The sequence below is a fragment of the Novosphingobium aquimarinum genome, from assembly GCF_009746585.1.
Taxonomy (GTDB): Bacteria; Pseudomonadota; Alphaproteobacteria; order Sphingomonadales; family Sphingomonadaceae; genus Novosphingobium; species Novosphingobium aquimarinum.
Map to the genome: position 1 here is coordinate 1 of NZ_WRPO01000028.1, position 41,282 is coordinate 41,282.

47 protein-coding genes, 1 tRNA gene and 1 riboswitch are annotated in these 41,282 nt (G+C 63.1%); of the genes, 26 read left to right on the plus strand and 22 right to left on the minus strand.

What is annotated here, in order from left to right; translation table 11 throughout:
- Nucleotides 1-129 precede the first annotated feature (129 nt).
- The 4 genes from GQO94_RS18630 to GQO94_RS18645 form a co-directional block, all read right to left on the minus strand.
- Nucleotides 130-887 (minus strand): IS5 family transposase gene (locus GQO94_RS18630; RefSeq protein ID WP_156842909.1). Its coding sequence is split into 2 segments (ribosomal slippage): nucleotides 130-554 and nucleotides 554-887, totalling 759 coding nucleotides; the frame shifts between segments, so codons are not numbered across the junction.
- A 25-nt stretch (nucleotides 888-912) separates the two neighbouring features.
- Complete coding sequence (locus GQO94_RS18635) at nucleotides 913-3,519, minus strand: Hsp70 family protein (protein ID WP_156842910.1); 2,607 nt, start codon at nucleotides 3,517-3,519, stop codon at nucleotides 913-915.
- Nucleotides 3,520-4,587: 1,068 nt separating this feature from the next.
- Nucleotides 4,588-5,370 (minus strand): ABC transporter ATP-binding protein, encoded by a 783-nt coding sequence (locus GQO94_RS18640; protein ID WP_156842911.1) that lies wholly within the window; start codon nucleotides 5,368-5,370, stop codon nucleotides 4,588-4,590.
- A complete protein-coding gene (locus GQO94_RS18645; RefSeq protein WP_408636671.1) occupies nucleotides 5,364-6,317 on the minus strand; it encodes a FecCD family ABC transporter permease in 954 nt (317 codons plus the stop codon). The genes GQO94_RS18640 and GQO94_RS18645 overlap by 7 nt, the downstream gene beginning before the upstream one ends.
- A gap of 106 nt (nucleotides 6,318-6,423) precedes the next feature.
- Here GQO94_RS18645 and GQO94_RS18650 point away from each other — a divergent pair, with 106 nt between their 5' ends.
- On the plus strand, nucleotides 6,424-7,293 hold the full coding sequence (locus GQO94_RS18650) for an ABC transporter substrate-binding protein (RefSeq protein WP_156842913.1): 870 nt from the start codon (nucleotides 6,424-6,426) through the stop codon (nucleotides 7,291-7,293).
- 5 nt (nucleotides 7,294-7,298) lie between these two features.
- Here the strand turns inward: GQO94_RS18650 and GQO94_RS18655 are convergent, their stop codons facing one another.
- From GQO94_RS18655 to GQO94_RS18665, 3 genes are all read right to left on the minus strand, one after another.
- Nucleotides 7,299-9,242: a TonB-dependent receptor plug domain-containing protein gene (locus GQO94_RS18655; RefSeq protein WP_156842914.1), complete on the minus strand. Its 1,944-nt coding sequence runs from the start codon at nucleotides 9,240-9,242 to the stop codon at nucleotides 7,299-7,301.
- 193 nt (nucleotides 9,243-9,435) lie between these two features.
- Nucleotides 9,436-9,655, minus strand: a riboswitch (cobalamin riboswitch).
- A gap of 165 nt (nucleotides 9,656-9,820) precedes the next feature.
- Nucleotides 9,821-10,006 carry a hypothetical protein gene (locus tag GQO94_RS18660; RefSeq protein ID WP_156842915.1) on the minus strand — a complete coding sequence of 62 codons (186 nt, stop codon included), beginning with the start codon at nucleotides 10,004-10,006 and terminating at the stop codon, nucleotides 9,821-9,823.
- Nucleotides 10,007-10,089: 83 nt separating this feature from the next.
- Nucleotides 10,090-10,614, minus strand: coding sequence for a hypothetical protein (locus GQO94_RS18665; RefSeq protein ID WP_198046042.1), 525 nt, complete (start codon nucleotides 10,612-10,614; stop codon nucleotides 10,090-10,092).
- Between the two features lie 148 nt (nucleotides 10,615-10,762).
- Here GQO94_RS18665 and GQO94_RS20875 point away from each other — a divergent pair, with 148 nt between their 5' ends.
- The 4 genes from GQO94_RS20875 to GQO94_RS18685 all read left to right on the plus strand — a co-directional run bounded on the left by GQO94_RS20875 (nucleotide 10,763) and on the right by GQO94_RS18685 (nucleotide 12,997).
- Complete coding sequence (locus GQO94_RS20875; protein ID WP_198046043.1) at nucleotides 10,763-11,095, plus strand: Rieske (2Fe-2S) protein; 333 nt, start codon at nucleotides 10,763-10,765, stop codon at nucleotides 11,093-11,095.
- Nucleotides 11,096-11,197: 102 nt separating this feature from the next.
- Nucleotides 11,198-12,292: a PAS domain-containing protein gene (locus GQO94_RS18675; RefSeq protein WP_156842918.1), complete on the plus strand. Its 1,095-nt coding sequence runs from the start codon at nucleotides 11,198-11,200 to the stop codon at nucleotides 12,290-12,292.
- 13 nt (nucleotides 12,293-12,305) lie between these two features.
- A complete protein-coding gene (locus GQO94_RS18680; protein ID WP_156842919.1) occupies nucleotides 12,306-12,695 on the plus strand; it encodes a response regulator in 390 nt (129 codons plus the stop codon).
- Nucleotides 12,692-12,997, plus strand: a complete 306-nt coding sequence (locus GQO94_RS18685; protein ID WP_232333027.1) for a hypothetical protein — start codon at nucleotides 12,692-12,694, stop codon at nucleotides 12,995-12,997. The genes GQO94_RS18680 and GQO94_RS18685 overlap by 4 nt, the downstream gene beginning before the upstream one ends.
- On the opposite strand, the gene GQO94_RS18690 is transcribed toward GQO94_RS18685, so the two are convergent.
- Together GQO94_RS18690 and GQO94_RS18695 are read right to left on the minus strand one after the other, a co-directional pair.
- Nucleotides 12,994-13,431: a cupin domain-containing protein gene (locus tag GQO94_RS18690; protein ID WP_156842920.1), complete on the minus strand. Its 438-nt coding sequence runs from the start codon at nucleotides 13,429-13,431 to the stop codon at nucleotides 12,994-12,996. The genes GQO94_RS18685 and GQO94_RS18690 overlap by 4 nt on opposite strands.
- Nucleotides 13,431-15,011, minus strand: a complete 1,581-nt coding sequence (locus GQO94_RS18695) for a GMC family oxidoreductase (protein WP_156842921.1) — start codon at nucleotides 15,009-15,011, stop codon at nucleotides 13,431-13,433. Before GQO94_RS18695 ends, GQO94_RS18690 begins: the two co-directional genes overlap by 1 nt.
- Before the next feature lie 282 nt (nucleotides 15,012-15,293).
- On the opposite strand from GQO94_RS18695, the gene GQO94_RS18700 reads away from it, so the two are divergent.
- Nucleotides 15,294-15,806 carry an SRPBCC domain-containing protein gene (locus GQO94_RS18700; RefSeq protein WP_156842922.1) on the plus strand — a complete coding sequence of 171 codons (513 nt, stop codon included), beginning with the start codon at nucleotides 15,294-15,296 and terminating at the stop codon, nucleotides 15,804-15,806.
- 108 nt (nucleotides 15,807-15,914) lie between these two features.
- Nucleotides 15,915-16,679 (plus strand): VgrG-related protein, encoded by a 765-nt coding sequence (locus GQO94_RS21115; RefSeq protein ID WP_232333028.1) that lies wholly within the window; start codon nucleotides 15,915-15,917, stop codon nucleotides 16,677-16,679.
- An 80-nt stretch (nucleotides 16,680-16,759) separates the two neighbouring features.
- Here the strand turns inward: GQO94_RS21115 and GQO94_RS18710 are convergent, their stop codons facing one another.
- The 7 genes from GQO94_RS18710 to GQO94_RS18740 form a co-directional block, all read right to left on the minus strand.
- Nucleotides 16,760-17,176, minus strand: a complete 417-nt coding sequence (locus GQO94_RS18710; RefSeq protein ID WP_156842923.1) for a DUF1810 domain-containing protein — start codon at nucleotides 17,174-17,176, stop codon at nucleotides 16,760-16,762.
- Between the two features lie 6 nt (nucleotides 17,177-17,182).
- Nucleotides 17,183-17,401, minus strand: coding sequence for a hypervirulence associated TUDOR domain-containing protein (locus GQO94_RS18715; protein ID WP_156842924.1), 219 nt, complete (start codon nucleotides 17,399-17,401; stop codon nucleotides 17,183-17,185).
- Nucleotides 17,402-17,407: 6 nt separating this feature from the next.
- The gene (locus GQO94_RS18720; protein WP_156842925.1) at nucleotides 17,408-17,620 is read right to left on the minus strand and encodes a hypothetical protein; all 213 of its coding nucleotides are present in this window, start codon (nucleotides 17,618-17,620) and stop codon (nucleotides 17,408-17,410) included.
- Between the two features lie 106 nt (nucleotides 17,621-17,726).
- Nucleotides 17,727-18,560 carry a 2,3,4,5-tetrahydropyridine-2,6-dicarboxylate N-succinyltransferase gene (gene dapD / locus GQO94_RS18725; RefSeq protein ID WP_156842926.1) on the minus strand — a complete coding sequence of 278 codons (834 nt, stop codon included), beginning with the start codon at nucleotides 18,558-18,560 and terminating at the stop codon, nucleotides 17,727-17,729.
- A 113-nt stretch (nucleotides 18,561-18,673) separates the two neighbouring features.
- Nucleotides 18,674-19,339, minus strand: a complete 666-nt coding sequence (gene gmk, locus GQO94_RS18730; protein ID WP_156842927.1) for a guanylate kinase — start codon at nucleotides 19,337-19,339, stop codon at nucleotides 18,674-18,676.
- Nucleotides 19,340-19,387: 48 nt separating this feature from the next.
- Nucleotides 19,388-19,807, minus strand: a complete 420-nt coding sequence (locus GQO94_RS18735; RefSeq protein ID WP_156842928.1) for a hypothetical protein — start codon at nucleotides 19,805-19,807, stop codon at nucleotides 19,388-19,390.
- A gap of 32 nt (nucleotides 19,808-19,839) precedes the next feature.
- Complete coding sequence (locus GQO94_RS18740; RefSeq protein ID WP_156842929.1) at nucleotides 19,840-20,343, minus strand: SspB family protein; 504 nt, start codon at nucleotides 20,341-20,343, stop codon at nucleotides 19,840-19,842.
- 171 nt (nucleotides 20,344-20,514) lie between these two features.
- On the opposite strand from GQO94_RS18740, the gene hisB reads away from it, so the two are divergent.
- From hisB to pal, 13 genes are all read left to right on the plus strand, one after another.
- Nucleotides 20,515-21,108, plus strand: coding sequence for an imidazoleglycerol-phosphate dehydratase HisB (hisB, locus tag GQO94_RS18745; RefSeq protein ID WP_156842930.1), 594 nt, complete (start codon nucleotides 20,515-20,517; stop codon nucleotides 21,106-21,108).
- 23 nt (nucleotides 21,109-21,131) lie between these two features.
- A complete protein-coding gene (gene hisH, locus GQO94_RS18750; RefSeq protein WP_156842931.1) occupies nucleotides 21,132-21,761 on the plus strand; it encodes an imidazole glycerol phosphate synthase subunit HisH in 630 nt (209 codons plus the stop codon).
- A 1-nt stretch (nucleotide 21,762) separates the two neighbouring features.
- Nucleotides 21,763-22,491: a 1-(5-phosphoribosyl)-5-[(5-phosphoribosylamino)methylideneamino]imidazole-4-carboxamide isomerase gene (hisA, locus tag GQO94_RS18755; protein ID WP_156842932.1), complete on the plus strand. Its 729-nt coding sequence runs from the start codon at nucleotides 21,763-21,765 to the stop codon at nucleotides 22,489-22,491.
- A 5-nt stretch (nucleotides 22,492-22,496) separates the two neighbouring features.
- Nucleotides 22,497-23,255 (plus strand): imidazole glycerol phosphate synthase subunit HisF, encoded by a 759-nt coding sequence (gene hisF, locus GQO94_RS18760; protein WP_156842933.1) that lies wholly within the window; start codon nucleotides 22,497-22,499, stop codon nucleotides 23,253-23,255.
- A 134-nt stretch (nucleotides 23,256-23,389) separates the two neighbouring features.
- The gene (locus GQO94_RS18765; protein WP_232333029.1) at nucleotides 23,390-23,569 is read left to right on the plus strand and encodes a PEP-CTERM sorting domain-containing protein; all 180 of its coding nucleotides are present in this window, start codon (nucleotides 23,390-23,392) and stop codon (nucleotides 23,567-23,569) included.
- A 70-nt stretch (nucleotides 23,570-23,639) separates the two neighbouring features.
- Nucleotides 23,640-23,963 carry a phosphoribosyl-ATP diphosphatase gene (locus GQO94_RS18770; protein ID WP_156842953.1) on the plus strand — a complete coding sequence of 108 codons (324 nt, stop codon included), beginning with the start codon at nucleotides 23,640-23,642 and terminating at the stop codon, nucleotides 23,961-23,963.
- Nucleotides 23,964-23,975: 12 nt separating this feature from the next.
- Nucleotides 23,976-24,353, plus strand: a complete 378-nt coding sequence (locus tag GQO94_RS18775; protein ID WP_156842935.1) for a histidine triad nucleotide-binding protein — start codon at nucleotides 23,976-23,978, stop codon at nucleotides 24,351-24,353.
- A gap of 107 nt (nucleotides 24,354-24,460) precedes the next feature.
- Nucleotides 24,461-24,922, plus strand: coding sequence for a YbgC/FadM family acyl-CoA thioesterase (locus GQO94_RS18780; protein WP_156842936.1), 462 nt, complete (start codon nucleotides 24,461-24,463; stop codon nucleotides 24,920-24,922).
- A gap of 32 nt (nucleotides 24,923-24,954) precedes the next feature.
- Nucleotides 24,955-25,644 carry a protein TolQ gene (gene tolQ, locus GQO94_RS18785; protein ID WP_408636672.1) on the plus strand — a complete coding sequence of 230 codons (690 nt, stop codon included), beginning with the start codon at nucleotides 24,955-24,957 and terminating at the stop codon, nucleotides 25,642-25,644.
- Nucleotides 25,644-26,102: an ExbD/TolR family protein gene (locus tag GQO94_RS18790; RefSeq protein ID WP_156842938.1), complete on the plus strand. Its 459-nt coding sequence runs from the start codon at nucleotides 25,644-25,646 to the stop codon at nucleotides 26,100-26,102. Before tolQ ends, GQO94_RS18790 begins: the two co-directional genes overlap by 1 nt.
- A 17-nt stretch (nucleotides 26,103-26,119) precedes the next feature.
- Nucleotides 26,120-27,070, plus strand: a complete 951-nt coding sequence (locus tag GQO94_RS18795; RefSeq protein ID WP_156842939.1) for a TonB C-terminal domain-containing protein — start codon at nucleotides 26,120-26,122, stop codon at nucleotides 27,068-27,070.
- Nucleotides 27,067-28,464, plus strand: a complete 1,398-nt coding sequence (gene tolB, locus GQO94_RS18800; protein WP_156842940.1) for a Tol-Pal system beta propeller repeat protein TolB — start codon at nucleotides 27,067-27,069, stop codon at nucleotides 28,462-28,464. Before GQO94_RS18795 ends, tolB begins: the two co-directional genes overlap by 4 nt.
- A gap of 90 nt (nucleotides 28,465-28,554) precedes the next feature.
- Nucleotides 28,555-29,073 (plus strand): peptidoglycan-associated lipoprotein Pal, encoded by a 519-nt coding sequence (gene pal, locus GQO94_RS18805; protein ID WP_156842941.1) that lies wholly within the window; start codon nucleotides 28,555-28,557, stop codon nucleotides 29,071-29,073.
- On the opposite strand, the gene GQO94_RS18810 is transcribed toward pal, so the two are convergent.
- Nucleotides 29,060-29,254: a hypothetical protein gene (locus GQO94_RS18810; RefSeq protein ID WP_156842942.1), complete on the minus strand. Its 195-nt coding sequence runs from the start codon at nucleotides 29,252-29,254 to the stop codon at nucleotides 29,060-29,062. The two genes, pal and GQO94_RS18810, sit on opposite strands and share 14 nt — an antisense overlap.
- 144 nt (nucleotides 29,255-29,398) lie before the next feature.
- Here GQO94_RS18810 and GQO94_RS18815 point away from each other — a divergent pair, with 144 nt between their 5' ends.
- On the plus strand, nucleotides 29,399-29,944 hold the full coding sequence (locus GQO94_RS18815) for a J domain-containing protein (RefSeq protein WP_156842943.1): 546 nt from the start codon (nucleotides 29,399-29,401) through the stop codon (nucleotides 29,942-29,944).
- 6 nt (nucleotides 29,945-29,950) lie between these two features.
- Here the strand turns inward: GQO94_RS18815 and GQO94_RS18820 are convergent, their stop codons facing one another.
- Complete coding sequence (locus GQO94_RS18820; RefSeq protein WP_198046044.1) at nucleotides 29,951-31,363, minus strand: SLC13 family permease; 1,413 nt, start codon at nucleotides 31,361-31,363, stop codon at nucleotides 29,951-29,953.
- Between the two features lie 86 nt (nucleotides 31,364-31,449).
- Between GQO94_RS18820 and GQO94_RS18825 the strand changes: the two genes are divergently transcribed.
- Entirely contained in the window at nucleotides 31,450-31,845 is a 396-nt protein-coding gene (locus tag GQO94_RS18825; RefSeq protein ID WP_156842945.1) for a VOC family protein, read from the plus strand.
- A gap of 192 nt (nucleotides 31,846-32,037) precedes the next feature.
- Here the strand turns inward: GQO94_RS18825 and infC are convergent, their stop codons facing one another.
- Together infC and pdeM are read right to left on the minus strand one after the other, a co-directional pair.
- A complete protein-coding gene (infC, locus tag GQO94_RS18830) occupies nucleotides 32,038-32,559 on the minus strand; it encodes a translation initiation factor IF-3 (protein WP_156842946.1) in 522 nt (173 codons plus the stop codon).
- Nucleotides 32,560-32,723: 164 nt separating this feature from the next.
- The gene (gene pdeM, locus GQO94_RS18835) at nucleotides 32,724-33,401 is read right to left on the minus strand and encodes a ligase-associated DNA damage response endonuclease PdeM (protein WP_156842947.1); all 678 of its coding nucleotides are present in this window, start codon (nucleotides 33,399-33,401) and stop codon (nucleotides 32,724-32,726) included.
- Between the two features lie 72 nt (nucleotides 33,402-33,473).
- Between pdeM and hemF the strand changes: the two genes are divergently transcribed.
- A complete protein-coding gene (gene hemF / locus GQO94_RS18840; RefSeq protein ID WP_156842948.1) occupies nucleotides 33,474-34,322 on the plus strand; it encodes an oxygen-dependent coproporphyrinogen oxidase in 849 nt (282 codons plus the stop codon).
- Between the two features lie 64 nt (nucleotides 34,323-34,386).
- Here hemF and GQO94_RS18845 read toward each other — a convergent pair whose 3' ends face one another.
- Nucleotides 34,387-35,847, minus strand: a complete 1,461-nt coding sequence (locus GQO94_RS18845) for an Ig-like domain-containing protein (protein WP_156842949.1) — start codon at nucleotides 35,845-35,847, stop codon at nucleotides 34,387-34,389.
- A gap of 226 nt (nucleotides 35,848-36,073) precedes the next feature.
- Between GQO94_RS18845 and GQO94_RS18850 the strand changes: the two genes are divergently transcribed.
- Nucleotides 36,074-38,164 (plus strand): RelA/SpoT family protein, encoded by a 2,091-nt coding sequence (locus GQO94_RS18850; RefSeq protein WP_156842954.1) that lies wholly within the window; start codon nucleotides 36,074-36,076, stop codon nucleotides 38,162-38,164.
- On the opposite strand, the gene GQO94_RS18855 is transcribed toward GQO94_RS18850, so the two are convergent.
- The gene (locus GQO94_RS18855) at nucleotides 38,161-39,324 is read right to left on the minus strand and encodes a peptidylprolyl isomerase (RefSeq protein WP_156842950.1); all 1,164 of its coding nucleotides are present in this window, start codon (nucleotides 39,322-39,324) and stop codon (nucleotides 38,161-38,163) included. The two genes, GQO94_RS18850 and GQO94_RS18855, sit on opposite strands and share 4 nt — an antisense overlap.
- Before the next feature lie 80 nt (nucleotides 39,325-39,404).
- Between GQO94_RS18855 and GQO94_RS18860 the strand changes: the two genes are divergently transcribed.
- Both GQO94_RS18860 and GQO94_RS18865 read left to right on the plus strand, forming a co-directional pair.
- Nucleotides 39,405-39,495, plus strand: a tRNA-Ser gene (locus tag GQO94_RS18860).
- Nucleotides 39,496-40,160: 665 nt separating this feature from the next.
- A complete protein-coding gene (locus GQO94_RS18865; protein ID WP_156842951.1) occupies nucleotides 40,161-41,054 on the plus strand; it encodes a ParB N-terminal domain-containing protein in 894 nt (297 codons plus the stop codon).
- The last annotated feature ends 228 nt before the right edge of the window (nucleotides 41,055-41,282 follow it).

Below are 41,282 nucleotides of genomic sequence, written 5' to 3' on the forward strand. Positions count from 1 at the left end.
TTCCATCGACAGGTCCAATCCGGCATAGTGCTTCATGGCTGTTTCCTTCCTTCAGGATTCGACAACCAGAAGTGTGCGCCTCAACCAAGGTCCGAGGGAAGCAGCCGCAATTACACGATGACTCACTGATCACAGCCAGAAAAACACGGTGGCGGCGAGAGCGAGTGCGGAGAAGTAAACGGTTGGGCATCGATCGTAGCGGGTAGCGACACGACGCCAATCCTTGAGGCGGCCAAACATGATCTCGATGCGGTTGCGGCGTTTGTATCGGCGCTTGTCGTATTTGACGGGCATGGAGCGGGATTTTCGGCCCGGAATGCACGGCTTTATGCCCTTTTGCTCGAGTGCGTCCCTGAACCATTCGGCATCATAGCCCCGATCGGCCAGCATCCACTGCGCCTTTGGCAGGTCGTCGAGCAGGGCCGCCGCGCCAGTGTAATCGCTGACCTGGCCAGCCGTAATGAAGAAGCTCAAGGGGCGGCCGTTGGCATCGGTGACGGCGTGAAGTTTGGTGTTCATGCCGCCCTTGGTCCGTCCGATTAGGCGCCCGAGATCCCCTTTTTTACCCCAAGGCTGGAAGCCGTGCGGTGGGCCTTGAGATAGGTTGCGTCGATCATGACGGTTTGGGGCTCGGCTTTCTGGGCGGAGAGGCCTTCCATCATCCGAGCGAATACCCCCATCGCGCCCCACCGCTTCCAGCGGTTGTACAATGTCTTGTGCGGCCCGTATTCCCTCGGCGCATCGCGCCAACGCAGGCCGTTCCGGTTGACGAAGATGATCCCGCTCAGGACCCGCCGGTCATCGACCCGCGGCTTTCCATGACTCTTGGGGAAATACGGCGCCAGACGCGCCATCTGCTCGTCCGTCAGCCAATACAGATCGCTCATGCTCAGTCTCCTCGCGGAGCCTGAATCATATCGTCGCCTGCCAATCAATGGGTCCTGAGCCTAGATTATACGCTGAAACGGCTGAAGGCTCTCTTTGGTATGTCTTGCGCGCCCAAATTTCCGAAAGGTGATGCATGCCCGCCATGGCATAGTTATAGGTTATGTTTACGGCAAAATTTCTTTTGGGATCAATTTGTTCGGCTTTCTGATACATCTCAGCGGCTTGCCTATGATCGCCGGCTGCAGCAGCAGCGCTTGCAAATGTAATGACCGCGCCGACGGGAGGCCGACCGTGGTTTTCATATAGAACGCGGTTGAATTCTTGTTTGGCCTTCAAGAGGCTTGTTTCCGCCTCCGTTAGCGGGTGGTTCGCTAGTGGATTTAAAATGGCGGTTTTGGCTATTCGACTGCCGATCTGCGCTTCAATTTCAAGGATCTTCTCTCGGGTAATACCCACGGAGAGTCGAACCTTCGAACCTACTTCAAAGCCTGCGTCATCAGGCGCTTCGATTGTCAGAACGCCGAGCAATTTTTCCGCTGACGAGACGCAGATCGGTATTTCCACCTTTGATTGTCCGCCTACCTGAACGATCAAATCGTCATTGAATTCCTTACTAGTGGGTAGAGGCGTCGAGGCCGGGATGATCGTCGTTGCCTGTCCGCCCTTGGCAATCGCCAGGATGGGCTCTGATGTAATTGGCTGAATGAAGTCGAATCCGCACCCATTGAACCAATAGGAATGGAGTGCGGCTCCCTTTGAGACGTGACTGCGGAGATCCGATGGTATGATAGCTTCCACTTCACATCCAAGGCCCTTCATCACGGCCTCGCGAACGATCGGATTTTCGCTGCTGCCGCCGATAAAAAGCACAGCATCGAGGTCTTCAGCGATCAGACCGGATTTTTCTAATGCATCTCGAACCGGTGCGAAGACGTGGGGAATTCGGTCATCGAACGGCGCTGGCAGTTTGACATAAGGTTCCAGCGCATCAGCAAGGTCGGAGAGGCTCGCACCTGGCGATGGCAGTTCATAACGGTCGGGGCCGATTGAGAAGGGTTCAATGTCTGACGAAGTTACGCGAAGATCGCTTGCCCGGCGCATCGCGGTGACGGTGACCATCCCCTTATTCTGGACGTGCTCGAGGAGCCGTATCTTGAGCAGTTCAGCAGAAGGTTGGAGACGAGGTATTAGGCGCTCTTCGATGTCGCGTTGGGATGGGGTCGCATCGCTAGACGCTTCACAAAGCTGCGGGAGAAGCACCTCGCGCGCCAGAGCACGATCAAAGTCATCGCCGCCGAGCGCGGTAAACCGAGACACCGCGCGATTACGAGATTCTATCCCCCCAGCGCCGATTTCCAGTTGGAGAATTGAGACGTCGCATGTGCCGGCGCCAAAGTCGTAGACCAGGACATTGACAGGACGCGTGCGCAGAGCGTCAAGAAGCCGATTATCGGCCTGACCCTGAGCTGCTTCAAAGAGATAAGACAAGAAAGCTGCGTTTGGCTCGTCAATAAGCGCTACGTCTCCTTCTGAAATTCCCCCTTCTCGTAGGGCATCTTCCAAGTCACGTCGCTGGTTTGCCTCGAAGGATGCCGGCACCGATACGCACCATTGCGTCTTGTCAGGTACTTTCTCTGAAGCAATTGCGCTGCCAACTGCCTGGCGTATGAACTGGAAGAATGCCTTTGCAGCATCCTGAGCCGATTCAATTTTGATTCCGGACTTCATGACACCGGAGCGAACGGCGCTTTCTGGATAAGATGGGCCTAAGTCTACACCAAGTTTCATCTTAAATGACGAAAAAACATTTCTGCCTTCATGAAGAAGTGATCTCTGTCGATAGGCTTCTCGTCCAAACACGAGGCGACCATTCAAATATGCAATGACCGAGTTCACTAAATGGGAGCGAGTGGGTACTCCGTATTGATCCGGCTGCTCGAGGGTGAGAGGCTGCATTTGCACCCGACCATCCTTATGAACAGCGGCACTTACAACAGTTGTTGATGTGCCAAAATCCATACCCAGGTACGTTGTGTTGCTGAGAGATTTTTCGGGAGATTTGGGGGATGGGCTTTTCAGCCCTAAGTAATTTCCGTCGGACACTTCAGATGTGTCGTCAGCAGAATTTGACGATGAAGTTTTTTTCTTTTTGGCCATCGAGGCCCTGAATTCTGCGGAGGCCTGCTTCAGCCGCAGAGACAAATCAGTATTAGATCCGATGATATCAATTAATTCAGCGCTATCTTCGAGATCCCTTGCTTCGATCGCAGGCTTATATCCATCAGCAGGCGCATGGGCGTGTCGATTGCGAATCCTCTTAATTTTCTGCAATACATCAATGTATTGGTCAGAGGCGTGACCATTCGCAACAAATTCGTCACAACTGGCAAGTGCAACCTGCAGCAGTGCCGCAAGATCGAGATCGCCGAGGTTTTGCTGCGTGCCAACCCGATGAACTTGATAGGGGCTCAATTGGGCGAGGACGTAGGTGTTCCACCAATCCTCGCCACCAACTTCGGGCAATTTGGATTTCAGAAATTTGACAAGCTCTTGAACAATCTCACGCTGGAAAAATAGCCAACCAATCACCCAATTACCCTCACTGACATCAAGGATGAGCCTCGCGATCAATGGAATGGAATTGATCGCGATTCAAGGCAGTGGCTGCTTGGTAAAGCGCTTTGGTGGAACGATGATTAACGGGCAGGCCCAGGTCTATGGATCGAAGCAAGCATGCGCCTCGATCATCAATCGCTATTGCAGTACGTTTCGGTGACGGCTGTGGAGACGTGAACGCAAAGTCGGGCGATGGCGCGCAGAGTTGGCATTGCAGGTGGATCGCTGGGGATTTGGAGAGGCGAGTTGGAACGTTGCAGGAACGAATTTTTGCGGGCCTTTCAGTCCCTGCCTCGATAAATTTTCTGCTTTTGTTCACAGTATCGAAATGGCGGAAATCCGCGATTTTTGTAAGTTTCGAGTCCCTGAATTGGACTCGAACCTCTAGACCACATTGAAATGCGGGCTTTTCTGCGGGCCTTCGCAAAAACCACATTGCCTATATTGCTGTAATAACACACAAAATATAATAAGATGCGAGTCCTCTTCTGGCACCACTTTCTGGCTATGGATACGTCCAGTAGCATTCAGTAAGCGACTGGTTTCACAGAATTTTTTAGATCGAGAATCGCCAGGCACCGTCCGGCGAAATCCGGCTAAGGGCATCAGCAGCGACCACAAAATGCTGCCCTTTTCGTTGCCCTCGGATCTGTGCGGGAACAGCTATTTCAACGCCGCGATAGTCAGGCTCGACGGTGCGTACCGGATGATGCCTTCGCCTGCCGCCTGACACCGTCGGTCCCCGGCAACAGGGGCTGCGACCAATTCGACACTCGGTGCAGGTTGGCAGTCACCTGGCTGTGTTGTGATGCTGTGTCGACGCCAATCGTGCGGAACGACGCTGCAACGATGCGTTCGAGGCTTAGGACCTAAGCCACTGAGAAACGGGAACAGATGAGCAACATGACTTTTCTGAAGCCGGGCATGTCGGGAAGACGCAGCGTGAGCGCCGCATCTTATTGCTAGCGGCGGATTATCGAGTTCTGGGCGCGGGAATCGCGAAGTTCGTCTCGGACGCTGGCTGGACCGCGTCGCCGCTCCAACGATCTCGTCAGCCGTGCGCGGCGGCGCGATCTCAGTCGGCTAGACGCGTGGAGGACTGCGCCACAGTGTGGTGACGGCGGGGCGACCGGTTTCCGTCTTGATGATCGCCTCGACGCCGTAGACGTCGCGCAAGTGGTCCTGGGTCAAGACCTCACCCGGACGTCCATCGGCGATCAGGGCTCCGCGATCGAGCAGGATCAGGCGGTCGCAGTAGCGGGCTGCCATGGTGAGATCGTGCAGCACGGCAATGACCAGCGCCCCCGCCCGCGCTTCCGCCACAAGCAGGTTCATGACGTCGATCTGATGCCCCGGATCGAGACTGGCGAGCGGTTCGTCGGCGATCAGCACCGGCGCTTCGACGGCAAGCGCGCGGGCAAGCAAGACGCGCGCGCGCTCGCCACCCGAAAGCTCGGTCGCGGCGCGAGTGCGCAGGGCGATGACATCGGCGCGGGTCATCGCGCGTTCGATCGCCTTGGTGTCTGCCTCGGATATGCGCGACATCGGTCCGAGATGGGGCAGGCGGCCAAGCCCGACGAGACGCTCGACCGACACCGGCCAGTGCAGGGTCTGACCTTGCGGCAGGTAGGCCATCGCGCGCGCCAGCGCGGCGCGACCAATGCGCGCGGTGTCGCGATCGTCCAGCGCGATGTGGCCCTCGCTGCGGACGAGCGCGAGAATGGCCCGGATGAGGCTGGACTTGCCGGCGCCGTTGGGACCGATCACGCCGACCAGCGTGCCGGCCTCGAGGCGTGCGCTGACGTCGCGAACGACGGGGCGCTGGCCGAGCTTTACGTTCACCTTGTCGAGGCTGAGCGTCACCATAGCCGCCGCTCGCGCAGGAGATGGACCAGAAAGACCGGAATGCCGAGGAACGCGGTGACGACGCCCAGTTTGAGTTCGGCGGTCGTGCCGATCAAGCGCACCGCGATATCGGCGCTGGTCAACAGCGCCGCGCCTGCGATGGCGCTCGGCACGAGGATCGCCGAGGGGCTGCGGTCGGTCAGCGGACGGATGATGTGCGGCACGATGAGCCCCACGAAGCCGATCGCGCCCGACACCGCGACCGCTCCGCCGACACCGATCGCCGTCCCCAGGAGCAGCCTGAGGCGGGTGATTCCCAGCGAAACGCCGAGCGCACGCGCGCCGTCCTCGCCCAGCGTAAGCGCATCGAGTGCGCGTGCGTCCCACAATAGCAGGACCATGCCCACGACGACGCAAGGCAGGGCAATCCAAACGTGCACGAAAGACCGGTTCTCGAGACTGCCCAGCAACCAGTTCATGATTTCCATCGCCGCAAACGGATTGGGCGAGAGGTTGAGCGACAAGCTGATCCCAGCTCCGGCGAGCGTGGCGACCGCGATGCCTGCAAGAATGAGCGTGAGCGGACTTTCCGAATTCCCGGCAAGCAGGAACAGCAGACCGAGCGAGCCCAGTGCGGACACCACGGCAAGCGCGGGCAGGATCGCCGGGTGCCACTCGGCAAGGCCGAAATAGAGCGCGGTGACTGCGCCGAGCGACGCCGCATTGCTCGTTCCCAACACGGCGGGTTCGGCCAGCGGATTGCGCAAGAAGCCCTGCAGCACGGCGCCGGAAAGACCCAGCATGGCGCCCACGATCAGGCCTAGCAACGTCCGCGGCAAGCGCAATTCGAGCACGATGGTGCTGGCGATCGCGTCCCCGTGCCCGACGAGCGCCTCCAAGATCCGCTCGGGCGACAAGGCCACCGGGCCGAGCAGCAATGAGGAGAGCGCCGCCAGCATCGCCAGCATGCCGAGCACACCGATCACGATGTAGCGGCGAGGATGGCCGGGGGGAGGGCGAACCCCTTTCGTATGCATGGTTGCCAGCACGTCAGACGCGGCTATGGGAGCCGGAATGAAGCGTCTTCCTGTGATGATCCTGGGGCTTGCCGCAATCGCTACGACCGCTTCGCTCGCCGTCGAACCAAAGAGCGTGCCAACTGCCGGCAAACCGCAGCGCATCGTCTCGCTCAACTTGTGCGCCGACCAATTGATCCTGGCTCTGGCCGATCGCGAGCAGATCGCCGGGCTCACCCGCAATGTTACTGACGAGGACATGTCGGCGGCAGCAGGGCAGGTCCGAGGCCTGCGGGTTCTGCGAGCCTCGGTCGAGGAAATCCTCGCGATCGATCCCGACCTGGTGATCGGAATGCCGGCCAGCGGCAGCGCCGCGGTCGCGATGCTGCCGAACCGCAACGTTCGGACGCTGGATCTCGGTTCGGCCAATTCGCTCGACGAAATCTACGTCTCGATCCGTGATGTCGCGGCGGCCGTCGGCCATCCCGAACGCGGCGAGGCGCTGGTGGCGCGAATGCAGCGCGAGCTTGCGGCGATCCCGCGCAATGGCGGAGCGCGAGTTGCCGCGTACTATCAGCGGCGCGGCTACATGACCGGCACCGGCACGTTGATCGACGATCTGATGCAGCGGGTCGGGTTGCAGAACCTCGCCGCGAAGCTCGGCAAGCCGCCGCTTGCCAATGTCAGCCTCGAGGAAATCGTCGCCGCCCAGCCCGAGTATCTGATCGTCGAAAGCGCGACTGCGCGGGTTCGCGACCAGGGGACCGAAATGCTGCATCATCCGGCGCTCGACGGCTTCGCCCGCATCTCGATCCCGCAATCCTGGACGGTCTGCGGCGGCCCCGCTTACGTGAAGGCCGCGCGCAGCATCGCCGATCAGCTCGCCGCCGAGCATCGGACGGCGAACCGTCCGCAGAAGGGCGGCTGAGCCCATCAGAAGCGGACGCGCACGCCGCCATAGGCCGCGCGACCCGGCGTCGCGAAGCTGAAGACTTCCTCGTAGTCCTCGTCGATCAGGTTCTCGATCCGGCCATAGACCGAAATCGCGTCGCTGATACGGTAGTCCGCGGCGAGGTTCACCAGCACGTATTCCTTCAGTGAGACGCGGACGGGCGTGTAGCTGGGGTCGGTGTAGGCGACGTCGGTCATCCGGCCGTTATATCGCATAGTCAGCGTGCCCGAAAAGCGTTCATCGTCGCTGAACACAGTAGCGTTGACGCTGCCGATGTGCTTCGGCCGGCGCACTTCGCGGATGTCGTTTTCCTTGGAATCGAGCCACGTGTAGGCGAGGTCGAGCTTGATGTTGGGGATCGGCCGCGCCGAAGCGAAGACCTCGATACCGTGCTGTTTGGAGAGCGTGGAACGGTTGTCCGGGGTCGCGACATAGTCGGGCGCCGGGTAAATGGTGAAGATCTCGTCCTTCAGCTTACTGTCGAAGTACGTCGCGCCGATGACGGCCTTGCCGTCGGCGAATTCCTGATCGACCCCGGCTTCCCAGCCCTTCGACTTTTCGGGCTTGAGGTTCGGATTGCCGATATAGCGGCCGTCCGAATAGCCGAACAACTCGTAGTATCCCGGGTTCTTGACGCCGGTGCCATAGGCGCCGCGCACGCGCAGTCCGAAGGGCAGGCGATAGCCCGCCTGGGCACGCCAGGTGGTGGTGTCGGCGAAGCGGTCGTTCTCGTCGCGGCGCACGCTCGCACCGGCGGAAAAGGCATCGTCGATGGTCAGCTCGTACTGGCCGACAAAGCCCCAGTTTTCCGTTGAACGACGCCCCTGGAAGACGAATGCGGATGGGGTGGTATTCTCGAACTCCTCGCGTTCGAAGTCGAGCGCGCCGGTCACGCGATGCACGACCGTGTCGCTGCCGAAGCGGTAGCTGCTTTCGAGCGTGCCCTTGTAGCGCCGCCCCTTATTGCCGAAGTCGAAGTCGCCATCGGCGAAGCTCTTGCGGGTCGTGTCGGCGAATTGTCCCGAAAGCGCGGTCTGCCAGCGTCCGTCCGCCAGCGACAGCTCACCGCGCAGCAGGCCGTAGAACGCCTCATTGCGATAGTATGTGCCCGGGCTGTCGACGATATAGCCGAACAGCGGGCTCGACGGGTCGTTCTCGGTGTTGTTGGCGTCGGCATCGGTATAGCTGTAGCGGCCGACGCCGGTCAGCTTGAGGTTCGGCGCGGGAGTCCACGTCAGCTTGGCGCTGGCGCCGACGTTGGTCGAGCCGATGTCGCGGCTGCCGTTGCGAGCGAGCGGCGTGCCATCGGTGCCGTAGACCGAACCCGAGACGGCATAGTCGAACGTACCCGAATAGCCTGCGGCACGCGCGCCGCCCGAATAGGTACCGAACGAACCGCCCTCGGCCCGCGCCGAGAAACCGGGCGCCTCGCGACCGGTCAGCGTGATGTAATGGATCACGCCGCCGATCGCGTCCGAGCCGTAAAGCGAGGACTGCTGGCCGCGCAGCACTTCGATCTTGGCGGCCTCGTCGGCGATCAGCGAACTGAAATCGAACTCGCCCTGGAACGGATCGGACGCTTCGATACCGTCGATCAGGACCAGGACATGGTTGGCTTCGGAACCGCGCACGCGAATCTGGGTCAGCCCGCCGATCTGGCGATTGACCGCGACGCCGGGGACATCGCGAAGCACGTCGGAGACGATGCGCGTCTGGCGCTGCTGCAGATCGTCGGCAGTGAGCAGCGTTACCGAGGCGGGAAGGTTGCGAACCGCGACCCCGTCGCCCGATCGCGACGCGGTCACGACGATGGCATTGCCCGCGGCATCTTCGCTCGGCACGCTCGGATCGCCTTGGGCATGGGCGCTCGTGGCCAGTCCGACCGCGAGTGAGATGGCCAGCCACGAAACGGAAGTCTTGTACATTTCAAATCACCCCCGCGCCTTGCAACGAGTGGCGCGGCAAGGGGCGGTTCGCGGGCAGCGAACACCGGGGCGCAAACCTCGGACCGGCGCGGTGCCAGAGGCCATGCGCCGTCCACGACCCCTTAGTCGCGCGGCAGTTCGTCGCTCAAAGCGGAGGGTTTCTCCGTGCCGTGGCCTATCCCTGGGCCTCAGCATAAAGCGACACGCGCCGGCCGGTCTCCTGGCTCGCGGGTCAAAGCTCCATGCACGCCTTCCCAGGTTTCCCCAGTGACTGCCCGATCCTTCGGATCAGGCTGTGTATGTCGCTCACCGCTCACAGTTGCAGGGACAGCCCCGGTCTCGGTCGATCCTTGGACCGACCTCGCCGTGTTCCCGATTGAGCCCTTGCGGGCACCGGTGCGATGTTGCGAGGCAACGGGCCTCGCGAGATCGCCCTTAGCGCAATTCGCCGGGTTCGCAATGGGATATGCGATTGGGGGCAGGGCCGGGTCGGACGCGATGCTCCGCCCTTGGTCGCTCCTTTTGAGGGGAAAGGATCGAGCGAGGATCAGCTAGGTCGAGTAGCGATGTCAGCTCGCTCAAACGCCGGCGCGCTGGGCGGCAGGCAGGACAAGCGCGACCGCGGCAAACCAGCCGGCCGTCACGAGGCTGTCCGGGGCCGTGGCGAAAGACGCTGCCGATAAGACGAAGAGCCCCGTCAGCATGATTCCCGGAACGGGGATGGAATATTTGGGGCTGACGCCGGGAAGGTTCTCGCTGTCCATGCGTGAACCTTGCGGGACTGGCGTCGAAAAAGCTGTGGCGTTTGCCACACGTGGCGTAAATCACACCGAGCGCGAAGCGCGCCTCAGATCTGCGGGCTCACGACCTGCTCCACTGCCGGTTCGACCGTGAGCTTGCTTGGTTGTTCGAGATCGAGCGGCTGCATCGCCAGCGAAGGTGCCGCATTGCTTCGCGTGCCCGAAACGACCCTGACGATGCCCTTCGTCTTGTCCGTTCCCGCCACGACGACAGTGCGGGCGGGGACCACGTCCTGCGCGGTCAGCGCCACGGGCATGATTTCACGCGGCGCCGCGGATCTTTCGAGGTTTACGGGCGTGGGATCGGGGCCGACCGCGCGTTCGCTCATGTATTCCATCGCGTCATAGGCAACACGGTGAGCCATCGGGTCCGGCTTGGGAACGTAGAGATCTTCGGGCCCGGCTTCATACAGCTTGCGGTCGTCGCTTCCCGCGGCGAAGGTCTTTTCGACCATGCCGCGCCACTCGGGTTCGGCGGCAATCACCATTTCGGTGGGGATCTTCATGCCTGCGACCATGCCTAGCAGGGCCGTGCAGCCCGCTGCCGTTGCGATCGGTTTCCAGACGCTCATGGTGAAATCTTCCTGTTGCCTTCCACGTTTTTCAACGCGTTGGCCCGGATCTCGTTCCCAATCTGCCCATCGAGCTCGGGATCGGTCTTGCCAGATCGGGGCCCGGCACGGCATTCTTCGTGGGCGGAGCAGAGCGGAGATGCACGGCATGAGCGAGTACGTGAAAGTGGCCAGCACCGGCGAAATCGCACCGGGACAAATGATGCCGATCGAAGCGAAGGGCGTGAAGCTGCTGCTCGCCCGCGTTGGCGACGCGTACTTCGCAGCGCAGCGCAAGTGCCCGCATCTTGGCTTTAACTTGTGCCGGGGCAAGCTCGAGGGCCGGGCGGTCGTCTGTCCGCTGCACAAGGCGAAATTCGATCTTGCCACTGGTGAAATCGAGCGCGATCCGCGCCTCTTGTTCATTGGCATGAAGGCCAAGAGCGACCTCGCGACATACCCGACGAAGATCGAGGATGGGGCCGTGCTGGTCGCCATCTGATCGACTGGCCCTGGTGCCGTCGGGTATCTCGCAAAGCGCGTTGCCTGGAACTGAAACGCCCTTGTCTGCGTTGAGGTCAGGTGATTTTATACCGAGGTGATCATGACACAGGACCGTGATGGCACAGTCCATTACGATCAGGCTGGCACGAATGTCGCCAATCGCTCCGACTTGAAAGCGGACGGGAAGCGAAAGTTCAATGCGGACCAGCCAGGCGATCACTTCTCCGGTGCATCCGGTCTGCTGTTCGAACAGGCGATGGCGCAGACACGGATGGCAGTCTGCTTGGCCGACGCAACCCAGCCCGATTGTCCCATCCTCTTTGCCAACCGGGCCTTTCGATCACTCACCGGCTATGACGAGGACGAAATCGTCGGCCGCAATTGCCGGTTTCTGCAAGGGCCGGATACCGATCCGGCGACGGTGGCGAAAATCCGCGATGCCATCGATGACGAGAACGTCGTGATTGTGGAAATCCTCAATTATCGCAAAGACGGCACGCCCTTCTGGAACGCGCTGCACCTCGGCCCGATCTACAACGACACGGGCGAGCTGATCTATTTCTTCGGCAGTCAGTGGGACGTTTCGGACATGCGCGCGACGCGGGCCGAAGAGCGGCACCAGCGGCTACTCGCGCGCGAATTGTCCCACCGCATGAAGAACATGTTCTCGGTCATCTCCGGGATCGTCAACATCACTGGCCGCGTGCGGGGAATTCCCGAGGAGGCGGGCGAGATCAACGGGCGCATCCAGGCCCTGGGCCGCGCGTACGAAACCACGCTCGATGAAGCGTCGAGCGGCTCGATCGAGATCGGACCCGCGATCCGCGCGATCCTGGCGCCCTATGACGCCGATGGGGAGCGGCTCAGCTTCCACGGCAATGGCCTACGCGTGCATTTCGCCACGGTGTCGGTCGTCGGGCTCGTGCTGCACGAACTGGCTGCGAACGCGACCAAGTTCGGAGCCTGGTCCCGCGACGTCGGCACTGTGGCCGTGGACTGGCACGAATGTGCCGGACAAGACGGGATGCTGGAAGTCACCTGGACCGAAAGCGGCGGGCCTCGCGTTCCCGAAGCCGTCGCGGACGAGGGCACCGGTACCGCGATCGTCAATCGCATGTTGCGCCATGCCGGGGGCGAAATCACACGACGCTGGTGGCCCGAAGGGCTCGAAGCGACTATCATTATCCCGGCCTGAGGTTTTGGACCAGATGCATGCACGAACCTGCCAGATACTGCTGCTCGAGGACGAGCCGCTGATCCTGATGGACCTTGAAATCGCAGCGGAAGATGCGGGGTGCATTCCTTTATGCGCATCCAACGTGACTCAAGCGATGAAGCTGATCGGCCCCGATCGCCATGTCGATGTCGCGATCCTCGATGTGTCCTTGAAGGGCAACGAAACCTGCCTCCCGGTCGCGCGGGCTCTGCAGCAGCTCGGAATTCCTTTTCTGCTGCATTCCGGCGATCTCGATCGCAAGGACGAGACCGTCCGCGAACTTGACGCGCAGCTTATCGCGAAGCCGGCCAGCGCCGAACGCGTGATCGAGGCGGCGATGCGGTTGAAGCGTGAACCGAGCCATCAGAGCCAAACCACGTGAGCCGACGTCGGGCGGCGATCGATCCCTTCGCCTGGAATAAGATCATATTCGATATGTGGGCGCTGCAACTCGAAGCGAATACGGTCATCGCGCTGCGAATGGCCCGGTTCGCGGGCGGCGGCGCGATAGCCTCGCGCGAGAACGAGCTGATGGTGAGCGAGAAACTCAACCTGCAGTGGGAACTGGCGATGAGCGCATGGGCCGGTACACTGGGCAAGACCCCTGAAAGCATGGCTCGCGCGGCCGTCAGGCGAACGCGAACCAAGGTCAGAGCCAACCGCAAGCGGCTCGGCGGGGCCTAATCGGTTCCGCTGCGAGGAGACCAGCCCTCCGGCGCGAGTTCGAACCCCGCGAAGTCGAAACCCGGGGACACCACGCAGCTTACCAGAGACCAGTCGCCAAGCGCGCGCGCCGCCTGCCACCAGCCTGCCGGAACCAGACCTTGCGGTTTGTCGCCGGCGAGCACTTGCGGCCCCAGGCGGATGCGCTCGATCGGGCCCGCCTCGTCCTGCGCGATCTCGAGCGTAAGCGGCGCCCCGGCATGCCAGAACCACAGCTCGGCGGCATCGACGCGGTGCCAGTGGGAGCGCTGACCATCTTCGAGGAGGAAGTGGATCGAGGTAGCCGACGCCCGTTCCCCTTCCGCCGCCGGCGCGCGCCAGGTCTCGCGGTACCAGCCGCCTTCCGGATGAGGGGTAAGGCCCAGCCGGGCGATGACATCGTGGGCACTGTCCATCACCGGCCCTCCAGGATCATTTCGGCGCCTTTTTCCGCGATCATCATGACCGGCGCATTGGTGTTGCCCGACGTGATCGTGGGCATCACCGAGGCATCGATCACGCGCAGCCCACCCAGGCCGTTCACTCGCAAGCGCTCGTCGACCACAGCCCCCATCGCGGCAGTGCCGACAGGGTGGAAAATCGTGGTGCCGATGTCGCCGGCGGCTTGTCGCAATTGCTCTTCGGTCTCGAACTCGGGGCCGGGACGAACTTCTTCGGGATGGAATTTTGCCAGCGTGGGCTGCGCGGCAATGCGGCGCGTCATCCGGATCGCCTCGGCCGCGACGCGACGGTCCTCGGCTGTGGCTAGGTAGTTGGGGCGGATCGCCGGCGGCGTTTCGCCATCGGCGCTGACGATACGCGTCGTTCCGCGACTTTCGGGCCGCAGATTGCAGACACTGGCGGTGAAGGCAGGATAGGCGTCGAGCGCCCCGCCGAACGCCGCGAGCGAGAGCGGTTGGACATGGTATTCCAGGTTCGCCGTGGCGAAGCGCGGATCACTGCGCGTAAATACGCCAAGTTGGCTGGGCGCCATCGCCATGGGACCCGACCGGCGCAGCAGATACTCGATGCCGATCAGGCCCTTGCCCAGCAACGTCGCCGCCCGCTGATTGAGCGTGGCCACGCCATGCACCCGGTAGGCGCAACGAAGCTGGAGATGGTCCTGCAAATTGGCGCCGACTGCGGGGTTGTCGACCAGCGGCTCGATGCCGAGCGATGCCAGGCGCGCCGCCTCGCCGATCCCCGAACGTTCGAGGATCGCGGGTGAGCCGATGGCTCCGGCGGCAAGCACGACCTGTCCGCCCGCGCGTGCTTCGTGCGCCACGTTACCGACGCGATAAGCGATGCCGACTGCGCGCCCTTCCTCGACGATGACACGATCGACGTGCGCTCCCGTTTGGACTTTGAGGTTCGCGCGCGACCGGACCGGTTTGAGGAAGGCGTCGGACGCGCTCCAGCGCCAGCCATTGCGCTGGGTGACCTGGAAATAGCTCACGCCCTCGTTGTCGCCGGTGTTGAAGTCCTCAACGGCGGGAATGCCCGCCTCGATCGCGGCATCGCGAAAAGCCTCGAGGATCTTCCAGTGCAGCCGTTGCCGCTCGACGCGGATCTCGCCGCCCGAGCCATGAAACGCGCCAGGGCCCGAGAAGTGATCTTCCGCCCGCTTGAAGTAAGGCAGCACCTCGTCCCAGCCCCAGCCGGTGTTGCCGGACTGCCGCCAGCCATCGTAGTCCGCCGCTTGCCCGCGCATGTAGATCATGCCGTTGATCGACGAGCTTCCGCCCAGCACTTTGCCGCGCGGATACTTCAAGACCCGTCCGTTCAGCCCGGCCTCGGCGTCGGTCGACATGCACCAGTCGGTGCGGGGATTGCCGATGCAGTAGAGATAGCCGACCGGAACGCGGATCCAGATGTAGTTGTCGCGCCCTCCCGCCTCGAGCAGGAGGACCCGGTTGCGCGGATCGGCACTCAGCCGATTGGCCAGCACGCAGCCGGCGCTCCCGCCACCAACGACGATATAATCGAACACGTCCATCGATCGAGTGCGCTAGGCGCGGGCGCGAGCATGATCAAGAGGAGCCAAAAGCGGGCTCCGGCAATTCATCGGTAAGATACGCAAGCAGGGTTGAAGCACTCTTGTCGGGGTCTAGATTGGACGACACCATGAAACGAGAGGCCGCAGTGAGTGCACGAATAGATCGGCGCAGCGGGGCGGGTGAGCCATGAGTGTTCGTCCGGATTGCCTGCAGGTTGTCGGCGAGACGTCGATGGCTGAGCCTACGGCTCAGTCCCGGCAATTGGCGGAAGTGGCGGTGCTATGGCCATGACGCCGTTCGAGCCGACCCTGCTGGCGCGCGAAGAGGGCGCTGTCCGCCCGCAAGGTGTGTGCCTTGTGCATGAGATCGAGATTGCCGCGCCGCCCGAGCTCGTCTGGGATTTCATCGCCGACTTCGAAGGCTGGGATGCCTGGAACCCGCTTTATGTCCGGACTGCGGGCAAGGCCGAAATCGGGCAGACGCTGCGATTTACGGCCGCCGTGCCGGGGCTGAAACCGCGCAAGGCGCAGGCGCAAGTCTATGCCGTTATCCAGGATCGTCTGCTGGAATACGGGCTTTCGAATCTGGTCGGTCTGCTCAAGGCATTTCGCTTCGTCGAGATCGATGAAATCACCCCGACGCGGTGTCGCGTCTCGAACGGGGAGATCATGGCCGGGCCGGTGGGACGATTGCTCGCGCGCGGTGTCGGAGAAAAAGTGCGTCAGGGGCTCGAGGCCATGAACTTGGCGCTCAAGCAAGTCGCGGAACGAAAGTGGCTCAGTCGACCGGTCTGAACGCCGCCGGCATCCTTGCAAATGGCAGTCGCGTAGCATCACGCACAAATCCTCTGTCCTACATCGGCCAATGTCAGCGATAGGTGCGGTCCTCGAAAGGAACGTATCATGAACAGAAAGCCGATCTTCGATTGCGTTCGCGAATTGCTCGGGCGCGGGTTTCGTCGGGCGGAAGTCAGAGCGCTCGATGCCGCGATCGATCGTGCCTTGGCCGAGGACCGGAAAACCAGCGGATCCGGCGCGCCGCGGCTTGGATCGCTATCCGAGCGCTACGAAAGCGGCGGACGCGGTCCCGGTACGGTTTCGGGAGGGCAAGGCGATCCAGGCGGCGTGTCCTACGGGATCTTCCAGCTCTCCTCGAAAGCCGGAAGCGTGGCAGCCTTTCTCGCAAGCGAAGGTCGACGCTGGGCGCACGAACTGGGGGATGCCATCGGCAGTGCCGCGTTTTCGGCACGCTGGCAGGCGATTGCCGCGCGCGATCCAGTCGCGTTCGCGAACGCGCAACGCGGTTTCATCGAACGCACGCACTATCGACCGGCGGTCTTAAGCGTGCAGAGCGCGACGGGTCTCGATCTCGACCGCAGACACGCGGCGGTCCGCGATGCGACCTGGTCTACCGCGGTCCAGCATGGCGGCGCGAAAGCGATCCTTTGTGATGCCGTGGCCCGCGCCGATGCCTTGTTCGCACGCGGTGATCGTTTGTACGACGAGGCGCTGGTCGAAGCGATCTACGCGGTGCGAACAGTCTACGTCGAAAGGCTCGCGGCGCGAGCGAATGGCGCGACTCGGCAGGTGCTGACGAATGTCGCGGCCCGGCGCTATCCGGCCGAGCGCGCCGATGCGCTGCGGATGTTTACCGACCATCGCGAATAGGGAATGCCCTAATGATCGCGATCTGATGCCATTGCCAGTCGGGATCCGGTTTGCCGTGAGCTCCGGACGGCAAGCGCCTGCTACAGGTCGCCACGAAGGAGCGACAGCGTGCGATCGTCGCGCGAGCCATCGTAGAACCCGTCGAGAACCAAACCGAACAGTGGGTCGTCGCTCACGGCCTCGAAAAGCGTCATCGAACTGCGGACCTTGAGTGCGTCGATCGAACCGAGGATTTCCTCGGCGCCGCGTCGCCCCTGCCATGATGACAAGGCATTGGTCGCTTCGCGCAGGCGCGGCGCGAGGATCGGGTGCGCAAGATAGTCTTGCGCTTCCCGTCTATCCGAGATCGCGTAGTGCCGGGCCATTGTCGAGTGACCCAGACCGGCGATCTGCGGAAAGATGAACCAGATCCAATGCGTTTGCTTCTGGCCTTCTCGAAGCTCGCCTAGGGCTTGTTCGAAGGCATCCTCTTGCGCAGTGACGAAGCGACCGAGCAATGCGCATCACGCCTTTTTGAGTTCGGATCCGCGCTTCAGCACTTTGGTCCCGTCATCCTGGCAGATCACATAGGCGGGGTTGTCCGAATCGCCTTTGCGGCGAATTCGCTCGCCTTTGATCGTCCGGCTGACCTCGCGCTCGAAACGCTCGGCGATCTTGCCGGTCGCCGTACCGTTCCCCCAATTCCACTGGACTTCGCTGCCTTCTCGAAAAGAATTCGACATGGCTTATTACTTCGCTGCCTCTTCCTGCACCGCGGTGATGGTATCGGCATTCCCGCCGGTATCATCGTCGGAGCCAATCGCACCGGTGATCCAGATCGCCGAAAGCGCGACGATCGCCAGCGCAAGGCTGAAGAACAGGATGTAGCGAACGATGTGGGGAGTCGATCCCGCGCGGGCGGCATCTTCCTCGACGTGAACGTCTGGGCCTTTGGGTTGCATTTGTCTCTCCTTTTGAATTCCGGGTCCGACACACAATGCCGGTGTACGCGATCGAAACGCATGACGGGAAGGCCCGTTCCTTCGAACGAAGCTGCCCGCCGGGGCATCAGTCGCGCAAGAGTTCGTTGATTCCGGTCTTGGAACGCGTTTGCGCATCGACGGTCTTGACGATCACGGCGCAATAAAGCGCGGGTCCTGGCAGCCTGTCGGACCTCAGCGTGCCGGGCAGGGATCCCGGTACCACGACCGAATAGGGCGGTACGCGCCCGATATGGACCTCGCCGCTCTCGCGATCGACGATCTTGGTGGAGGCCCCGATGAAGACTCCCATCGAAAGCACGGCGCCTTCGCCGACGACCACGCCTTCGGCCACTTCCGAGCGGGCGCCGATAAAGCAATTGTCCTCGATGATGACCGGACCCGCCTGCAGGGGCTCGAGCACGCCGCCAATGCCGGCCCCGCCCGAAATGTGCACGCCCTTGCCGATCTGCGCGCACGAGCCGACGGTAGCCCAGGTATCGACCATGGTTCCTTCGCCGACATAGGCTCCGAGATTGACGAAGCTCGGCATCAGGACCGCGCCCTTGCCGATGAACGCGCTGCGCCGCACGATCGCGCCCGGAACGACGCGGATGCCGGTTTCGCGGAAACGCTCGGCGTCCCAGCCAGTGAACTTGAGCGGCACCTTGTCGAATGCGGGTGCGCCCCCGGCACCGTATTCCATCGGCACGTTATCGGAGAGGCGGAACGAGAGCAGGACGGCCTTCTTGAGCCACTGGTTCACCTGCCATTCGCCGTCGATCTTCTCGGCGACGCGCGCCTTGCCGGAATCGAGCAGGTCCAGCGCAGCCTCGACGACCTCGCGCACGTCGTCGCTTGCCGGAGTGACGGTGTCGCGGTTTTCCCAGGCAGCTTCGATCGCGGTTTCGAGTTCGGACATTGGCATGGTTCCCCCTGAGATCGGCCGCACTGGACGCGCGGTATGAACGGTCGCAGCGCGACTATCGCCTGGGTCCGGCGAGAACAAGAGCCGGCAGCGATATACGACTAAAGTCAGGAGCTGATGACGGGCCTCGTCAATTCGCGCACGAAGCCGATCAGGCCGGTCTGGCGCGCGCGCCGCATGCGTTCCGCGGCGAGGATCTGCGTGACCTTGGCGTAGCAGCGGTCGATGTCGTCATTGACGACGACGTAGTCATAGCCGTCCCAATGGCTGATCTCGGCCTGCGCCCGCGCCATGCGGCCGTCGATCACTTCGACGCTGTCGGTCGCCCTCGCATCGAGCCTGCGACGCAACTCGACCAAGCTGGGCGGCAATAGGAACACGCGAACGACGTCGGTCTCCAGCTTTTGATAGAGCTGCTGCGTGCCTTGCCAGTCGATGTCGAAAATGAAGTCCTGGCCTTGCTTGAGCCCCGCTTTCACGTGCGCCTTGGGCGTGCCGTAGCAGTGGCCGAACACGGGCGCCCATTCGAGGAATTCGCCCGCCTCCACCATCGCATCGAACTGCGGTTGGTCGACGAAGAAATAATCGCGCCCGTCGATTTCCCCGGGCCGGGGCGGGCGGGTCGTCGCCGACACCGACATGCAGAGATGCTCGTCACGCTCCAGCAGCATACGCGAGATCGTGGTCTTGCCTGCGCCGGACGGCGAGGAAAGAATGAACATGAGGCCGCGCCGCTGGAGCGCGTCCTTGCTGCCTGGCAGGTCGCTGATCATCGCGCGCCGATGGCTGGCCTTGGCTGACAGATCAAGAGGCGAGCAGGGTTATTTCTTTTCGCCTTCATTCGCCAATTCAGCCATCTTCACTTCGCCTTCGACCTCGGCAGTGCCGCCCTTCGAGCGATCATAGAGCGTCTTGGCGAGCAGGCCGCCACCGACGATCAGCATGCCGGGCACCGACCGTGTGGCAACTTTCGCGATTGCGGTGTGCAGCAGAGTTTCGCCGAAAGAGCGCGCCTTGAGGATCGAACGTGCCTTGCGCGGCGCGTATCGCGAACCCAGCAGCGCGCGTTCCATCGCGCGACGCGCCAGCATCGAACCACTGCGCAAGGCCACGTCGGCAACGATCAGGTTGGTGCGTGGATTCGGGCTCGGCCCGCTGAATTCCCCGGTATTGCCGACGATCGCGCGTTTTGCCTCGATCGCCTTGCGGCCCAGTCTCGTTCCCGGTCTGCGCTTTGCCATTGGTCCCCTTTTCCCGGACCCTGCAGGCCCGCCTACTTCTTTTTGCCGAAATCGACCGAAACCACGTTTGAGCCGTCCTCGCTTGAAGTAATGCGCGAAGCGACTTCGCGTTCCTCGCCATCGTTTCCGGCCGGGACTTGCGACTCGAGGTCCTCGTCTTCGGACGTGGCTTGAAACTGCAGGCCGAAATCGACTGCGGGGTCGACGAAGGCCGTGATCGCCGCAAACGGAACCTCGAGCTTCGCGGGAATCTGGTTGAAGCTCAGGCCCACCGAAAAGCCTTCGTCGGTCACGATGAGGTCCCAGAACTTGTTCTGCAGAACGATCGTCATCTCGTCGGGAAAGCGCTGCCGCAAGTCGGGCGGAACGCTGACTCCGGGCGCGCCGGTCTTGAACGTGATGTAGAAGTGATGGGCGCCGGGCAGTTCGCCGCCCGACGTCTCGACTTGGCCGAGAACACGGCCGACGACGGCGCGCAGGGCTTCCTGCACGATCTCGTCATAGGGAATGAGGCTGTCCGGCGGCGTATCGGTCATGGCTGCTAAGTGCGCACGCCTTTTGTCCCGGTCAAGCCGCTAGCATGCAAGGATTGGCAGGAAATGATGCCTTTTCCCCGATTCGAATGCGAATAACACGACAAACTGCGCAATAATCGTGTTCTGATCCCCTCGATTGATTCCCTGCCGCAGGCGACTATAGGCCCTGTCATGCGCACTGCACGGATCGAACGTAAGACACACGAAACCGACATTCTGGTCGAGGTGAAGCTCGACGGGACCGGCCATTATGCGGTTTCGACGGGCATCGGCTTTCTCGATCACATGATCGAGCAGTTCTCGCGTCACTCGCTGATCGATATCGAGTGCCGCATCGTCGGCGATCTCCATGTCGATCAGCATCACACCACCGAAGACAGTGCCATCGCGATCGGCCAGGCGATCGACAAGGCGCTGGGCGACAAGGCCGGCATCGGGCGCTACGGCTCGGCCTATTCGCCGATGGACGAGACGCTCGCACGCGTCGCGCTCGATATCTCGGGCCGCCCGTATCTGGTGTGGAAGGCAAAGTTCACGCAGGAGAAACTGGGTGAGCTGGATACCGAGCTCATCGAGCACTGGTTCCATTCGATCGCGCAGGCGGCCGGGATCACGCTGCATGTCGAAGTTCTCTACGGGCAGAACAATCATCACGTCTGCGAAGCGATCTACAAGGGTTTCGCTCGCGCGATGCGCAGCGCGGTCGAGCCCGACGCGCGCAAGGCAGGCGCGATCCCCTCGACGAAGGGCCAACTCGGTGGCTAGCGGCTGGGCGGCAGCATCGCGGGATGACTGAGGTTCTTGCCCTGATCGACTACGGCGCCGGCAATCTGCACTCGGTCGCCAATGCCTTGCGCGCCGCTGGCGCCGAGAACGTGACCGTCACCGACGATGCCGACGTGGTGCGCGCCGCGGATCGCATCGTCCTGCCCGGCGTCGGCTCCTATCGCGCTTGCGCACAAGGACTGCGCGCGCTGCCGCACATGATCGAGGCGATGACCGAGCGAGTACACGTCGGCGGGGCCCCGTTTCTCGGGATCTGCGTGGGTATGCAGCTGCTGGCGACACGCGGGCTCGAGCACGGCGAAACCGAAGGGCTCGACTGGATCGCGGGCGAAGTCCGCCTGATCGAACGCACCGATCGCGCCATCAAAGTGCCGCACATGGGTTGGAACATCGTGTCGCCGGGGCTGCACGATCCCTCTGCGGGCCTGATCGAGCTCGGCGAGGCCTATTTCCTGCACTCCTATCATTTCGCGGTGGAAGACGGCCGGGCCATCGCCGCCATGACCGATCACGGGGGCGGGCTCGTGGCCGCGGTCGCGAAGGACAATGTCGTGGGCGTGCAGTTCCATCCGGAGAAGAGCCAGGCCTACGGACTTTCGTTGCTTTCCCGTTTTCTCGAGTGGAAACCGTGACATGATCGTATTTCCTGCCATCGACTTGAAGGGCGGACAAGTCGTCCGGCTGGCAGAAGGCGATATGGCGCGCGCCACGGTATACGGCGACGATCCGGCCGCGCAGGCGATGCTCTTCGCCGACGCGGGTTCGCAGTTTCTGCACGTGGTCGATCTCGACGGCTCGTTCGCGGGCAAGGCCGAGAACCGCGCCGCGGTCGAGGGGATACTCGAAGTGTTTCCCGGCCACGTCCAGCTGGGTGGCGGGATCCGCACGCGAGAGGCGGTGGACGGCTGGTTTGAGCTTGGCGTCAGCCGGATCGTCATGGGAACGGCTGCACTCAAGGACCCGCAGTTCGTCAAGGACATGGCGAAGGAGTGGGAAAACGGCATCGTCGTCGCGGTCGACGCGCGTGACGGCATGGTCGCGACCGAGGGCTGGGCGGACGTCTCCGACGTCCCCGTCACCGATCTCGCGCGGCGGTTCGAGGATGCAGGCGTCGCCAGCCTGCTGTTCACCGACATCGGACGCGACGGCATGCTGAAAGGCGTGAACGTCGATGCCACGGTCGATCTGGCGCGCAGCGTCGACATTCCGGTGATCGCCAGCGGCGGAGTGAAGGGTCTGGCGGACATCCGCCTGCTCGCACTGCATGCCAAGGACGGCATCGAGGGCGTGATCACCGGCCGGGCGCTTTACGACGGCCGGCTCGACCTCGCGACCGCGATCGCCATCGGCGAGGGAGACTGAGCGCGATGACCGTCTGCGTCCGCGTCATTCCTTGTCTCGACGTGGCCGAAGGGCGCGTGGTCAAGGGCGTGAACTTCGTCGATCTGCAGGACGCCGGCGATCCGGTAGAGCAGGCGCGTGCCTACGATGCTGCCGGTGCGGACGAGCTCTGCTTCCTCGATATCTCGGCGAGCCACGAGAATCGCGGGACGCTGCTCGATATCGTCCGGCGCACGGCCGAAGTCTGCTTCATGCCGCTGACAGTCGGCGGCGGCGTGCGCACCGCGGAGGATGCCCGCGCGCTGTTGCTGGCAGGTGCCGACAAGGTCGCGGTCAATTCGGCCGCGGTCTCGCGCCCCGAAGTGGTCGCGGACATCGCCGAGCGGTTCGGCAACCAGTGCGTGGTCGCGTCGGTCGACGCTCGTCGCAGCGGCGAGAGCTGGGAGATCTTCACCCACGGCGGCCGCCGCGCGACGGGCATCAACGCGATCGAGCATGCGGTGAAGCTGGCAATGCTGGGGGCCGGAGAGCTGCTCGTCACATCGATGGATGGCGACGGCACGAAGGCCGGATACGACCTCGAACTGACACGCGCGATTGCCGAATCGGTCGGCATTCCGGTGATCGCCAGCGGCGGCGTCGGTACGCTCGAACACTTGGTCGAGGGAGTCACGCAGGGGCATGCGAGCGCCGTTCTGGCCGCCTCCATATTTCACTTTGGTACGTATACGATTGCCGAAGCCCATGCCGCGTTGCGCGCTGCCGGGCTTCCCGCCCGCGCCTGAGGCCGCAATCTTTGCCAGATCGCGTGTCCTGCTTAGGGACACTCGCAAATGGGCGCTTGCTGCAATGCGGAAAGAGCGACACCGGAAGCCTCGAGTTCGTCCCCATGAAGGTGCGTTCAACAGGACAATCAACCGTGTGTCGCAACAGCCTTGCCAGCGCTCTCTTCCTGAGTTTCATCGCGGCCACGCCCGCCTATGCCAATGGCGCTGTCCAACTTCCCGAACCGAGCAGCCTTCTGCTGCTCGCGATCGGCACCACTGGCTTGCTGGTCGGCCGCAGGATGGCGATCAAGCGCTCGTCCGGCGACGACTGACCCCTCCGGGGGGATCCGGGGAACGGCTTTCGGCTTGACCCGGTCCGTCCGGCGTTCCATTTCGCGCTCGATGAGCGGCCCCGACACTCTTGCGCGCCTCGAAGCGACAATCGCCACGCGTCGTACGGCCGATCCATCGAGCAGTTACGTCGCCAAACTCCATGCCAAGGGCCTCGGCAAGATCAGCCAGAAGCTGGGCGAGGAAGCGGTCGAGACGGTGATCGCGGCGCTCAGCGAAGACCGCGAGGCACTCGTCGGCGAAGCGGCCGACTTGCTGTTCCACCTGATGGTCCTGCTTAGCGCCCGGGATGTATCACTGGCCGAAGTTATGGACGAGCTGGACCGGCGCGAAGGAACTTCAGGCATTGCCGAAAAGGCGGCCAGAACCTCCTGAAAGGACGAGATAATGCCGATCGACCCGCGCGAACCTTACGACAACGACAACATCTTCGCGAAGATCCTGCGCGGCGAGCTGCCGTGCAACAAGGTCTACGAGGATGAGCACGCGCTCGCCTTTCACGACATTCGCCCGCAGGCACCGGTCCACGTGCTCGTCATCCCCAAGGGCGCATACGTCAGCTGGGACGACTTCACGGCCAAGGCCGAGGATGGCGAGATCGCCGGGTTCATGCGCGCCGTCGGCCATGTGACGCGCGAACTCGAGCTCGACGAGCCGGGATATCGGCTGATGATCAACATGGGCACGAACGGCCACCAGGAAGTGCCGCATTTGCACGTTCATATCTTCGGCGGGCGGCAATTCTTCCAGATGATCGCCGATTGAGGCGCGTCATCGCGGGATTTCCGCCGATAAAATGAGCCTGGGCTGCCGCGAACTGTTCGCAGCAGCTAGGCAGCGCGATTCGAGCCCGCTACACACCCGTCGCACCCATGACGGAATTTCCCAAACCTTCCAGCGGAGTGATCGAAGGCGGCATTCACCGCTATGCCCTGCGCGTATTCTACGAAGATACCGACGCGGGCGGCGTGGTCTATCACGCCAATTACCTGCGCTGGTTCGAACGCGCGCGGACCGACCTGCTGCTTTTGCTGGGCGTCGATCAGCGCGAAGCGATCGAAAGCGGCCTGGGGCTCTATACCGTGGCCGAAGCCTCGCTGCGCTACCTCGCGCCGGCGCGGCTGGGGGACACGGTGATCCTCGAAACCGTCGCCGAGACGATCCGCCGCGTCTTCGTCGTCATGCGCCAGATCGCCTGGCGGGGTGACACCAAACTCTGCGAGGCCAGCCTGCGGGTGGGCTTTGTCACCCCCGAGGGGCGGCCTCGCGCGCAACCCGAGGCCTGGCGGCAGGCCTTCTCCCGTCTCCAGCCCGACCCGAAAGGTCCCGAATGACTCTCGCCTCGCTCACGGCGTCGCTTTCCGGCATGGCGCCGGCCGGCAGCGGTACGCCTGACCGGCTCGACCCGGTCCAACTGTTTCTCGATGCCGACATCGTCGTTCAAGTGGTCATGATCGGCCTGCTGCTGGCCAGCATCTGGAGCTGGATGATCATCGTCTCGTTCTCGATGCGCATGGCGAGCGTGCGCCGCCGGTCGGACGCCTACGAGGAAGGGTTCTGGGATGCGCCCAACTTCGACGCCTACCAGAAAGAGCGCCGGCGCGGCGACGTGCCTCTGGGCAAGGTCGCGGGCGAAGGGCTGGCCGAATACAAGCGCAACGCCGCGTTGAAGCGCTTCGACGCCGAGGGCGCGCGCCAGCGCATCGCGGCCGCAATGGATTCCAAAGTGGGCGAAGAGGCGGAACGGCTCTCTGACCGGCTCAACTTCCTGGCGACGGTCGGCTCGGTTTCGCCGTTCGTGGGACTGTTCGGCACCGTGTGGGGCATCATGAACAGCTTCTTCCAGATCGGACAACAGCAGAATTCCTCGCTGGCCGTCGTCGCGCCGGGCATTTCCGAAGCGCTGTTCGCGACCGCGATCGGCCTGTTCGCGGCCATCCCAGCGGTGATCGCCTACAACCGCTTCTCGCACCGGGTGAACGCCTTCGAGGCGCGGATGCAGCGCTTTGCCGAGCAATTCCACTCGGCGCTGTGCCGCCAGCTGGAGAACCGCTGATGGCGATGGGGCTGGTTGGCGGACGCCGTCGCGGGCGACGCGGACGGGGCGGCTCGCGCGCGCCGATGTCGGAGATCAACGTCACGCCGCTGGTCGACGTGATGCTGGTGCTCTTGATCATCTTTATGGTCACCGCGCCGCTGCTCAAGGCGGCGGTGCCGATCGAGCTGCCCGAAAGCCGCGCCAAGGCGATGTCGGAGGAAGCGCAGCAGCTGACCATCACCATTCGCCGCGATGGCGTGATCTACCTGGAAGACGCGCCGCTGTCGCCCGGCGAGCTCGCGGATCGGCTGGCCGCGGTTCCCGCCGGCGCCGACGGTCGCCCGCCTCTGGTGACGCTGCGCGCCGACCGGGCAATCGATTACGGGACGGTGATGGGCGTCATGGGCGAACTCAATCGCGCCGGCTTCACCTCGATCTCGCTGGTGACCGATGTCAGCGGCGGTTCAGGCGCCTGACGGTAGCGAACGCAAGAATGGCTGCAGCAACGCTCAGGAGAGAGGAAGGGCTCGGGCTCGCGGTCGCGATCGCGGCGCATATCGCCCTGGTTGCCGTCCTGCTGCTGCGCCCCGAAAGCGCTGAGATCGTGAAGCCGCCCGAGCGGATTGAAGTCACGATCAGCGACGAGGTCGCGTTGCGGTCGACCTCGCCCACGCCGTATGCGCAGCCTGCGCCGGACATCGCGCCGACACTGGGCGAAGCGGCGCCGATGGCCGTGCCGGACTTTGCCGAACCTCTGCCGCTCCCGCCGCAGCCGGTCGCTCAGCCAGAACCACGTCCCGCGCCTCCTGCCGATGAACGGCCGCGCCGCCGCCCCGAACCGAGCCGCAGCGAAACTCGCCCCACGCCGCGCCGCGCTCCGCCGCCGCCCAAGCCCCCCGCGCCGCCACAGCGGACCGAACGTCGCCAAGCCGCGAAGCCTGCGCCGGCCCCCGCCGCGCCGAAAGCGAATCGTAAGCCTGCGACCAAGTCCGCGCCGGCACGAGCCACGCCCAAGGCGGATCCCAAACCGACCGCCAAGTCGGGGGGTAGCCGGGTTGGCGCTGATTTCCTCGAAGGCGTGAACAGTTCCGAAGGGAGCTCGCGTTCGAGGCCGGCCGCGGAAATCGGCCCTCGAGTTCAGGCCTCGCTGGCCAGCGCCATCACACGGCAGTTGAAGCCGCACTGGCAGGCTCCGCAGGGTGCGGATGCTGACCAGCTGGTGACGATCGTGCGTTTCCGCCTCAATCGCGACGGGTCTCTCTCCGGGAGCCCGACGATCGTACGCCAGAGCGGTGTTACGTCGGCGAACGAAGCGCAGAAGGAACGCCATGCCGAACAGGCGATCCGGGCGGTGCGACTGGCGGCCCCGTTCAATCTCCCGGAAGAGTTTTACGACGGCTGGAAGACCGTAACTTCTCAATTCGACAGAAGGTTGTCCCAATGAAAACTGCTGCCATCGCACTTCTTCTGGCGAGCGCGAGTTTCCTCGGATCTCCCGCGCTTGCTCAGGTCGAATCATCGTCGCCGACTGTCGCAGCGGAACCGATGGTCGAGGAAACCGACCCCGATGGAGGGTTGAGCGTAACGGTTTCCGATGAGAACGAGTGGCAGGATCTCGGTATCGCCATCACCAACTTCGCCACCGATGCGGACGTCTCGACGCAGACCAATGCGGGCAGCACCGCTCAACTCGGCCGAGCGATCTCGGGCGTGATCGCATCCGACTTGCGCAACAACGGGCTGTTCAAGCCGTCGGGCCCGTCGGGCTTGCCCGATGTGCCGTATCCCGCGGTGCAGTCGCCCGATTACCCGGTCTGGAGCTCGCGCAGCGCCGACATGCTGGTGCAGGGCTACGTTCGCGCAGGCGCGGGCGGCACGCTGACGGTCGGCTGCTACCTTTACGACGTCGCGCTCAAGCAGCAGCTCGTGAAAGGCGGCTGGCAGTTCGGCGCGTCTGACTGGCGGCGCGCGGCGCACAAGTGCTCCGACCTCATCTATTCGCGCTTGTCGGGCGAGAGCCCGTTCTTCGACAGCCGCATTGCCTATATCGCCGAAACCGGCCCCAAGGACAGGCGGATGAAGCGTCTGGCAGTGATGGATTCGGACGGTGCCAACCACAAGTACCTGACCAGCGGGCAGGCGACCGCGCTGACGCCGCGCTATTCGCCCGATTACCAGCAGATCCTCTACTTGTCGTACCTTAACGGCCAGCCGAGCATCTATGTCTACGATCTTGCCACCGACACGCAGAAGCTGATCGCGCGCAACACCAACCCGACTTTCGCGCCGCGCTGGTCGCCCGACGGGCGCTGGATCCTCTATTCGATGGCGACCGGCGGCAACACCGACATTTACAAGATCTCGGCCAACGGCGGCAGCGCGCAGCGGCTGACCGATACGCCCGGCATCGACATCGGCGGCAGCTTCTCGCCCGATGGCACGCGGATCGTGTTCGAGAGCGATCGGTCGGGCAGCCAGCAGATCTACGTGATGAACGCGGATGGTTCGAACCAGCGGCGGATCAGCTTCTTCGGCGGACGTTCGGCAACTCCCGAATGGAGCCCGCGCGGGGATCAGATCGCGTTCACTCACATCGCGGGTGACTTGCGGATCGCGGTCATGCGCCCCGACGGTGGCGGTTTCCGCTACCTGACCGACGCCTGGCAGGACGAGGCCCCGACCTGGTCGCCCAACGGCCGCATCGTCCAGTTCTTCCGGACGCAGCGCAATTCGGGCGAAACCACCATCTGGCAAGTCGATTTGACCGGCCGCAACGAACGCAAACTGCCTACCCCGGTGGGGGCTTCGGACCCGGCCTGGGGGCCGATCCGTCCTTGATTTGCTTGACTGCCGCGCAATTCTGTCAATTTGTGTGCGGAACTGCTGAGCGCCCCGTCCATTAGCTTAAAGCAGACCGAGGAGACAACTATGCCCAACCTGCTGAAATTCGGCCCTACCGTATCGCTTTTCGCTGGCGCTCTCGCGCTGTCCGCTTGCGCCTCCAAGGCGCCGAAGGAATTGCCGCCCGAGCCCGGCCCCGCGACCAATACCAACACCGGTGCCGGTTCGCTTGGCGCGGTCCCCGGTAGCCAGGCCGATTTCGTGCAGCTCATGCAGGGTTCGGACACGATCTATTTCAACACCGATCGATACGATATCGATTCGTCTGATCAGGTCGCGCTCGCCAAGCAGGCGCAATGGCTTGCCCGTTATCCGTCCAAGCGCGCCACCATCGAAGGTCATGCCGACGAGCGCGGGACGCGCGAATACAACCTCGCGCTGGGCGAACGCCGCGCCAACGCGGCTAAAAACTATCTCGTCAGTCTCGGGATCGACGCCTCGCGCCTTTCGACCATCAGCTACGGCAAGGAACGCCCGGTTGCGCTGGGCTCGAACGAGCAGGCATGGGCACAGAACCGCCGCGCGGTGACCGTCACCATAGATTGAACGACGTCAGCCACCGAGCGGCCCCGGCAGGACCGGGGACGCTCGCGGTTGGCTGCGCGACGATGGCGCTCGTGTTTGCGGTCGGGCCGAGGCTGGCTTCGTAAGCCTGCGAGCCGAACAGCACGTAAGCTGCCATCATCAGGATCGAAAGTCCGGCGGAGATTGTGAGCTTGTCGCTCATGCCTGTCATCCCAACTACTAAACTAGGTTATATTAACTCAGGTTATGAGTTGTTGCAACTGCACAATCGCATGCCGCCGTTAATTCGCTCTGAACAAGGGGCAAGGCCTTGCATCGCTTTCGAGTCATGGATTAGGCACCGCCGATGAGCAAACCGCGCCGATCGAACGACTGGGGCTTCCCGCGCTGGCGGGGCTATGAGAGCGGCCGCGAAGCCGCCAGCGTGCGCTTGTGTGATCGGCATGGCTGCACCGAACAGGGCACTTGCCCGGCGCCGAAATCGCCCAATAGCCCGGATCGGTGGTATTTCTGCCAGAAACACGCGGCCGAATACAACTCGGGTTGGGACTACTTCGCGGGTCTCGATGCCGAAGCGGCGGCCGAACGGGAATCGCAGGAACGGGCAGACAACGCCGGCTACAAGGAATCGGCGCATTATGGCTGGGCCGGATCGGGTGACGGCTCGCGCAGCCGCGACGAGATGCGTGCGCTCGAATTGCTCGGGCTGGAAGCCGACGCCGATTTCGAAATGATCAAGAAGGCCTGGCGGAGCAAGGCCAAGGAAGTCCACCCCGACGTCAGGCCGGGCGACGAGGAAGCCGCCAAGGCGTTCCAGGCGTTTCAGGTCGCCTACGAGGTGCTGCGCGCGGCCGAGGAACGTCGCGAATGGAAGCCCCACTCCGAACTCTAAGCGCCGCTACCCAGTGAGCGCGTGAACGGTCCAGGCGACCGCGACCAGCAGCGGCGCGCCAGCGATATCGAGCAGCAGACCTGCCTTTACCATGCGGGGCAGGGCGATACGCCCCGTGGACCAAGCGATCGCATTCGGCCCGGTTCCAGCCGGCAGCATGAAGCCCCAGCTCGCGGCGAGCGCCGCCGGAACCGCGAGCAGGATCGGATCGGCTCCGAGCGCGACTCCCAGACTGGCGACCACCGGCATGATCCCGCTCGCGGTGGCGACGTTGCTGGCGAATTCAGTGATGAGAATGACCATGGCGACGATCGCCACCGCGACCAGCCACAGCGGGGCCGCCGACAGCGGCAGCAGCGCCTGACCAAGCCAATCGGCCAATCCCGAAGCGCCCATGCCTTCTGCGAGCGCCAAGCCGCCGCCGAACATCATGATGACGTCCCATGGTGCGCGGTTCGCCTCGGACCAGATGAGCAAGGGCCTGCCGGTCCCGTCGGGGACGAGGAAGAGCAATAGGCCGACGCCGATCGCGATCGTCCCGTCGGTGAGCGAACCTGCCGGAAGCAGCGGCGCGAGCAGAGGGGTGGCCATCCACAAGGAGAACGCGAGCGCGACCAACGGTACGAGCCGGCGTTCCGCGCTCGACCAGGTCGGGTCGATTTCGATCGCGGTGCGGGCCGCGCCGATATCGAAGCGGCGCGCGCCGACATGCTGGACAGCCGTGATGATCACCGCAGCGAGCGGAATTCCGATCAGCACGACGGGCACGCCGACGAGGCTCCATTGCGCGAAGCTGATCCGCACGCCCATCATCGAATCGAGCAGCGCCACCGCGATCGCGTTGGTGGGGGACCCCACGATCGTGCCGAGCCCGCCAATCGAGGCGGCAAAGGCAATGCTCATCGGCAAAGCGCCGGAGAGCCCGTCGTGATCGTCCTCGCCCAGGCCGCCTGCTTCCAGCACGGCCACGGCCATCGGCATCATGATCAGCGAGGTCGAGGTGTTCGAGATCATCATCGAGAGGATGGCGGCCGCCATCATGAACGCCAGCAGCAGCTGACGCGAACCGCCCCGCGAACCGAGCCGGTCGAGCAGTGCGAGCGCCAGCCGGCGATGCAGGCCGGTGCGCTCGATCGCCAGAGCAATGAAGGCCCCGCCCAGAATCAGGAAGAGCGTGGGCGAATAGTAGCTGGACGCCGTTTCGCCCGCGGTCATCACGCCGCAAAAGGGCAGGACCACGAAAGGCAGCAGCGCGGTGGCGGTGAGGGGCACGGCCTCCGTCATCCACCAGGCCGCCATCCAGACCACGAGCCCGGCAACCAGCAGTGCCTCGCGCGGCATTCCCGCCGGTGTCGGCAAGACGATCGCGGCAAGGAATGCCGCCACGCCTGCCAACAATCCTGCCCTGCGCGCCGTCATGCCCGCGTCGCCCCCCACCCCGTTGTCAAATCGCCGGACGACTCTAGACTGCTCGCACGATCGGACAAGCTGCGAGGAGCGCACCAATGGCGCAATCGGATGGACGCGTTCTCGGGATAGGCGGGTTCTTCCTGCGGTCGAAAGATCCTGGTGCCCTGGCGGCATGGTACCGCGACAATCTCGGCATGGTCGTGACCAAGGCCGGCGAGCCCGATCCCAGTGGGGCCTGGACCTGGGTTCAGGAGTCGGGTGAGACGGTGTTCTCGACCTTTCCCGCCGATACCGATTACTGGCCGGCCGAGCGCCAAGTCATGCTGAACCTGCGCGTCGCCGGTCTCGACAGCCTTGTCGAGCGTCTCGCAGCGGCGGGCACACCGGCCGAACGACGCGCCGAGTGGGACGATCCCCACGTCGGCCGCTTTGCACGGGTTCACGACCTCGAAGGCAATCCGATCGAACTGTGGGAGCCGCCCACCGGTTGACCCCCTTCGCGCAGGATCGTGACGCGAGTGCCGGGCGTTCTTCGCCGCACGGGCGCCTGCATGAACACGGAGCGCGAGTTTCGAGGGCCCACCGCAAAGCGGGACTTGCTACCTCAGGATCGTGAGCCGGGATCGTTCACCGAGAAAACGCGCCTCAACGCGGCGCGCTTCACAATTTCGATCCGGTTGGGCTTACTTGGGGGCAAGCACCATCAGCATCTGGCGGCCTTCCATGCGCGGATAGGCTTCGACCTTCGCGACTTCCTCGACATCGGTCTGGACGCGGCGTAACAAGTCCATGCCCAGCTGCTGGTGCGACAGTTCGCGACCGCGGAACCGCAGCGTGACTTTGACCTTGTCACCATCTTCGATGAAGCGCTGGACGTTGCGCATTTTCACATCGTAATCGTGATCGTCGATGTTGGGACGCATCTTGATCTCTTTGATGTCCTGCGTCTTCTGCGTCTTGCGCGCGAGATTGGCCTTCTTCTGCGCCTCGTAGCGGAACTTGCCGACGTCGAGGAACTTGCAGACTGGCGGGTCGGCATTCGGGGACACTTCGACCAGATCCAGCCCGACTTCGGCGGCCTGCTCGATCGCCTCGCGCGTGAACATGACGCCGAGGTTCTCTCCGTTTTCGTCGATGACCCGCACCTTATCCACCTGGATGAGGTTGTTGTAGCGCGGACCGCTCTTTGTAGGCGGCGTCATCATGCGCCGTGGTGGGGGTGCTATAAGCGTTCTCCTGTGCAGTTTACTGGTTCAAGCGATAACGGGCGTCCTTAGGGCGAAAGTCCTAACAAGGAAATGCAGGATTTTCACTGGATGCGACGCACGGCCCCGGCCATCGGTCGGGCTCCGCCAACTGATATGGGTACTCAGGTGGCCGAGCGCCAGAGCGGAAACTGCACGAGTTTCCCAGTCGCCGGCAGAATGGCATCGATCGCATGCGCCGGCTGCATCGCCGACAGTATTTCGGGACTCGTGGCATCCATGCCGCCCGTCAGCGCGCCGAAGGCCGGCAGGATCATGCGCCTTTCGCTACGCACGGCGCAAGCCCGCGCGATCGATCTGCCGCGGGACTTGAGCCTGATCTTGGGGTGGAAATGTCCCGAGAACTCCGGTCGGCGCTCGTCCGGATGGGCCTTGTGGCGCAGGATGATGCCGCCCAACTCCGCGTCGGGCAGCGGCACGCCGCCGCTGTGCGCCACCAGCGCTTCGTCATGGTTGCCGGTGATCCAGATCCAATCGACGGCGCGCGTGAGCGCCGCCAACATCCCTGCCGCGTGCGGATCGAGCCGTTCGTTGCCGCGGCTGTCGTGGAAGTTGTCGCCCAGCGCGAAGACACGCCGAGCGCCCGTCTTGCGGATCGCGTCGGCCAGGCGTTCGAGTGTTTCTCTGCTGTCGTAAGGCGGCAGCATCTGCCCCCCCCGCGCGAACCAGCTCGCTTTCTCGAGATGCAAGTCCGCCACAAGCAGCGCGCGCTCGTCCGGCCAATGGACCGCACGGCCATCGACGAGGTGCATTTCCCTGCCTGAGAACAAAAAGGGTACCATGCGCTCCCCTTGCCGGAGCGGTCGCGATTTGGCAAGCGCTCGGCAATGGCGCAAAGGGATGGGGTTACCGCGATGAGCGACTGGACACGGCATACCGAAGAGGCGCGCGCATGGTTCGAGTCGTTGCGCGATTCCATCTGCGCGGCTTTCGAGGCTATCGAGCGCGAGGTCGGCAGCGACGCCACCTTCGAATATACGCCGTGGGAACGCGACGCCGATAATGGCGGCGGCGGCACCCGCGGCCTGATGAAGGGCAAGGTCTTCGAAAAGGTCGGAGTCAACGTTTCGACGGTTTCAGGCGACTTCTCGCCCGACTTCGCAGCGTCGGTGAACGGGGCTTCGGTCGAGCAGCCCGGGTTCTCGGCAACGGGAATCAGCCTCGTCGCGCACATGGCCAATCCGCATGTCCCCGCCGTGCACATGAATACGCGCTTCCTGACGACGACCGCCGCGTGGTTCGGCGGGGGTGCGGATCTGAACCCGCCAATCCCGTACGAGGAGGACACGCGCGACTTCCATAAGGCGCTCGAAGCAGCTTGCGACGCGTCCGATCCCGGCTACTACGAACGCTTCAAGCAATGGGCGGACGAGTACTTCTACATTCCGCATCGGCAAACGCATCGCGGCGTCGGCGGCATCTTCTACGATCACCTCGAATGCGCCGATGAAGCGGCGTTCGCAGCGAATTTCGCGTTCACGCGCTCGGTTGGCGAGGCGTTCCTCGATGTCTTCCCACGGCTGGTGCGCCGACGGATGGATTCATCCTTCGATGCCGCGGACAAGGCTCGCCAGCTGGAATGGCGCGGACGATACGCGGAGTTCAATCTGGTCTACGACCGCGGGACCTCGTTTGGCCTGCGCACGGGTGGCAATGTCGAAGCCATCCTGATGAGCTTGCCGCCCGAAGCGACCTGGGCCTAGCCGCCGGCACGCAAGGCTAGACCCGTCGGCAGCGCGGCTGCGCTACCGACGGGATGGCCTGGCATCAGCCCATGCCGCTGATCGCGCTTAGCGAGGACGCCAGGATATCGGCGCCCGGTTCGACCACGGTGATATCGAGGCCACCGACGCCGATGGTCTCGTTACCGGCGACATCCGTGACGTTCGCCGTGATGGTGTGGCTGCCCACGGACAGCGAAACGTCGATCGAGAAGCGACCGTCGGCTCCGGCAATTACGGTTCCCAGAGCATTGGAGATGTCGAACAGTTCGATCTCCGCGCCTGCTTCGGCGAGCCCGGTGATGGTCAGGCCCGTGGTCTTGGTGGTGACGTTGTCGGTGTTCGACGAACCGGTGTCGTCCTCGCTGGCGAGATCGAGCTGGGAGACCGGAAGCGGCGCCGTCGTGTCGACTGTGATCGACAGTGCAGGCGAGTTTTCGGACGCGTTGCCCGCCACGTCGGACGTGCGCGCCACGATCGAATGGGTTCCTGCCGCCAACGACACATCGATGTTGAACAGGCCCTGCGCATTCGTGGTGCCGCTGCCGAGCAGAAGCGTTCCTTCGAAGAGCTGCACGGTCGAAGAGGCGGCGCCGATACCCGTCACCGTAAGACCGCTCGTCTTGTTGGTGATGTTGTCCGTGCTCGAAAATCCGGTGTCGTCGGCCGCGACCAGGTCGAGCAAGTCGATCGGCGCGGGGGCGGTGGTATCGACCGTCACGTTGAGCGGAGCGGATGCCGCGCTTTCGTTGCCGGCGATATCCGTGGCGATGGCACGGATCGCATGGCTTCCGGCGGCCAGATCGACGTCGAACGAGAAGGTTCCGGTGGCCGAAGCCGTCGTAGTCCCCAGACTTGTGGTCCCATCGAACAGTTCGACTTCCGAACCGGATTCGGCTGTCCCCGAAATCGTCAGGCCTTCGGTGACGCTGGTGATGTTGTCGGTCGTGGAACTGCCGGTATCGTCCGCCGTCGCGAGATCGAGCGCGGCAGGCGCTGCCGGAGCAATCGTGTCCTTCTTGCTGCCACCGCCGGAGCTGCCAATGGCAAAGGCGCCGATCGCGAGGCCGCCGCCGACGATCGCGCCCAGGGTGAGGGTGTTCTTGTCGTAGCCCAGCACCGAATCGTCGCTCCGGTTGTCGCCACCGGAATACCAGGGATCGGCACCGCCGACCGTTGTCGCAGTGCCCATCGAGGCTGCGTGCGAGTCGTCGCTGGCGGGCGGCGGAGCTGCGGCGTAGGCATCGAGCCATTGCTCGGCCACGGCCCAGTTATCCACGGTCTCGATGGTAACCTTGTCGTTGACGATCTGGCCGTCCTCGGCACGGCGATCGTTCTGTGCGTGATCGTTGACATACTGGCCGAGCGACATGCGCTCGCCAGTCTCGGAGTCCTTGACGTCGACTCGCGCGCCGGCCGGAACCTTCAGGTTGGCCGGGAGGGCGGGAAGTTCCTTCGTGATGACCTTCTTGCCGTCGGCAGAGGTTATGCGAACGATGATTGCCACTAAAAACGTCCTTATGGGAATGTCGGCGCGGGCTCGCTTCTTGCGCCTAGTCGGGGGATTCTGCGCGGCGGCGGGGGCAATGCCGCGAACCGGTTCTTGCGACCAGTCTCGCGCCTGACAGCACCATGGCGCACGGTTGGCAAGAGGTTATGCCCTAACGCAGTGGAGGAATGCGACGCTTGGCTCTTGCTCCGCGTCACAAAATCCTCACATGCTGCTCACGCTTATGCTCCGTCAGTACGAACTCGTCGAACGCGTTCTCGAATACGCCCCCGAAGCCGACGAGGCCCTGCTCAACCGCGCCTACGTCTTTACGATCCAGAAGCACGGCGCGCAGAAGCGTGCGAGCGGCGATCCCTACTTCAGTCATCCGATCGAAGTCGCGGGGCTGATGACCGAGCTCAAGCTCGATCAGCAGACGATCGTGACCGCGCTGCTCCACGACACCGTGGAGGATACGCTCGCGACGATCGCCGACATCGAACAGATGTTCGGCAAGGAGATCGCCCGCCTCGTCGATGGCGTCACCAAGCTTTCCAAGATCGAGACGCTGACCGAGAACGAGCGCGCCGCGGAAAACCTGCGCAAGTTCCTGCTGGCGATGAGCGAGGACTTGCGCGTCCTGCTCGTCAAGCTTGCCGATCGTCTTCACAACATGCGCACGCTGCATTTCATCAAGAGTGAAGACAAGCGCCGCCGGATCGCCCGCGAAACCATGGATATCTACGCCCCGCTGGCCGAGCGGGTGGGCATGTACGAATACATGCGCGAGATGCAGCTGCTCGCCTTCGAGCAGCTCGAGCCCGAGGCCTATGCGACGATCACGGGCCGGCTCAGCCAGATCCGTAACCAAGAGGGCGGCCAAGTCGATGCGATCGCCTTCGCCATCAAGCAGGCGCTCGCGGAAGCCGGGCTCAACGTCGAAGTCGCAGGGCGCGAGAAGCACCCGTACTCGATCTGGCGCAAGATGAGCGAGCGCCACGTCACTTTCGAGCAGATCACCGATATCATGGCATTCCGCGTGCTGACCGATAGCGCCGACGATTGCTATCGCGCCCTCGGCGTGCTGCATCGCACCTGGCAGATGATTCCTGGCCGCTTCAAGGACTACCTCTCGACGCCCAAGAGCAACGGCTATCGCTCGCTTCACACCGCGCTCATCTACGAGAACTCGATGCGGATGGAGGTCCAGATCCGCACGCGCGAGATGCATCGGACGAACGAGTTCGGCCTGGCCGCGCACTGGGCCTACAAGCAGGCCGATCGCCCCGACGGCGAAGTGGGCTGGCTGCGCGATCTGATCGAGATCGTCGATACCAGCCACGATCCCGACGATCTGCTCGAGCATACAAAGCTTGCGTTCTATCAGGACCGCATCTTCGTCTTCACGCCTAAGGGCGCGCTGCATCAGTTGCCCAAGGGCGCGACCACGCTCGACTTCGCTTATGGCGTGCACACCGATCTCGGCAACGCGGCGGTCGGCGCCAAGGTCAACGGGCGGCACATGCCGCTGCGCACGCGGCTCGCCAACGGCGACGTCGTGGAGATCATCAAGTCCTCGCATGCCGAACCGCAATTGTCGTGGCTCAGCTTCGTCGTGACCGGGAAGGCGAGGGCGGCGATCCGCCGCGCGGTGCGCGCCAAGGAGCGGCAGGAAGTCGCCGAAATCGGCTCGAAACTTTTCGACGAGATCGCCAGCCGCGTTCCCGGTCGCGTCGGCCGCAAGTCGATCGACAATGCGATCGCACGGCTCGGACTGCGCGACGAGGAGGACTTGCTCGTACGGATCGGCTCGGCCCGGCTGGGGGACCGCGAAGTGATGGAGGCGTTGGCCCCCGGGAGCACGGCCAAGCTGCCAGAGGACCATGATTGGCCGAGCCGCGAACGCGCGATCTCGATCCGCGGGCTGACGGCGGGGGTCGGCTTCGAGCTGGCTGATTGCTGCCATCCGGTCCCCGGCGATCGCATTGTCGGCCTGCGCCGCCCGGACCAGAAGGTCGAAGTCCACGCGATCGACTGTCTTTCGCTGGCCGATGGCATCGATGTCGACTGGCTCGATCTCTCATGGGGCGAACGCACCACCGGCGCGACTGGGCGGATCCGCGTGGTGCTCTACAACCGCCCCGGCACGCTGGCCGAAGTGACGGACGTGTTCGCCCGCGCGCGCGCCAATGTGACCAACCTGCAGATGAGCCAGCGCGACGAACACTTCGGCACGTATGACGTCGATCTCGAAGTGAGCGACGTGGCGCACCTGGCGCGCATTATCGGCTCGTTGCGGGGCTGCGAGGCCGTGGCCGAAGCCGAACGGATCTAGTCGCCGGTCGAGACGCGTCGTACCGGCACCGGAACGTTGCAGATATCGACGCCGCCGGCGGGGCGGAAGTAGAACGAGTCCTTGCGATTGGCACGGCTGGCCAGATAGGCGGCGAAGCTCCCACTGTCGGTGTCCAGATATTCGAACGCCGGTAGCCCGGATACGTCGGAGCCGAGACGGATAGCGGTGATGGCGGTGCGCTCGCCCGGGGTTTCGTAGAACCCCAGCGGTCCGGTCCCGCGCGGCAAGGCGGACAGATGCTCGATCCCCTCGATCACGCGCCCGACCACCGCGATGTTGCGATCGAGATGGCGAGGGGCCTGGCCGATCACGGCGTAGAGTTCCGCGCCCGAGCCGGTATCCGGCGAAACGTCGCGGCCCACGCCGACGTAACCGTAGCAATGCACTGGCCAGAACTCCGACCGTTCGACATCGCGGGATATTTTTTGCTCCTGAAGGATGTGCCCCTGCGTGTTGGCGGGGCGGGCAACCGCGTTTCCATCCTCATCAACCCAGCGCCCCGTTTCTTGGTTGGCCAGCGGCCAGCCGTTCCAGAATTCGACCCACGGGGCATAGCTGTCCCGCTCGTGCCAGCCCTGGCTGGCGAGTTCGGTCTGCGTTGCCTCGATCGAAATGAGAGCGCGTTGTTCGGATGGGGAGGGCTGGTTGAAGTCATCCAACGCCGCCACTTCCTCCACAGCATCGGCGATCGCACCCTCAGCCGAAGCACCGGCAAGGGTTTCGACGTCGACGGTGTAATCGCTTTCTGGAACCTTCGTCAGACCGGACGGCAACGCTTTGGCCTTCGCACGATCCTCCGCGCCGGGATCGCCCCACTGGACCACGTAGTTATCCTGGACACGGTTGATGCTGGTGCCGTCCCACCACTTGGCACGAGCCAACTTGCGCATATTGTCGATCCACCCTTGCGAGAACGGCGCAGGCAGCAATTGAATGACCACGCGGCGCGCGCGGCCGGCCGCATCAGGCGCAAGATCCATCACCAGCAGATCCTCGGGCGCGATCCTGTTCCAGTCTGTGCCGGGCGCCGCGGCCACGATCTCGTTGGGGGTCGTTGGCTCAGCGGGCGTGGCTGGCTGGGTCTGGGCCGCGATCGGCGCGGCGAAGACAAGAGCGGCACAAAGGACAGGATATCTCATCCCGTCACCATGGCATCACCCAGCGACTTGCGGAAGCGTCACCTTCCCGCTAGGGGCCCAATCCTTGCCGTCAGGCATGCGGAGCGGTGGCCGAGTGGTCGAAGGCGCACGCCTGGAAAGTGTGTATACGGTAACCCCGTATCGTGGGTTCGAATCCCACCCGCTCCGCCACCCAGTGTCTTGATTTCATTAGAAAATCGGTTTGAGCATTGCTCAAAAGTTCAGTACGGTTTTCGTTCTCCGGGTACGTTTTGCAGGGAAAGTTGCGATTTGCGCGCCGATTTCTCCGGTTGCGACCTCCGCGTCGCAATTGTGGCGAGATTTTGGGCGTTTACGTTCGTAGCCCGTACCCTGGTTCGACAGACTACCCGCACCGCCACCCAGTCATTCTCTGACTAACCTATTCCACAAACTGGCAAATCTCGGCGCGCTTCCGCGCCCTTTCGCGCGTCCGCCGTACCTCGGAGAGCGCCAATTCGCTATGATCGGATGTGCTTCGTGCCTCTTTTCTCCGAGGCTTGCGCCCATGGTACGGTTTCCCATTTTCGTGGGAATCTCGTGGGAATCTCGCCGATGCCCGCCGCATTCCAATCATTCTTCCTTAGGAAAGCAGCGGAGAACCAAGGGTTTAAGGCAGCTATTCCCATATCGTGGGTAAGTGGGAATACGCGGCCAGTGCGTGGGGCAAACCTGCGCAATAATCTTCAATGCTGCGAAACCGCCAGGCCGCCATTCGATCTTGCCGTTCATGATTTGATCTGCTAGGCACCAAGCTTCACCACAAAAGAGATGCTTTCCAACACGCCGCTTGCGGCCTCTTTTTTGTGAGTTTGATAATGCCATCACAGATTGAAATGCGAGCGACCACGTCGCTCAAGGCTTACAGCAAGAACGCTCGTTCTCATTCCAAGAAGCAGCTGGGAAAGCTTAAGAAGTCCATCCAGGAATTTGGTTGGACGAACCCCCTTATCATTGATGAAGCCGGCATGGTCTTGTGTGGCCATGGGCGCCTTGCCGCCGCGATCGAGCTTGGCATGACCGAAGTGCCGACGGTCAAGATCGATCACATGACCGAAGAGCAAAAACGTGCTTACATCCTGGCCGATAACCAGCTTGCCTTGGAATCGTCTTGGTCAAAGTCGCTACTGCGCGACGAGCTGAAGGGCCTTGCCGACTTTGGCTTCGATCTTGAACTGACGGGCTTTGACACGATCGAGATCGATCGCGCCATCAGCTTCGGAGACCCCGAGCCAAAAGCGGATGACGATGTTCATCTGCCTTGCGAGAAAGCCAAGCCGGTTTGCCGGATTGGGGACCTGTGGCAAGTTGGAAAGCACCGCTTGACCGTTGGCGATGCCCGCGACCCGGTGGCATATGAGCGTTTGCTGGATGGCAAACGCGCGCAGCTCATATTGACCGATCCTCCTTATGGCTGCGCGATCGCTGGTAATGTGTCCGGCTTGGGTAAGGTCAAGCACGAGGACTTCGTGATGGGGGCGGGCGAAACTTCGTTGCCGGAGTTTGCCGCCACGATCCTGCGCCCCGCTTTCAAACAGATGGCGCTCCACGCCAGTTCTGGCGCGATCGCATTTGTCTGCACCGACTGGCGCGCGGCGCCGCATCTTCTCGACGCGGCCCAGGGCGTGTTCGATGAGCTCAAGAACCTCATCGTCTGGGCTAAGACCAACGCTGGCATGGGGACGTTCTACCGGTCGGCGCACGAGCTGTGAGATGGTGCCGGTTTTCTGGACAGGGTGTTAAGCTACTCCCGACCTGATGGATTGGTACGGGAATGAAGACGACGAGGAAGCGCTACAGCGCCGATTTTAAGGCCAAGTGTCAACGGCGGAGTAAAAGTCGTCCATTAGGCGGAGTAAAACCAGGCCACTTGATCCGGGTGTTGGCGAGCGCCGTGAGGGCGTAGCCCGAGCGGGGGTCGCCAACACCCGGATTGTCAT

What these genes read in the sequence shown, in the direction of transcription:
- GQO94_RS18640 (WP_156842911.1), bottom strand. Translation starts at nt 5,370, where the DNA reads ATGGTGACGCTCAGCCTCGACAAGGTGAACGTAAAGCTCGGCCAGCGC.
- GQO94_RS18645 (WP_408636671.1), bottom strand. Translation starts at nt 6,317, where the DNA reads ATGCTGGCGATGCTGGCGGCGCTCTCCTCATTGCTGCTCGGCCCGGTG.
- GQO94_RS18650 (WP_156842913.1), top strand. Translation starts at nt 6,424, where the DNA reads ATGAAGCGTCTTCCTGTGATGATCCTGGGGCTTGCCGCAATCGCTACG.
- GQO94_RS18655 (WP_156842914.1), bottom strand. Translation starts at nt 9,242, where the DNA reads ATGTACAAGACTTCCGTTTCGTGGCTGGCCATCTCACTCGCGGTCGGA.
- GQO94_RS18660 (WP_156842915.1), bottom strand. Translation starts at nt 10,006, where the DNA reads ATGGACAGCGAGAACCTTCCCGGCGTCAGCCCCAAATATTCCATCCCC.
- GQO94_RS18665 (WP_198046042.1), bottom strand. Translation starts at nt 10,614, where the DNA reads ATGAGCGTCTGGAAACCGATCGCAACGGCAGCGGGCTGCACGGCCCTG.
- GQO94_RS20875 (WP_198046043.1), top strand. Translation starts at nt 10,763, where the DNA reads ATGAGCGAGTACGTGAAAGTGGCCAGCACCGGCGAAATCGCACCGGGA.
- GQO94_RS18675 (WP_156842918.1), top strand. Translation starts at nt 11,198, where the DNA reads ATGACACAGGACCGTGATGGCACAGTCCATTACGATCAGGCTGGCACG.
- GQO94_RS18680 (WP_156842919.1), top strand. Translation starts at nt 12,306, where the DNA reads ATGCATGCACGAACCTGCCAGATACTGCTGCTCGAGGACGAGCCGCTG.
- GQO94_RS18690 (WP_156842920.1), bottom strand. Translation starts at nt 13,431, where the DNA reads ATGGACAGTGCCCACGATGTCATCGCCCGGCTGGGCCTTACCCCTCAT.
- GQO94_RS18695 (WP_156842921.1), bottom strand. Translation starts at nt 15,011, where the DNA reads ATGGACGTGTTCGATTATATCGTCGTTGGTGGCGGGAGCGCCGGCTGC.
- GQO94_RS18700 (WP_156842922.1), top strand. Translation starts at nt 15,294, where the DNA reads ATGGCCATGACGCCGTTCGAGCCGACCCTGCTGGCGCGCGAAGAGGGC.
- GQO94_RS21115 (WP_232333028.1), top strand. Translation starts at nt 15,915, where the DNA reads ATGAACAGAAAGCCGATCTTCGATTGCGTTCGCGAATTGCTCGGGCGC.
- GQO94_RS18715 (WP_156842924.1), bottom strand. Translation starts at nt 17,401, where the DNA reads ATGTCGAATTCTTTTCGAGAAGGCAGCGAAGTCCAGTGGAATTGGGGG.
- GQO94_RS18720 (WP_156842925.1), bottom strand. Translation starts at nt 17,620, where the DNA reads ATGCAACCCAAAGGCCCAGACGTTCACGTCGAGGAAGATGCCGCCCGC.
- dapD (WP_156842926.1), bottom strand. Translation starts at nt 18,560, where the DNA reads ATGTCCGAACTCGAAACCGCGATCGAAGCTGCCTGGGAAAACCGCGAC.
- gmk (WP_156842927.1), bottom strand. Translation starts at nt 19,339, where the DNA reads ATGATCAGCGACCTGCCAGGCAGCAAGGACGCGCTCCAGCGGCGCGGC.
- GQO94_RS18735 (WP_156842928.1), bottom strand. Translation starts at nt 19,807, where the DNA reads ATGGCAAAGCGCAGACCGGGAACGAGACTGGGCCGCAAGGCGATCGAG.
- GQO94_RS18740 (WP_156842929.1), bottom strand. Translation starts at nt 20,343, where the DNA reads ATGACCGATACGCCGCCGGACAGCCTCATTCCCTATGACGAGATCGTG.
- hisB (WP_156842930.1), top strand. Translation starts at nt 20,515, where the DNA reads ATGCGCACTGCACGGATCGAACGTAAGACACACGAAACCGACATTCTG.
- hisH (WP_156842931.1), top strand. Translation starts at nt 21,132, where the DNA reads ATGACTGAGGTTCTTGCCCTGATCGACTACGGCGCCGGCAATCTGCAC.
- hisA (WP_156842932.1), top strand. Translation starts at nt 21,763, where the DNA reads ATGATCGTATTTCCTGCCATCGACTTGAAGGGCGGACAAGTCGTCCGG.
- hisF (WP_156842933.1), top strand. Translation starts at nt 22,497, where the DNA reads ATGACCGTCTGCGTCCGCGTCATTCCTTGTCTCGACGTGGCCGAAGGG.
- GQO94_RS18770 (WP_156842953.1), top strand. Translation starts at nt 23,640, where the DNA reads ATGAGCGGCCCCGACACTCTTGCGCGCCTCGAAGCGACAATCGCCACG.
- GQO94_RS18775 (WP_156842935.1), top strand. Translation starts at nt 23,976, where the DNA reads ATGCCGATCGACCCGCGCGAACCTTACGACAACGACAACATCTTCGCG.
- GQO94_RS18780 (WP_156842936.1), top strand. Translation starts at nt 24,461, where the DNA reads ATGACGGAATTTCCCAAACCTTCCAGCGGAGTGATCGAAGGCGGCATT.
- tolQ (WP_408636672.1), top strand. Translation starts at nt 24,955, where the DNA reads ATGGCGCCGGCCGGCAGCGGTACGCCTGACCGGCTCGACCCGGTCCAA.
- GQO94_RS18790 (WP_156842938.1), top strand. Translation starts at nt 25,644, where the DNA reads ATGGCGATGGGGCTGGTTGGCGGACGCCGTCGCGGGCGACGCGGACGG.
- GQO94_RS18795 (WP_156842939.1), top strand. Translation starts at nt 26,120, where the DNA reads ATGGCTGCAGCAACGCTCAGGAGAGAGGAAGGGCTCGGGCTCGCGGTC.
- tolB (WP_156842940.1), top strand. Translation starts at nt 27,067, where the DNA reads ATGAAAACTGCTGCCATCGCACTTCTTCTGGCGAGCGCGAGTTTCCTC.
- pal (WP_156842941.1), top strand. Translation starts at nt 28,555, where the DNA reads ATGCCCAACCTGCTGAAATTCGGCCCTACCGTATCGCTTTTCGCTGGC.
- GQO94_RS18810 (WP_156842942.1), bottom strand. Translation starts at nt 29,254, where the DNA reads ATGAGCGACAAGCTCACAATCTCCGCCGGACTTTCGATCCTGATGATG.
- GQO94_RS18815 (WP_156842943.1), top strand. Translation starts at nt 29,399, where the DNA reads ATGAGCAAACCGCGCCGATCGAACGACTGGGGCTTCCCGCGCTGGCGG.
- GQO94_RS18820 (WP_198046044.1), bottom strand. Translation starts at nt 31,363, where the DNA reads ATGACGGCGCGCAGGGCAGGATTGTTGGCAGGCGTGGCGGCATTCCTT.
- GQO94_RS18825 (WP_156842945.1), top strand. Translation starts at nt 31,450, where the DNA reads ATGGCGCAATCGGATGGACGCGTTCTCGGGATAGGCGGGTTCTTCCTG.
- infC (WP_156842946.1), bottom strand. Translation starts at nt 32,559, where the DNA reads ATGATGACGCCGCCTACAAAGAGCGGTCCGCGCTACAACAACCTCATC.
- pdeM (WP_156842947.1), bottom strand. Translation starts at nt 33,401, where the DNA reads ATGGTACCCTTTTTGTTCTCAGGCAGGGAAATGCACCTCGTCGATGGC.
- hemF (WP_156842948.1), top strand. Translation starts at nt 33,474, where the DNA reads ATGAGCGACTGGACACGGCATACCGAAGAGGCGCGCGCATGGTTCGAG.
- GQO94_RS18850 (WP_156842954.1), top strand. Translation starts at nt 36,074, where the DNA reads ATGCTCCGTCAGTACGAACTCGTCGAACGCGTTCTCGAATACGCCCCC.
- GQO94_RS18855 (WP_156842950.1), bottom strand. Translation starts at nt 39,324, where the DNA reads ATGAGATATCCTGTCCTTTGTGCCGCTCTTGTCTTCGCCGCGCCGATC.
- GQO94_RS18865 (WP_156842951.1), top strand. Translation starts at nt 40,161, where the DNA reads ATGCCATCACAGATTGAAATGCGAGCGACCACGTCGCTCAAGGCTTAC.